Source organism: Pseudomonas sp. HP_12 (assembly GCF_055283955.1).
Genome location: NZ_JBTOQG010000004.1, coordinates 57309 through 114476, shown reverse-complemented (window position 1 = coordinate 114476; position 57168 = coordinate 57309). Strand labels below are relative to the sequence as shown.

The window sequence follows — 57168 nt, the reverse complement described above, 5'->3', positions numbered from 1 at the left end:
GCCCGCGTTGGCTGGCACGTCCGGGTGGCGCCACGCCGCAACGTGGTGACCGGTGGCCATCAGGAACGCGCCCAGTTTCATCTGCCGGGGCTCATTGTCTGTGTGGCGGGATTCAGTGCTCATTGCCGATGCCTTTCATGCAGTGTCCTTGTGACGGTTCGCCCATGTTCAGAAATCCTTGCGCACTTGCACGCCGAAGTAGCGCTCGTCGTCCCGTGGCACGGCGCGGTAGATGTAACCCGTGCCGCTGGCAAGCAGGGGGGCATAGGATCTGTCGGTGAGGTTTTTCGCCAGCACCGCGACGCGCCAGCCATTGCTGTAATCGGCCACGGCTGCGCTGGCGTTCCACAGGCCGTAGGCGCCCTGTTTGGTGTCCGGGTTCTGGCTGATGTCGTACTGCACTTCGCTCTGCCAGCTGTAATCAGTGCCCAGTTCGATGTCCAGCCCGTTGTCCAGCGGGATGGTGTAGTCGGCCCGTACGTAACTTTTCCAGTCCGGCGCGTAGGGCAGCGTCTTGCCGTTCACGTCACAGGACGCCGCCGCGCCCGCCGGGCAGCTGAACTGGTCGATGCGCGCCTGGGTGTAGGCGATGGCGCCGGAGAACTTCAGGTTGCGTGTGGCCTGCAAGGCATAATCGGCCTCGACCCCTTCGGTGCTGACGCTGCCGGCGTTGATCAGCCGGGTCACCACCTGGCCCGCGACGCTGTCGAAGAAGTTCGCCTGATAGTTGCTGTACTCGCTGTGGAACACCGCGACGTTGGTGGTCAGGCGGTGGTTCCAGGTGGTGGCCTTGATGCCCAGCTCCCAGTTGTTGGAGGTCTCGGGTTTGAGGGCGCCGGTGTCCCGGGGCTGCATGTTGAAGAACACGTTGTAGGCCGGGCCTTTGTAGCCGCGCGAGTAGGTGAGGTAAGCCATGACCGAATCGCTCAGGTCATATTGCACGCCCAGCCGCCCGGACCAGCCGTCTTCGTCCACCGAACCGGAGCTGCTGGTGCCGGGCTGAATGCCGCTGACCGTAGTGGCGGACGTCGAGACGCGGCGGTGATCGTATTCCAGGTCGTCGTGGGTCCAGCGCAGACCGGCGATGCCGCGAAACGCCGGGGTGAAATTCAGCGTGCTTTCGCCGAACACCGCATAGCTGTCACTGGTAGTGCTGTAGTCGGCGACGCCGGTGTTGGTCGCGGTGGGCGTGATCAGCGTGCGGCGATAGGTTTCGTCGTCCTTGCCGTGCATGTAATACAGGCCGCCGACGTACTCGAGGAACTGCCCTTTCGGCGAGGCCAGTCGCAGCTCCTGGGAGTACTGATTGAAATCCAGATCGCCCTTGTCTTCGGTGCCGGGGAAGGCGGCGCTGACGTTGGCCAGTCGGTCGCCATCCTGCCACTGGGTGTTGTTCCAGCCCCGCCAGGCGGTGATCGAGGTCAGCGTGTAATCGCCCAGGTTCCAGTCCAACTGGGCAGACAAGCCTTTGTTGATGTCGTCGACATGGCTGCGGTAATCGCTGATCAGATCGCGGTTGTCGTTGCTGGCGCGCACCGGGGACAGCGCGTTGGCGAAGGCCGGTGTCAGCGCCTGGCTGATGACCCCGTTGGGAGTGTCGTCATGGGACTGCATGTAGTCGCCGATGACCGTCAGCTTGACGTCTTCATTGGGAGTGAATTCCAGCTTGCCGCGCGCACCTTTGTGGTTGTAGCCGTTGACCTCCTGCCCGTTGGCCTTGTTGTGCACGTTGCCGTCGTAGGTGCCGAACAGGGTCGTGACCGAGGCCTTCAGCGTATCGGGAATCAGGCTGCCGCCAATGCCGAAACGGGTGCGGCTTTCATTGCCGCTGTAGTACGACTGATCGATGTAGCCGTGGGTCTCTGCGGTGGGCGCCTTGCTGACGATGTTCAGCACACCGGCCGAGGCGTTCTTGCCGAACAGCGTGCCTTGGGGCCCGCGCAGGACTTCGATGCGCTCCAGGTCCAGCAGGTCCAGGGTCGCCTGGCCGGGGCGCGCATAGACCACGCCGTCCACCACCGTCGCGACAGTCGGCTCGACGCCCGGGGACGTGGAAATGGTGCCGACGCCGCGCATGAACAATGAGGTGTCCTTGTTCGAGGCGCCGGTGCGGAAATTCAGCGCGGGCACTTGTTGCGCGATGCTGGCGACGCCGTTGCGGTTGTCACGCTCCAGCTGTTCGCCGTCCAGTACCGTGACGGCCACCGGGACCTGCTGCAGCGGTTCTTCCCGGCGGGTGGCGGTGACCGTGACCGCCTGGAGGGTGGCGGTTTCGGGTGCTTGCTCCGCCATTGGCGACGCGGTGGACACGTCCGCGGCGAAGGCCGGCAGCGCACACAGCGCGAATGCCGTGGCAATGGCCTGACTAAGGTGACTCGGTGAATGGAACGCCCCGGTTTGTCGCATGATCGTTGCTCGCTGATGAATGCCTGTCGGAAGGTGGCTCTGCGGCCACTGGTGTGCTGCGCGGCAGAAAGGTGGGCATTCGCTCAAGCGAGTAGCTGATACTGTCAGTTAGCGCTAACATCACCAGTATCGGTAATCTGCGGATAGACCGTCCAATACTGAAAAATCAGCCTTAAATAATCTCTGGTTATAACCAAGCCTTCGGCAGGAGCGGGCGTTTTGAGTGACACAGCAGATCCCCCACGCAAGCGGCGCGGTGCCGGGCGCGTCACTCAGGACGCGGTTGCTCGCCACGTCGGCGTGTCGACGATGACCGTGTCGCGCTACTTCAATCAGCCGGATCAGGTGTCCGACGATCATCGTCAGCGCATCGCGGCCGCCGTTGCCGAACTGGGTTACGTGCCCAATCTGGTCGCCGGAGGGCTGGCGTCGGCCAAGGGCAGGATCGTGGCGATGGTGGTGCCGAATATCTCCGGACCGATTTTTGCGGACACCATTCAGGGCTTTAGCGACACCCTGGCCCGGCACGGCTATCAGTTATTGCTGGCGTCGAGCTACTTCTCCACCGAGCAGGAAGAGCGGGCGATCCGCGCGTTTCTCGGCTGGTCACCCGCTGCGCTGGTGGTCACCAGTCACTTCCACAGTGAGGCCACGGAGAAGATGCTCGCGGCGGCGGACATTCCGCTGATCGAAACCTGGGACTACCAGCCCGACCGCGCGCCGATCCAGATCGGCTTTTCCCATCACGAGGTCGGGGTCACGGGCGCGCGTTATCTGCTTCAGCGCGGCTATCAGCGAATTGCGTTCGTGCTCAACAGTGCGGCGGGGGACTTTAGCGCGCAAGAACGCTGCGCCGGGTATGTGCAGGCGCTGGGGGAGGCCGGGGTCAGCCCGCAGATTTTCACCCCGGCGGGCGATCTCGCGCCGTTCGAAGCCGGCAAGCAGGCGCTCACCGAGCTGATGCAGCGGGCCACGCCTCCCGACGCAATCTTCTTCGCCAACGACAACCTGGCCGCCGGCGGTTTGCTCGCGGCCCAGCGTGCAGGGGTGAGTATTCCGGGTGACTGCGCGATGCTGGGTTTCGGCGATTACCCCTTCGCCGAGATGCTCATGCCCAGCCTGAGCACGATCAAGCCGCCGGCGCTTCAGATCGGTGTGCTCGCTGCCGAGCGGGTGCTGCACCGGCTGGGTGTGATTGTCACGGACGAGGTCTTTCAGCGGTTGAATCTGCTGGAGTGCCGGTTGATCGGTCGGGAAAGCACCTAGCGACGTTCTGCCAAGCCGCCATCACCAAGTGCCGCTGGCCGGTTTCGGCAGGCTCAGCGTGCCGCTGTCCTCGAAGCGCATCGTGCCGAACAGTCCGCCGGCCAGCTTGCCGTGCAGCTCGTAGGGCAGGTTGTCCAGCCGTTGCTGATCGGCAAGGCCCACCGCCTGGCGCAGGGCGGCAAAGGCTGAAACGGTGACCGGCACCGTCAACACGCCTTCGGAGAACCGCCCGATCGTGCCTTTCTGGTCACTGACGCCAGAGGCGAGCAAGCGGCCGTTGACGTCCAGGTTCAGCGCCACACCGTCGTACTGGATGTCGGTGTCGTTGGGGTTTTGCAGGCGCAGCTTCACGGCGAAGCGGATTTCCAGATCCTGGCCGGTCAGGGGATCGATGCCCACTACGTTGATGTTCAGCGGATCGCGGTTGGGAAACAGCGCGCAGGCGCTCAGTGCGAGCACCAGGGTCAGGCCGGCGAGGAGGGTGCGGATCGGGCGTAGCGGCATCGGTGACTCCCGTGGCAGGCCGTTGGGGCGCAACACGCCCCTTCAAACGTCCTGACGATTCAAGTGTGCGACCCCGCGCGCCGGTAGAGGTTCTGCGTCAGGATCCTGCAGCACCTTGAAGGTCGCGGCTTCCGGGTCGAATTCGGTGAGCTCCGGCTCCTGGTATTCCTCCGGCAGAAAGATGTTGAGGATGATCGCGCAGAACGCGCCGACGGTGATGGGCGATTCGAAAATGTTGTGCAGCGCCTTGGGCAGCTCGCGCAAGACCTCCGGCACGGCCGCGACGCCCAGGCCCATGCCCAGGGAAATCGCCACGATCAGCATATTGCGCCGATGCAGACCGGCCTCCGAGAGGATCTTGATGCCAGCCACCGCGACGGTGCCGAACATGATCAGCGTTGCGCCACCCAGCACCGGCTTCGGCATCAGTTGCAGCACGGCCCCGATGATCGGGAACAGGCCCAGCAGCACCAGAATCCCGGCGATGAAAAACGCCACGTAGCGGCTGGCCACGCCCGTCAGCTGAATCACCCCGTTGTTCTGCGCGAAGGTCACCATGGGCAGGCTGTTGAAGGTCGCGGCCAGCGCCGAATTCAGCCCGTCTGCCAGCAGCCCCGACTTGATCCGGCGGATGTACACCGGCCCGCTCACCGGCTGCTGAGAGATCATCGAGTTGGCGGTGAGGTCCCCGGCGGCTTCCAGCGGCGACACCAGAAAGATCACCGCGATCGGGATGAACGCCAGCAGATCGAAGGAAAACCCGTATTTGAAGGGCACCGGCAGGCTCATCACCGGGACATGGGGCATCTGCGCGAAATCCACCCGGCCCATGAACCAGGCGACGGCGAAGCCCAGGGTCAGGCCGATGATGATTGCGCTCAGGCGCAGTAACGGAATATTGAACCGGTTGAGCACCACGATGGTGATCAGCACCAGGCCGGCCAGGCCCATGTTCGCCGCCGAACCCAGGTCGCTGGCGCCGAAGCCGCCGGCCATGTCGGTCATGGCCACTTTCAACAGCGACAAGCCCATCAGGGTAATGATCGTGCCGGTGACCACCGGGGTGATCAGCTTGCGCAATTTGCCGATGAACTGGCTGAGGGCGACTTCGACGAACGCCGCGCAGAAGCACACGCCGAAGATCGTCGAGAGGATTTCGTCGGTGCCGCCGCCGCGACTCTTGACCAGAAACCCGGCGCTCAGGATCACGCTGAGGAAGGAAAAGCTGGTGCCCTGCAGGCACAGCAGCCCCGAGCCGATCGGGCCGAATCGTTTGGCCTGAACGAAGGTGCCCAGCCCGGACACGAACAACGCCATGCTGATCAGGTACGGCACTTCACTGTCCAGCCCGAGCACGCTGCCGACGATGAGGGTGGGAGTGATGATGCCGACGAAACTGGCGAGCACGTGCTGTAACGCCGCAAAGATCGCGGCGGTGAAATGCGGCCGGTCATGCAGGCCGTAGATGAGGTCTGTTCTGGACGAGACTGAAGCAGAAGCCGAGCGGGTCGGGGCGCTGTTGCGGGGTGCGGTCATGGTTAGCCTGCCATTTTGTTTTTATGGGTTCATGGGCTTTGCGGATGACACATCTCCGACCGGTGCGGACATCTTGTCTTGCCGGTCAGGATTGCCGACTGTACAACATGTCCACACGCATAAATACAGTTTGGTAGGATATTGTGTACAAAGTGCAAGGCGAGGCATGGCAGTCGGTCGTGGGAAAAAGGGCGCGCAGGATGCCAGAAAACATTAACGTGGTCAGCGATCAATGTCGGGTGGTTCCAGGTAATGCTCACGGCGCTGAACCATCTTTTGCCGGAAGCCTCCATACTGTTGACCGCCAGGGTCGACCGCCATCAATGGTGACCGTCATCAGCCTGTCGAGTTTGTTCCGCAGTATCTCTGGACAAGGAGGTTTTTACTGAGGCGTCACGATGATCAAGAGCACCGCACAGCAGTTTCCGTTGAGTGACTCGCAATTCGCATTGATCGCCCGGGCGCTGGCTGACAGCCGCCGCTACCGGATTCTGGTTCAGATCGGCGACAGTGAACAGGCGCTGCCCTGCGCCGAAGTGCTGAAGGTCCACCCCGTCAGCGCCGCGACCGTTTCCCACCACACCAAAGAGCTCGAGCGCGCCGGCCTCATCGCCACCCTGCGCGAAGGCAAATACGCCAGCTTCATGATCCAGCGCGAGGTACTGCATGCCTACGCTCGGCAGTTGATGCTGATCTAACACGCCCCGCGTCGTCTGCAGGACGCGGAGCGTCCGGGGCGGTGTTATCACGCGGAGCGTGGGAACAATCAACAAAAGGGCACCGTGTGCAGTCAGTGGGATTGGCCCCGACTGTAGGACCGGCTTTAGCCGGGAAGCCGTTGATCTGCTTTGCTTCGCCTTTGATCTGCTCTTGATCTTCATACACAAAAAGCTCAGTCACCGCCAATCGCGACTTTGGTGCAGGCTGAACGCAGGTCTTGCGGAGTGGGCCGAGCGGCATGGATGCCGCGAGAGCCGCCCCCCGCCATGGATGGCGGATGGCGGCGGGCCCACGGAGCGAGACCGGAGTGAAGGAACCCCGAGGAACGAGGGGCCCAACCTAGAGCAGGCACCCTTGGTTACTTGGGGGTGGTGCGACTTTCGACTTTTCCAAGTAACTCGCCGAAGGCGAAACCCGAGGCCGTTAGGCCGACGCCCTTGATCCGCTTCAGATCTTCATCAGCGCCATTGAAAACGGCCTCGTCCGTCCCTATCTCTGAGGATGTCCCGCAACCGACCCAATCCGATCGCGAGCGGCGCGCATCCGGCAGGTTTAGCGCGCCTTTCTTCCCTCCGCCTCCCCGCGAGGCGCATCCGGAGTTCCCCATGTACCCAGACGTTCAGCTCTACATCGATGGTCAATGGCGTGCCAGCTCAGACGGCCGCACCCTCGATGTCATCAACCCCGCCGATGGCGAAACCCTCGGCACCGTGGCCCACGCCGACATCGCCGATCTGGACCAGGCGCTGGCAGCGGCCGAACGCGGCTTTGAAACGTGGCGCAGCACCCCGGCCTACGACCGCTACAAAATCATGCAAAAGGCCGCCAACCTGCTGCGCGACCGCGTCGATCACATCGCCAACATCATGACCCAGGAACAGGGCAAGCCCCTGGCCGAAGCGCGCATGGAAACCCTGTCCGCCGCCGACATCATTGACTGGCTCGCCGAAGAAGGCCGCCGCGCCTACGGCCGTCTGGTGCCATCGCGCAACGTCTCGGTCGAGCAGAAAGTCATCAAGGAACCGGTCGGCCCGGTGGCGGCGTTCACGCCGTGGAACTTCCCGATCAACCAAGTGGTGCGCAAGCTGTCCTCGGCGCTGGCGGCCGGCTGCTCGATCATCGTCAAGGCCCCGGAAGAAACCCCGGCGTCGCCTGCCGAACTGGTCCGTGCGTTCGTCGATGCCGGCGTTCCGGCCGGCGTCATCGGCCTGGTATACGGCGACCCTGCGCAGATTTCCAGCTACCTGATTGCCCACCCGACCATCAAGAAAGTCACCTTCACCGGCTCGACGCCCGTCGGCAAGCAGCTGGCAGCGCTGGCGGGTCAGCACATGAAACGCGCGACCATGGAGCTCGGCGGGCACGCCCCGGCGCTGGTGTTCGATGACGCCGATATCGACCTGGCCGCGCGCACGCTGGCCGGCGCCAAGTTCCGCAACGCCGGGCAGGTCTGCGTGTCACCCACGCGGATTCTGGTCCAGCGCGGGGTGTTCGATGAATTCGTCGAGAAGTTCGTCGGCCACACCCACGAGCTGAAAGTCGGCAACGGCCTGGAGCAGGGCGTGACCATGGGCCCGGTGGCCAACGAGCGTCGCATTCCGGCTCTGAACGCGCTGATCAAGGACGCCAGCGACAAGGGCGCCAAGGTCCATGTCGGCGGCAAGGCCATCGAAGGGCGGGGCTACTTCTTCCAGCCCACCGTCCTCAGCGGCCTGACCACCGAAATGCGCATCATGAACGAAGAGCCGTTCGGCCCGGTGGCGCTGCTGGTGCCGTTCGACACGGTCGAGGATGCCGTCAAGGAATCCAACCGCGTGCCGTTCGGCCTGGCGTCGTATGCGTTTACCTCATCGATGAAAACCACCCACATCCTCAGCACCCGCATCGAAGCCGGCATGCTGTCGATCAACCACCAGGGCATCGGCCTGGTGGAAGTGCCGTTTGGCGGCATCAAGGATTCCGGCTACGGGTCCGAGGGCGGCACCGAAGCGATCGAGGCGTACCTGAACACCAAGCTGGTGACGGTGTTCAACGTTTAACCCACGCAGCCCCGTTGAAAAAAGAAACCCGCCGTTTGGTGGGTTTTTTTTTGGGGTTGTCGCGGGTGCCGCGGGTGACTGCTTTTAGTGGGACCGGCTTTAGCCGGGAAGGCGCCGGTACGAGCACCCTCATTGCTGAGTCGGGGACAGATTGATTTACGGTGAAGCGTTGTAAATCAATCAGTCCCCTTATCTATCCCTCATCTATCCGCCACATCACCCCCGCTGAACTCCCACGCACCCCGCGAACTCTGAACCCACAGATCACTTCCGATCCACGGGGACGACTCATGGCGATCAGCAGCGTGCAGGCGGTAGCGGCAGACCCCAAAGGCTCAGTGTTTGAAACGGACCTGCCGGCCCGGCTCGATCGTCTGCCCTGGGGGCGGTTTCATACGTTGCTGGTCTTTGCGCTGGGCATCACCTGGCTGCTCGACGGGCTGGAAGTGACCCTGGCGGGCTCGGTGTCCGGGGCGCTGAAAGACAGCCCGGTCCTGCACCTGACCAACGCCGATATCGGTCTGGCCGGCGGCGCCTATATCTGCGGCGCGGTGCTGGGGGCGTTGTTCTTTGGCTGGCTGACCGACCGGCTGGGCCGGCGCAAACTGTTCTTCATCACCCTCGCGCTGTACATCACTGCGACCGCCGCCACGGCGTTTTCCTTCAGCGTCTGGAGTTTCCTGCTGTTCCGGTTCCTTACCGGGATGGGGATCGGCGGCGAGTACACGGCGATCAATTCGACCATCCAGGAATTTACGCCCGCACGGTTTCGCGGCTGGGTCGACCTGACCATCAACGGCACCTTCTGGATCGGCGCGGCACTGGGCGCGGTCGGCTCCATCGTGCTCCTGGACGCCTCGTGGGTCGGCGCGGACATGGGCTGGCGCCTGTGTTTCGGCATCGGCGCGGTGCTGGGTCTGATCATTCTGCTGATGCGCCTGTGGCTGCCGGAAAGTCCGCGCTGGTTGCTGATTCACGGCCAGGGTGAAGGGGCGAGGGTGATCGTGGAAGGCATCGAAGAGCGCCTGCGCCGTCAGGGCCACGACCTCTCCGCGCCAACAGGTCCACCCTTGCGTCTGCACGCCCGGGACCACACGCCGCTGAAAGAGATTTTCCACACGCTGTTCAACACCTACCGCCGTCGCGCGCTGGTTGGCCTGACGTTGCTGACCGCCCAGGCGTTCTTCTATAACGCGATTTTCTTCACCTACGCGCTGGTGCTCACCGAGTTCTATCAAGTGCCGTCGGCCTCCATCGGCTGGTACGTGCTGCCCCTGGCGCTGGGCAACTTCTGCGGGCCCTTGCTGCTGGGCCGGCTGTTCGATGTGGTGGGGCGGCGGGTGATGATCAGTCTGACCTACGCCGTGTCCGGGGTCCTGCTGACCATTAGCGGCTATCTGTTTCAGCAGGGCGTTCTGGATGTCACGCAACAGGCCATCGCCTGGATGATCATTTTCTTCTTCGCCTCGGCAGCGGCCAGTTCGGCCTATCTGACCGTCGCCGAAACCTTCCCGCTGGAGATCCGCGCGCTGGCGATTGCGGTGTTCTATGCATTCGGCACAGCGCTGGGTGGCATCGTCGGCCCGACACTGTTCGGCCAGTTGATCGACACCCATGAGCGGGGCCCGGTGTTTTTCGGCTACCTGATCGGTGCCGCGTTGATGTTGCTGGCCGCCGTGGTGCAGGCGATCTGGGGCGTGGCGTCGGAAGGCAAATCCCTCGAAGAAGTGGCGCGGCCCTTGTCCCAGGCCCACGACTGACCCAAGCCCACGACTGAGCCCTGAGCCCTGATCACTGAACCAGGCACACCGTTGGCGATTGGTCAGTTTTGTTCAATCGCTGGCTCCTGCGCCCTTCGTACACTCACCCCACAGTCAATGAAGGGTGACACGTGCAATGAATCTGATGATTTCCATGGCGGCGTTCGCACTGGCCGCGTCCATATCGCCGGGGCCGGTGAACGTTGTGGCGCTCAGCTCGGGCGCGCAGTTCGGTCTGGTCGCGAGCCTGCGCCATGTGCTCGGCGCGACGGTAGGCTTTGTCGTGCTGCTGATGTTCACCGGCTTCGGCCTGCATGAAGTGTTGCAGCGCTACCCGATGCTGACCGAGATCATTCGCTGGGCCGGGGTGGCGTTTCTGCTCTATCTGGCGTGGAAGCTGGCCATGGACGACGGCCGCCTTAATGTTGCCAAACCGACCCGCGAGCCATCCTTTTTGCACGGCGCAGCGATGCAGTGGCTGAACCCGAAAGCCTGGCTGGCGGCGGTGGCGGGGATGGGCGCGTTTGTGGCCGATGGCGAGGCGCGACTGATCGGTCTGTTTGCGCTGATCTACTTCGTCGTGTGCTACCTGTCGGTGGCGTGCTGGGCCTACGCCGGTGCTTTTCTCGGCCCTTACTTGCGCAGCCCTCGGCGCATCCGTGTGTTCAACCGCAGCATGGCGGCGCTCCTGGCAGGCTGCGCGGTGTCGCTGTTTTACGTCTGAGCCCGTTCAGGTCCGGGCGAGCAGGCGTCTGATCACGGCTTGTACTGACCCGGCGTTGCCGCCAGATGCTTTTTGAACGCCCGCTGAAAATGCGCCTGATCGGCAAAGCCACTCTGCTGGGCGATGTCGGCGATGGGCTCGCCGCTGCGCAATTGCGCCTGGCCGTGCTGGATGCGCCGGTTGATCAGCCAGGCGTGGGGTGTCATGTGGTAATGCTGCTCGAATGCGCGAATCAGGTAGGCCTCGGAAAGATTCGCCACCGCGCACAGGTCTTCCAGCCGAATCGGTTGCAGATAATGCGCATCGATGTACCGCGCCGCGCGTTCGACCTTGGGATTGGCGGGTCTCGGCGTCAGGCCAGAACCGCCCAGACGCTGTTCGACCAGGCTGAAAAAACCGACAGCGGCCTCCTGCTTCGCCAGCGTATCCAACTGCGAATCCACCAGCCGCCGATGCAAGTCGAGCAAGCCTTTGAACAACAGCGGGTCACGACTGTGGGTGGCCGGATACCCGCGAAACACGCCCCCGTTGTTGACCCCGCAATCCCGCTGAAGCGCGCCCAGCCATTGCGCGTTCACGTACAGCATCAGGTAGGACCACGGCTCATCGTCGATGGGGTTGCAGGCGTGGACCTCGCCGGGGTTCATCACCACAACGGTGCCGGTGGCGATGGTCTGGGTGGTTTTCTCGTGCAGGTACGTGCTTTGCCCGGCGGTGATTGCGCCGATGGAAAACACGTCATGGGAATGACGGGAATAACAGACCTTGCGTCCGTCGGCGATGGAGCGCGCTTCAATGAACGGCAGCTGCGCGTCCCGCCAGAACACCGGTTGATCAAGACGTTTCACCGGGTTCTGGCAGGTCATTTCAACTCATCCCTTGTCGCGCTTGCAGCTGTGAAAGAGGTCCAGCGCCGGTTGGTATTCCGTGCTGGTAACGCCGAGCAAGCCTAGCACCGAATGAAACATGTAGTCATGGCTCAGGTCCGGCCGGTCTTGCCTGGCGGCCAGGCAGGTGCGGTCGACGCCGGCGTCTTCCAGGGTCGAGTGGCCGAACCACATCACCATCGGCACGTGGGTCTGGGCCGTCGGGGCGATGGCGTACGGCGCGGCGTGCAGGTAGATGCCGTTCTCGCCGAGGGACTCGCCGTGGTCCGAGACGTAGATCATCGACGCATCGACCTTGTCCTGATTGCGCTTGAGCAGTTCGATGGTCTGGGACAGGAAATGATCGGTGTAAAGAATAGTGTTGTCGTAGACGTTTTTCAGCTCGTCGGACGTGCAGCTGCCCAACTGATTGGTGTGGCAGACGGGCGTGAAGCGTTCGAGCGTCTTGGGGTAGCGATCGTAGTATTCCGGGCCGTGGCTGCCATCGGAATGGAGGACGATGATGGCGTTGTCCTGCAGTGAGTCGATGTAGTCCTGCAAGCCCACCAGCAGCGATTCGTCGAGGCAGTTCTTGCCATCACAGAACGGGCTCGGCTGGTTTTTCGGGATATCGCTGTGGGGCACGCGCAGGCAGGTGCCTTTGCAGTCGCTGTTGTTATCGAGCCACAGCACTTTCAGGCCGGCGCGCTGAAGCATGTCCAGCAGACCCTCGTAGGTCTTGCCCTTTTTGTCGCTGTAATCGGTGCGCGGAAACTTCGAAAACATGCACGGCACTGACACGGCGGTGGAGGTGCCGCACGAGGCCACGTGGGTGAAGTTGAGAATGTCCTGCTTCTTCAGTTCCGGGTTGGTTTCCCGCCCGTAACCGTTGAGGGAGAAGTGGTCGGCCCGTGCCGTTTCACCGACGACAAAGATCATCAGGCTCTTTTTTGGCCGCTGTTGTGCCTGGGGGCTGAGCGCCGCGTCGGCGCCGACGGTCTGGATTTTCAGCGTCTCTTTGATGGCGACGGTCTGCTTGGTCAGCTTGCCGATGGCGTAAATGTAATTGGTCGGGTTGATGAAGTGGGTGAGCTTGTCTTCATCGCGAAAGATCGGCGCATAGGTCGAGTAGAAGGGGCCGACGGCAGCGGCGATCACCAGCAAACAGCCGATGCAGACAAGCAATTTGTTGACCAGCCCGGGCAGCACGCGGCGGTAGGTCACCGGCACCCACCAGATCAGCGCGATCGGCAGCACGCCGAGCAGGCCCAGGTAGAGAAACAGCTTGCCGCTCAACAGGGCCTCGGCCTCGCCGGGATTGGTCTCCAGCACGTTCTGCATCATCGTCGTGTCGATGCTGATGCCGTAGGTGTTCATGAAATACGCGGCGCCGGCCGAGCACAGCGCGACCAGGCTCAACACCGGCTTGAGCGTCGGGCGAAACGAAAAGGGTGTGAGCAGCAGGGTGATTGCGGCCCACAGCAGGAAGGCAAATGACACATAGAACGCGATGGCCTTGACGCCCTGCAATTGCGCCAGATCAACCAGTGCGCGCCAGGTCGCCAGGTTGTAGAACACCACCAGACACAGGGAAAACAGCATCACCAGACGAGTAGACGTGACCGGTTTGACCATCGGATTCATTTCCATATAAGGGGCCGCGCAGTGCCTGGGGTGCGGGTGCAACAGGCATTTCCATCCGTGGGGCCGAGACGTCAGACTGAGTCAGTCAATGGCTGCCGGGAGGGGAGGCGGGACAGACCGCGCGGAGTTTTCCAAAACGATTGTGAAGGCTTTGTGAAATCCCCGAGGCGCTGATTTCCGGGACGTGAAAACCAGGTTTTGCAGGCCGGGATCCGAGTGGGACGGCTTGCTGTCACTGCCCGGCGATGACCCTGTCCACCGTGCCGTCCTGTTTGAGTCGGGCGAAGGCGGCGGTGATTCGTTGCACCGTCTCGTCCGGGGTGCTGGCGCTGAGGGCGACGTACAGACCTTTGGACAGTTCGTCGAGGGTGAAGACGCTTTCCAGGTCCTCGAAGGCAATGTGCAGATCGGCGCATTGTTCCCGCGCCTCGCGCTCGGGCATGGGAATCAGCTCGACCTGGCCGCTGATGAGTTTGCGCAGGTTGTCGAGGTTATTGGCCGACACCACCATCCTGCTGAACCCCTTGCCTTCCAGGTATTGCTGGCGCGAATCGTCGCGCACCACGCCGACGGTGTAATGACTGGCGTCCTGCAAGTCCTTGACCCGCACATCGCCGCGCTTGCGCAGTTTGTAGAACGACGGCATGACGTGTTCCAGCTCGCCGACCCACTTGAACAGCCCTTCGCGCGCACTGCTGCGGATCATCGGGTAGATCAGCACGTTCGCTTCCAGCCGCGCGATGTCGTAGGCCCGCGCCCAGGGGTAAAGCGCCATGTGGTAATCGGTGATGCCGGCGTTGGCGAGGGTCATCTCGACCACTTGACTGGCGACCCCGACCACCTTGTCGCCGTCGAGTGCGCTGTAGGAGGAGTCTTCGGTCACCACTTGCAACGTCGCGGCGCCAGCGTTCAGGCACACGAAAAACATCAGGCAAGTGACCAGAACGCTGCACTGACGATGAATTGTTCCCATGGCATTCCTCTCGGTTCAGATCACACAGCGGTCCCGACCCTGGCTTTTCGCCCGGTACAGCGCCCGGTCGGCACTCTGCAGCAGTTGATCGAAGTGCTCCATGTTCGCCGGGTCGAGCTCGGCCACGCCGATACTCAAGGTCACGAAAGGCGAGACCGGTGAAGCGCTGTGTACCAGTTGTTGCCGGGCCAGCAGGCCGCGCAGGCGATCGGCCGAGGCCAGTGCCTGTTGCTCATCCTGGCCGGGCAGCAGCACGGCGAACTCTTCGCCGCCGAGCCGCGCCACCAGTTCGCCGGAGCGCGAAAACAGCGCGCTCATGGCCAGCGCCACATCGCGCAGGCATTGATCGCCCCGGGCATGGCCGTAGGTGTCGTTGTAAAGCTTGAAGAAATCGATGTCGCACATCAGCACCGACAGCGGCTGGCGATGACGCAAGGCGCGGTTGAATTCCAGCTCCTTGAGCTCGTCGAAATGCCGGCGGTTGGCCAGGCCCGTGAGCGGATCGAAGCGCGTCAGGGCTTCCAGTCGCGTATTCGCGGCCTTGAGCTGTGCGGTGCGCTGCTCGACCAGTTCGGCGAGCTGGTCGCGGCTGGCGGCCAAGGCGACTTCATCGTGCGCCTGACGCTCCAGGTGGGCGGCCAGTTTGTCCTGCAGGTCATTGACGCCCGCTTCGAGCAGGTCGAGTTCGTCGCCGGCCTTGCCGCGCCGCTCCAGGGTCAGGTGCGTCTTGAGGTTGAGCGGTGTCAGGTGTTCGAGGTGGCGGGCAATGCGCCGTACGTGCAGGGTCACCGAGCGGTTGAACATGCCCATGATCAGCCCGGCGAGCGCCAGGGACTGAATGATCTGGGTGAGCATGATGACCGCGACTTCTTTCCACAGGCGTTTCCACAGCAGGCTCTCGTCGCCTTCGATGGTCAGCTCGCCGACCACCTCGCTGGCGCCGGGGTAGGGCGCAATCGTCAGCTGCCGATGCAACGCCGGGGCGCGGATCGAGCCGGTGTGGCCGGGGTGTTGGTGTTCCAGAATCTCGGGGGCGCGACCGGGCCGCAGGATCGTCAGCTGAACCCGGCCCACCGGCGCCGCCGTGGCCACGCTGTCGATCTGGGTCTGCAGCGCCTGATCATCCATCTCCCACACGGCTTTGGACAGCGTGCCCTGGAACACCTGATCGATCAGGCTCAGCTCGGCGTTCATGTTCGCCAGATTGGTGTTCCAGGCGAACCAGGTGCGCACCAGCACCGTTGCGGCGGTGAACAGCATGCAGAACGCCAGCGTCGCCAGCACCAGACGCCGTGCCAGCGAACCGGTGCGCTGTCCGGTGCGCTGCCCGTTGCGAGGGTCCGGGCGGGTGTCGCCGGGCGGGTCGGAAGGGGTGTCGAACGGCATGCTCATTGCCACTTGCGCGCGATGGCGTCGTAGGTGCCGTTGGCGCGAATGGTCTCAAGGGCTTTCTGAAACAGCTGCACCGTGGCGTCGGGCGTGCCGATGCTGAACGCCATGTTGAAGCCGCCGGCTTCTTCCAGCTCTTTTATGCGCAGGGATTGCACCAGGGTTCGGGTGGGGTCATCGCCGATCTGCCGGGCGAGGTAGTAAGCGTTGAGCTCGTCGGAAATCCACAGGTCGACGTGGCCGGTCTGCAGCTTCTGGTAATTGAATTCGTAGCGGTTGCTCGATTGCAGCTGATGGCCGATCTCGAACGCGCGCGCCATCAGGTACTGCTCGCCGACGTCTTCGTTGACCGTCGCGGTTTGCCAGTCCCGGGCATCGTCCAGGCTCAGCAGCGTGACGGGATGGCTGGCAGACGAATACAGAAACCAGCGCGACGCGGCGATGGTGCCGACCCACTTGAACAGCCGCTCGCGCTCGGCGGTGCGGGTGATGGAGTAGATCAACACATTGGGCGTGTGCAGCGCCAGATCATAAGCCCGCGCCCAGGGCATGGATTGAATGGAGGCCTGCACATTGACCTCCTTCAACACCGCCTGGACCACCTCGGTGCTCATGCCGGTGAGCACCCCGTCGCGGGTCATGTTATAGGGCGGGAGTTCTTCGGTGACCACATGGATCTCGACACGAGCCGCGTTCGAGTTAATCGATTCAGCTCCCGACGCGCCAGAGCCCACGCACAACAACAGCGCCACACAGAGTGCGCTGCTCAGTGTGTGAATGAGCGAATGGAATGTCATCGATAACTACCTCATGGGGTGCAGAAGCGACAGAATCCGGGCCGTGAACACCCCGGCACAACCGTCACCGACTGCCTTGCACACCGGGATATCGGCTGAATAATCCGTCACTTGAGACGGCATCCTGCCGGTCATCCTAACAGCTTGAATGGACGAGGCCGGGTTCCCCGACCGCCGCGGACAACCTCACACAAACTACCCGACCTCCAGACCTGGCACATCGCGCGCCAGCCACCGATCTCCACCGCCCGGACTGGCCTCTTCCCGGCTAAAGCCGGTCCCACTAAAAAGCCGTGTGCATTCAGTGGGACCGGCTTTAGCCGGGAATGGACGCGGAGCGTCCCGGGATGCATACCCACGCAGAGCGTGGGGACGATCATCCACGGCACCGCATTCCCCCGTAGGACCGGCTTCAGCCGGGAAGCCGTTTATCTGCTGTTGATCTGCTTTTGATCTGCCTTTGATCTCGCTTTTGATCTTCGTACAAAAAAAGGTCCAGACACCGCCAAACGCGACTTGGGTGCAGGCTGAACGCAGGTTTTGCGGAGTGGGCCGAGCCGCATGGATGCGGCGAGAGCGCCGTCAGGACATGGATGTCCGTTCGGCGCGGGCCCACGGAGCAAGACCGGAGTGAAGGAACCCGACGCAGGAGGGCCAAACCAGGAGCAGGCACCCTTGGTTACTTGGGGTGCTTTTCCAAGTAACTCGCCGAAGGCGAAAAAATCTGCCCCCAGGCAGATGCTTTTAAACAACTGTGGCGTTCTGCCACACCGGAGTAAACGCGGTTCCTTGACCTGGATCAAAGGTGCACGAAGGGCCTGTAGGAAAAATACCTCGCACCCCGACGAGTCCTCAACATGCCCGGTCCTTTCGACTTCCTCAAACACCCCCTGGCCAGAGACATCAGTCTGATCCTCCTGATCAAACTCGTCCTGCTCATGGGCATCCGCAGCGTCTGGTTCGACGCCCCGGTCGAAGTCAAGGACGACGGCGTGCAAGCCGGCCTGCACCTACTGAGCACCCCATCCGCACCCTCTGAGAAAAACCCAAAATGATATCGGAATCAGTCGTCGACCTCTCCCGGCTGCAGTTCGCGATGACCGCGCTGTACCACTTCCTCTTCGTCCCCCTGACCCTCGGTATGACCTTCCTGCTCGCCATCATGGAATCGGTCTACGTCATGACCGGCAAGCAAGTCTACAAAGACATGACAAAGTTCTGGGGCAAACTGTTCGGCATCAACTTCGCCCTCGGCGTCACCACCGGCCTGACCATGGAATTTCAGTTCGGCACCAACTGGGCCTACTACAGCCACTACGTCGGCGACATCTTCGGCGCGCCGCTGGCCATCGAAGGGATGATGGCGTTCTTCCTCGAATCGACCTTCATCGGCCTGTTCTTCTTCGGCTGGGACCGCCTGACCCGCGTCCAGCACCTTACCGTCACCTGGCTGGTGGCGGTCGGCTCCAACATGTCAGCGCTGTGGATCCTCATCGCCAACGGCTGGATGCAGAACCCGGTCGGCGCCGAGTTCAACTTCACCACCATGCGCATGGAACTCACCAGCTTCAGCGACCTGCTGTTCAACCCCGTCGCCCAGGTCAAGTTCGTTCACACCGTGGCGTCCGGCTACGTCACCGGCGCGATCTTCGTCCTGGCGATTTCCAGCTGGTATTTGCTCAAGGGCCGCGACATCGCTTTCGCCCGGCGTTCGTTCGCCATCGCCTCGGCATTCGGCATGGCCTCGATCCTGTCGGTGATCGTGCTGGGTGACGAATCCGGCTACGAGATCGGCGACGTGCAGAAAACCAAGCTGGCCGCCATCGAAGCCGAATGGGACACCGAACCGGCCCCGGCAGCGTTCACCTTGTTCGGCCTGCCCAATCAGGCCGAGCAGCGCACCGACTACGCGGTCAAGATTCCGTACGTGATGGGCCTGATCGCCACCCGCTCGGTGGACAAGCAGGTCACCGGCATCAAGGATCTGGTGCACGAACACGAAGGCCGCATCCGCAACGGCATGACCGCCTACGACTTGCTCGGCCAACTGCGCGGCGGCGACAAGAGCCAGCAGACCCTCGACGCCTTCAACGCCGTGAAGAAGGACCTCGGCTACGGCCTGCTGCTGAAGAAGTACACCGACAAGGTGGTCGACGCCAACGAGCAGCAGATCAAACAGGCTGCGCTGGATTCGATCCCGCAGGTGGCGTCGATCTTCTGGACCTTCCGCGTGATGGTGCTCAGCGGGATGCTCATGCTGCTGCTGTTTGCCTGCGCCTTCTGGGCCTCGGCGCGCAAGAACGAGACCCGCAAGCGCTGGCTGCTCAAGTGGGCGGTGTTCAGCCTGCCGCTGCCGTGGATTGCCACCCAGACCGGCTGGTGGGTCGCCGAGCATGGCCGTCAGCCCTGGTCCATCGGTGAAGTGCTGCCCGTGCACCTGTCAGCCTCGACCCTGTCGGCGGGGGATGTGCTCGGTTCGATTGTGGCGCTGGTCGGCTTCTACACCGTCCTGCTGATCATCGAGATGTACCTGATGATCAAGTTCGCCCGACTCGGCCCGAGCAGCCTGCACACCGGTCGCTACCACTTCGAGCAAGGCGCGCCCGGCAACGCTGCCCACGCCAAACACCCGGCCCTGGCCTGAGGAATCCCCGATGTTCGATTACGAGACACTGAAAATGATCTGGTGGGTGCTGGTCGGCGTATTGCTGATCGGCTTCGCCCTCACCGATGGCTTCGACCTGGGCGCGGCGATGCTGATGCCCTACGTCGGACGCAGCGACACCGAGCGGCGCGTGGTCATCAACACCATCGCCCCGCACTGGGACGGCAATCAGGTCTGGCTGATTACCGCCGGCGGCGCGCTGTTCGCGGCCTGGCCGCTGGTGTATGCCGCTGCGTTTTCCGGTTTGTACTGGGCGCTGCTGCTGGTGCTGTTTGCGCTGTTCGTGCGCCCGGTGGGTTTTGACTACCGCAGCAAACTGGAAAACACCCGCTGGCGGCAGAGCTGGGACTGGGGCCTGTTTGTCGGTGGCGTGGTGCCGTCGCTGGTCTTCGGCGTGGCGTTCGGCAACCTGTTGCTGGGCGTGCCGTTCCAGTTCGACGACACCCTGCGCTCCAGCTATCACGGCAACTTCTGGCAGCTGTTGAGCCCGTTCGGCCTGCTGGCTGGCGTGGTCAGCCTGAGCATGCTCGGCCTGCACGGCGGCAGCTGGCTGATGATGCGCACCGAAGGCGCCATTGCCCAACGCTCACGCCGGGCAGCGCAGTGGCTGTCGCTGCTGTTTCTGCTGTCGTTCATCGGCGCCGGCGTGTGGCTGTTGCTCGGCGGCATTCAGGGCCTGGCGATCACCTCGGCGTTCGACGCCGGGGCGGCGCTGAACCCGCTGGCGAAAACCGTGACAGCCAGCAACCACGGCTGGCTGGGGAATTATCAGCAACACCCGCTGACGGTCGTCGCACCGTTGTTGGGGATTTTCGGTGGCTTGCTGGCCTTGCTCGGCGCCAGTGCGGGGCAGGGCAGAACGGCGTTCCTCGGCAGCAGCCTGGCGATCGTCGGCGCGCTGTGTACCGCCGGTTTTGCGCTGTTCCCGTTCGTCATGCCCTCGAGCCTGGACCCAGCGTCGAGCCTGACCGTGTGGGACGCCGTTTCCAGCCACAAAACCTTGATGATCATGCTGATCGCGGCGTCGATTTTCGTGCCGTTGATCCTCTGCTACACGCTGTGGTGCTACGCCAAGATGTGGGGCAAGGTCACCACCGCGCACATCGACCACAACCCCCACGGCCTGTACTGAGCCGCGTTCTAGAGGAGAGACAATTATGTGGTATTTCGCCTGGATTCTCGGCGTGTTGCTGGCTTGCAGCTTCGGCATCATCAATGCGCTGTGGCTGGAGTCGTCCGACGCCGCGGCGCTGGAGAGCGGCCGTGACCGCTGAAGCGCTCAACGCGCCCTTCAGACACGCCATCGGCCGGGCGCTGTCCCTGCTGATGGCCGTGCCGCTGAGCCTGGTGCTGCTGATTCACCCGGCGTCGATGCTCGATGCCAACGGCCACTACTCCCACAGCCTGCTGATGCTGATCATGTGGGGCGTGGCCGGAGGGTTCGTCCACGGCGTCGGTTTTGAGCCGCGGGCAATGGCCTGGCGGGTGGCGTTTCACCCGCTGCTGGCCTGGGCGCTGATGGCCGTGGGCTATGGGATGTGGCTGACCGCGCGGCAGTGGCTTTAAGCCGTTTACGCAGTAGCAACCCTGGTCGTCTTCACGGGCGGCACGATGGACAGCGCGATCAACGCCGCAATGGCGCACAGCAGGCCGGAGATGAAAAACGCCGGCAGGTACGTGGCGAAATGCGTGCGGGTCCAGCCGGCGCCGAAGGCGGCAAAGGCGGCGCCCAGTTGATGGCCGGCGAACACCCAGCCAAACACGATATTGGCGCGTTCTGCGCCAAATCGCTGGGCAGTCAGCTTCACGGTGGGCGGCACTGTGGCGATCCAGTCCAGCCCGTACAACAGGGCAAACACCGACAGCCCGAACACGGTGAAATCCAGAAACGGCAGCAGCACCAGCGACACGCCGCGAAAGCCGTAGTACCAGAACAGCAGCCAGCGATTGTCGAAACGGTCCGACAGCCAGCCGGAACCGATGGTGCCGAAGAAGTCGAAAATCCCCATCACCGCCAGCATTCCCGCCGCCGTGGTCGCGGCCAGGCCGTAATCGCCGCACAGACTGATGAAGTGGGTCTGGATCAGGCCGTTGGTGCTGGCACCGCAGATGAAGAACGTCATGAACAGCACCCAGAACGTCCAGGTTTTCGACACGTCGCGCAGCACTCGCAGCGGGGTGATCAGCAACTGGACGAAGGTCTGGGTGCTCGCGGCTACGGGCTGGATGTCCTCATCGCCGTAGAGTGGCAGTTGCAGATCGGCAGGGCGGTTGCGCATCAACGCCAGCACCGCGACGCCGGCAATGACGATGGCCGTGCAAATGCATGCCAGCGCCGTGCGCCAGCCGAAATGCTCGGTCATGTTCGCCAGCAGCGGCATGAACACCAGTTGGCCCGTGGCAGAACTCGCCGACAGCAAGCCCATAGCCAGCCCGCGATGTTTTGAGAACCAGCGCGTCGCAACGGTGGCGCCGAGCACCATCGCCGTCAGCCCTGTGCCGAAGCCAACCACCACGCCCCATAGCAGCACCAACTGCCAGAACTGCGTCATGAACAGCGACAAGACCATGCCGCTGGCAACCAGCGTCAGCGCGGTCAGCACCACCTTGCGCACGCCGAAGTGGTTCATGAACGCGGCGGCAAATGGCCCGACCAGACCGAACAGGGCAAAGCGTATCGCCAGCGCCGAAGAAATCTCGGCGGTGTCCCACCCGAACTCCGCTTGCAGCGGCCGGATGAACACACCCGGCGCGCCTACGGCGCCGGCTATGACCAGCATGGTGAGGAAGGTGACGGCCAGGATCACCCAGCTGTAGTGAATGCGACGGCGCAACAGCGAAGCCGCCAGAACGGACGAAACCATGGAAATTCACCAGAGAGCAGAGCAGTTGAATGATGGCTGTACTCCAATATGAACGCTCAGCCATCGGGCCTCCGTCAAGGGGATATTTCTGAATGTTGCAGATAGGGGAGGCGCGAGCCGTGTGAGCGGCTCAAACAGCGGGATTCGACGCCCGGCATTTCACCCTGTGAAACAGTGGATTGCTTTTTCTGGTCATTCTCCAATCCAGCGGTCAGGCCCACTATTCATTCCACCAGCGCGGCCCACCATTGCGGCACCGCCGCCCCACGCTGAGTTGATTCACCTGCCCCAGGAGCCCACCCCATGACCGCCATCACGCTCTATCACTTCCCGCTGTCCGGCCACTCTCACCGAGCCGAGCTGATGTTGTCGCTGCTGGGCCTTGATCCGAAGATCCAGTTTGTTGATCTGGCCAAGGGCGAGCAGAAAACGCCGGAATTCCTCGCCATCAACGCCTTCGGCCAGGTGCCGGTGATTGATGACAACGGCGTGATCGTCGCCGATTCAACGGCGATCCTGGTGTACCTGGCGAAGAAGTACGACCCGTCGGGCCGCTGGTTGCCGAATGATCCCGAGGGCGCCGCGCAGGTGCAGCGCTGGTTGTCTGCTGCCTCCGGCGCGATTTATCTGGGCCCGGCGCGGGCGCGGCTGATCACGGTGTTCGGCGCGGGCTTCGATCCGAAAGACACGATCCAGCGGGCCCACGACGCGCTCCGTGTCATCGATCAGCACCTGAACGGCCGCGATTTTCTCGCCACCGATCACGCCACCATCGCCGACGTCGCCGCCTACAGCTACATCGCCCACGCGCCGGAAGGCAACGTCTCGCTCGACGAATACGTCAACGTGCAGGCATGGCTGGCGCGCATCGAGAACCTGCCGGGCTTCACGCCCATGCCGCGCACGGCGGCAGGGCTGGTCAACTAATCATCCGGGAGTCCAGGGAGTTCGCGCCATGAACGAGATTCGCACTGAAATACCATCGCCATGGCATTCCGGCGAGCGCGCGCTGCAGGCCAAAGTCGGCGTTGCAGAGCGCATGGAAGCCCTGGGCAAACGCGTCATTCGTGACTACATGCCCGATCAGCACCGTGAGTTCTACGAGCACCTGCCGTACCTGATTCTCGGCGCCGTCGACAATGAAGGCTGGCCGTGGGCGACCCTGCTGGACGCCCGGTCGGGGTTTATCCAGTCACCCGACGCCAGGCAGCTGGACATCGCCCGACGACCCGACGCCGCAGACCCGGCCGGCGCCGAGTTTGCACCGGGCGCGGCGGTGGGCATGCTCGGCATCGACCTGCACACCCGCCGTCGCAACCGCATCAATGGCCACATCAGCGATGTGTGGGAAAACGGTTTTTCCGTGAGCGTTGAGCACTCGTACGGCAATTGCCCGCAGTACATTCAGCTGCGGGCGCTGAAGCAGGTGCCGCTCAAAGCTGAGGCGGAGCGTCCCCCGGTGCAGCGATTGGCCGCGCTGGATGATGCCGCCATCGCCACCATTCGTGGCGCCGACACGTTCTTCGTCGCCAGCTATGTCGACCTTGAGGGCGCGCAGCCCCATCGTTCAGTGGACGTGTCCCACCGTGGCGGCCAGGCCGGGTTCGTGCGGGTGGAGGGCGATGTGCTGACCATCCCGGATTTCGCCGGCAACCTGTTTTTCAATACCCTGGGTAATTTTCAGCTCAATCCAAGGGCCGGTCTGCTGTTCGTTGATTTCCAGACCGGCGAGCTGTTGCAAATCGCAGGCACTGTCACGCTGATTCTTGAAGGACCTGAAATCGCCGCGTTCCAGGGCGCCGAACGTCTCTGGCAGGTGCGGGTGGAACAGGTGGTGCGTCGTCCGGCGGCGTTGCGCTCGCGCTGGGAATTCCAGGGCTGGTCGCCGAACAGCCTGATGACCGGCGACTGGCAGCAGACCGCCGCCCGCTTGCAGGCCGACGCCCTGCGCGATCAATGGCGGCCCCTGCGGGTGACGCGGATCGAGGACGAAAGCGACGGCATTCGTTCGTTCTATTTCGAGCCTGCCGACGGCGCCGGGTTGCCCGCGTTCAAGGCCGGTCAACACCTGCCGCTGCGCCTCTCCCCGGACGGTCGCACGCCGCCGCTGATTCGTACCTACAGCCTGTCCAGCGCGCCGTCCGATGGATTCTTCCGCATCAGCGTCAAGCGCGACGGCCTGGCTTCGGCGTACCTGCATGACCACGTCAGCATTGGCGATCTGCTTCAGGCGCGGTCACCCCAGGGCAGTTTTGTGGTGGATGCGCAGGAGCGCCGTCCGTTGGTGCTGCTGGGTGCGGGCATCGGCGTCACGCCCATGCTGTCGATGCTGCGAGAAGTCATCTACGAAGGCAAACGGGCGCGGGGAGGGCGGGCGACCTGGTTCATCCAGAGTGCCCGTCGTCTGGCCGACCTGGCGTTTCGCGAAGAAGTGGACACACTCATTGCAAAGGCTGGCGACCAGCTGACAGCGATCCGCGTGCTGAGCCAGCCGGAAACGTCGGCGCGGGTGGGTGAAGACTTCCACCTGACCGGCCGCATTGACCTCGATCTGCTCAAGGCGCTGCTGCCGTTCAACGATTTTGATTTCTATGTGTGTGGGCCGGCGGCATTTACCCAGGCGATCTACGACGGCCTGCGCGGCATGCACATTCGCGATGAGCGCATTCATGCCGAGACCTTCGGCCCGTCCAGCCTCAAGCACAGCGGTGATTCACAGGGGGTTGCTTTCGAGCAACCGCCCGCCGCCACCGAAGCAGTGCCGGTGGTGTTCGAACGCTCCGCCAAGGAAGCGCGCTGGCAGCCCGCGGGTGGCAGCTTGCTGGAACTGGCCGAGAGCCGCGGGCTGAGCCCGGAATTCAGCTGTCGCGGCGGATCCTGTGGCACCTGCAAGACCCGGCTCATCAGTGGCCAGGTGCATTACCCGGTCCCGCCCGCTGAAAGGCCGGCGCCGGACCACGTGCTGATCTGCTGCGCAGTCCCGGCTTCAGGGCCGTTGGTGCTCGATCTGTAACCATCCATGCGTGTGCGGGAGAGACGGCGATGAACCCATGGCCAGCGTTCGAGAAAGAGGAAACCCCGATGCCTTATCAAGCCACCGAGCAGGAGATTTCCTGGTTGTTGCCGCAGTCACTGGCGTCCCTGGCCGGCGAGCTTGCCGCGAGCCACGAGCCCGTCGACACGCCCGCAACACTGCGGCTGTTCATGTGGGTGCGGTCGATCCCGGCCTTCAAACGATCGCACTGAAGGCAACGTGGGAAGGGCGATGAGGGCGCGGGCCGATGATTGTGCGTGTGTAGCGGCTGATGGTTGAAATGTCCCGGCGTATGGCCGGATGATGTGCGCCGGTTTGCCCACCGTTCGCAGCGGCTCACCGGCGGCTCATCCCATCGGGGTGAGTGCCATGATCCGTGCGGCGCTCGTTGCCCTTCACAAGGACGTTCATCTTGATCACCCGCAGAACCCTCATCGGCGCGTCGTTGCTGGCTGTGCCCACGTTGTTGAGTCTTCCTTCATTCGCTTTCGAGCGGCGCTCGGAGCCTTCTTCCGATCGAGTCATCCAGCAGCAACTGGCCGACCTTGAACGTCGTCACGGCGGCCGGTTGGGTGTCGCCATTCTGGACACGGCGAGCCAGCGCCTGATCAGCCATCGTGGGGATGAACGCTTTGCCCTGTGCAGCACCTTCAAATGCCTGGCCGCCGCCCATGTGCTGGCGCGGGTTGATCGAAAGCAGGATGACCTGTCGCGGCGCATCGTCTATTCCGCCGAGCAACTGGTGCCGTATTCACCGACCACCGAGCTGCACGTAGGCGGGCAGGGGCTGAGCGTCGGTTCGCTGTGCGAGGCGGCGATGACGCTGAGTGATAACACTGCTGCCAATCTTATGCTCGACAGCATGGGCGGTCCCGAAGGGTTGACGGCCTGGCTGCGCTCGATCGGTGACACGCAAACGCGCCTCGACCGGCGCGAGCCCGAGTTGAATGAAAACCGGCCGGGTGACCCGCGCGACACCACCACGCCCGTTGCCATGCTGCAGACATTGAACACGCTGGTGCTGGGTGAAAAACTGACGCTGGCCTCGCGCGATCAGTTGACGGCCTGGCTGGTGAACAATCAGACCGGCGACAAAAAGCTGCGCGCCGGCGTCCCTGCCCGTTGGCGTGTGGGCGACAAGACCGGTTCAGGTGCCAACAACGCCAGCAACGACGTTGCGGTGATCTGGCCCGGCGAACGGCCGCCTGTTCTGGTGACGGCGTATTACACCGGATCGAAAGCCAGCGGTGATCAGATCAACGCACTGATGGCCGATATCGGGCGACTTGCCGCTGGGGTGTAGGGCGAGCGTCGAGGTGTATCGAGGCGAGTCGTAAAATCTCGATACACATTGCCTCGGCGAATCGGTTGCGCCGTATGGCCGGAGAACTCCGCCAACGTCTCACACAGCCCTGTGCCGCCCCCAGACGCCGCTCAATTGCCACAGATTTGATGCCTTGATGCCGATATGTGGCGCATTGATATTAAATTCCCTTCTGCTAGACAACCTCAGCCTTAGCCAGAAAAACCGGGCACTTCAGCTTTACACGCTGTAGGAAATGGCTGACAGACGACTCCGTTTTGGCGCGTGGTCTCAAGACTGTCATCAAACAGAAATGTTTCCAGTTTTAAATCTGCCTCGGGTCTTCAACTGTGACCACACACACAAAATTCTCTTGTTGAGGTATTGCCGTGATTCTGCTGACTAAAAAACGCCTGTCGCTTCTGATGGCTTCGATGTGCCTGTCGGGTATGGCACACGCCGTTGATGTGACGGGCGCTGGTTCGAGTTTCGTATTCCCGGTTATCTCCCAGTGGTCGCAGGACTACAGCAAAACTGCTGACAATCGCGTGAACTATCAGTCGATCGGTTCGGGCGGCGGTATCGCCCAGATCAAGGCTGCCACCGTAGACTTCGGCGCGTCCGACGCCCCGATGTCCGCTGAAGACCTCAAGGCCGGCGGCCTGGGTCAATTCCCAAGCGTCATCGGCGGTATCGTTCCAGTCGTCAACCTCGAAGGCGTCAAAGCCAACGACGTGAAATTGAGCGGCCAGGTTCTGGCTGACATCTTCCAGGGCAAAATCACCAAGTGGAACGACCCTGCAATCGTCAAACTGAACGATGGCGTGAAACTGCCTGATACCAACATCACTGTCGTTCACCGTTCGGACGGCTCGGGCACTTCCTTCAACTTCACCAGCTACCTGACCAAAGTCAGCGACGCATGGAAATCCGGTCCAGGCACTGGCTCCGCTGTTCAATGGCCTGTGGGCGTGGGCGGCAAGGGTAACGAAGGCGTGGCGGCTTACGTAAAACAGATCAAGGGCTCGATCGGTTACGTTGAATACTCCTACGCCACCAAGAGCGACATCGCTTTCACCCAACTGCAGAACTCTGCTGGCGAGTTCATCAAGCCTGATGCCAAAGCTTTCGCCGCAGCGGCTGACACGGCTGATTGGGCCAACGCCAAAGACTTCAACCTGATCATGACCAACGCGCCGGGCAAGACGGCATGGCCGATCACCGCGACCACCTGGATCATCATGTACAAGCAACCGAAGAACGCCGAGAAAAGCGCGGCTGCTTTCGACTTCTTCAAATGGTCCCTGGAAAAAGGCCAGAGCGCCGCTGAAAAACTGGAATACGTACCTCTGCCTGCATCGCTGGTCAGCAAGATCGAAGACTACTGGAAAACCGAGTTCACCAAGTAACTCGACGTAATCCGGCTAACCCCTGTCACCGAGCGCTCGGTGGCAGGGTTTCCTTGCGAGTGGACCTACCATGAATGAGAACACCCAATACATGTCCGCTGTGATTCCGGATGCACTATCCGAGAGCGAAAAACGCGCGGCCCGCGATCACCGACACGACGCCTGGTTTCGGCGCACGATGCTGGGAGCGGCTCTGTTGGTGCTGCTGTTGCTGGCGAGTATCGCCGGCTCGACACTCTGGGGCGGTGCCCTGGCGTTCAAGACCTTTGGCTTCGAATTTCTTACCAGTACCGAATGGGATGTGGTCAACGGCAAGTTCGGCGCGCTGGTGCCGATCTACGGCACGCTGGTCACCTCCTTTCTCGCGCTGCTGATCGCCGTTCCGGTGAGCTTCGGCATCGCGGTTTTTCTGACTGAAGTCGCACCGCCCTGGTTGCGCATGCCCATCGCTTCGGCGGTGGAACTGCTCGCGGGCATTCCTTCGATCATCTATGGCATGTGGGGCCTGTTCGTGTTCGGCCCGTTCATGGCGCAGTACATGGCCCCGTGGATCAACGACAACCTCGGCGCGTTGCCGCTGATCGGCCCGGTGTTCCAGGGCCCGCCACTGGGCATCGGTATGCTCACCGCCGGCATCGTGCTGGCGATCATGATTATCCCGTTCATCACCTCGGTCATGACCGAAGTGTTCCGCAGCGTGCCCATCGCGTTGAAAGAGTCGGCTTACGCATTGGGCGGCACGACCTGGGAAGTGGTCTGGGACATCGTCCTGCCTTACACCCGCTCTGCGGTGGTCGGCGGGGTGTTCCTGGGCCTGGGCCGTGCGCTCGGCGAAACCATGGCGGTGACCTTCGTGTTGGGCAACGCCCACCAGTTCTCCGCATCGCTGATGATGCCGAGCAGCTCGATTGCTTCGGTGATTGCCAACGAGTTCAGCGAGGCCTACACCGACCTGCACCGTTCTGCGCTGATCGCCCTGGGCTTCCTGCTGTTCGTCGTTACCTTCATCGTGCTGGCGATCGCCCGTCTGATGCTCTCTCGTCTGTCGCGCAAGGAGGGTCTATGAGTAAGGCCGATAACGAAAACCTGTACCGCGCCCGCGCGATCAAGAACAGGATCGCGATGGTCCTGAGCTGCGCCGCGACGGCCTTCGGCCTGTTGTGGCTGGTGTGGATTCTGCTGACCACGATCGTCAACGGGTTCGAAGCGCTGAACCTGCGTCTGTTCACTGAAATGACCCCGCCACCGGGCTCATCGGGCGGTCTGGCCAACGCCTTTTACGGCAGCATCCTGATGTCCGGCATCGGCCTGCTGATCGGCACGCCGATCGGTTTGATGGCCGGTATCTGGCTGGCAGAGTTTGCACGCAACACCAAGCTGGGCAATGCGGTGCGCTTTATCAACGACATTCTGCTGTCGGCGCCGTCGATCGTGCTCGGTCTGTTCGTGTACACCGCGGTGATCCTGCCCCTCAGCGCCGTGACCAACCATCAGGTCGGTTTCTCGGCCATCGCCGGCGCCCTGGCCCTGGCGCTGCTGGTGATCCCGGTGGTGGTGCGGACTACCGACGAAATGCTCCAGCTGCAACCCTCGACCATGCGCGAAGCCGCGCTGGCGCTGGGTGTGCCTCAGTGGAAGCTGACGCTGCAGATCGTCCTGCGTGCGGCCAAGGCCGGCGTCGTGACCGGCATCCTGCTGGCGCTGGCGCGCATCACCGGCGAAACCGCGCCGCTGCTGTTCACCGCCTTTGGTAACCAGTTCTGGAGCAGTGACCTGCTCAAACCGATCGCAAGCGTGCCTGTGGTGATTTTCCAGTACGCGATGAGCCCGTTCGATGACTGGCATTCCCTGGCCTGGGCCGGCGCTTTGATTATGACCATGTTTGTACTGGTACTGAGCCTCAGTTCCCGTCTTCTCCTTTTGCGCAATAGGGCGTCCTGATGAACAACCTTTCCCTCGCCGACGAAAAAACCAAAATCCAGGTACGCGGTCTCGATTTCTACTACGGCGCTCAGCGTTCGCTGAAGTCGGTCGACATGATCATCCCCGAGAAGCGCATCACCGCGATCATCGGCCCGTCTGGCTGCGGCAAGTCCACGCTGCTGCGCGTGTTCAACCGCATTTACTCGATGTACCCGAAACAGGAAGCCAAAGGCGAAGTGATGCTCAACGGGGAGAATATACTCGCCCCGGGTTACTCGATGAACCGCCTGCGCAGCAACGTCGGCATGGTGTTCCAGAAGCCGGTGCCGTTCCCGATGTCGATCTACGACAACATCGCCTACGCGGTGCGTCACCACGAAAAACTCTCCCGTCGCGAGATGGAAGAACGCGTCGAGCAGGCCCTGCGCGGCGCGGCGCTGTGGGACGAAGTGAAAGACAAGCTCAAGCAGAGCGCCCAGAGCCTGTCCGGTGGTCAGCAACAGCGTCTGTGCATCGCCCGCACCATCGCGCTGCGTCCGCAAGTGCTGCTGCTGGATGAGCCGACTTCAGCCCTCGACCCGATCTCCACCGGTCGCATCGAGCAACTGATCACAGAGCTCAAAGAGCAGTTCACCGTCATCATCGTCACCCACAACATGCAACAGGCCGCGCGCTGCTCGGACTACACCGCGTTCATGTTCATGGGCGAACTGATCGAACACGGCGACACTGACACCATCTTCACCAAGCCGTCCAAGACCCAGACCGAGGATTACATCACCGGTCGTTTTGGCTGACCGGGAATATCGCTGGCGCTGCAGGAGGTCTTAGTGGGACTGGCTTTAGCCGGGAAGAGGCCGGTATAGACGCCACAATCTTGTGCTGCCACCGCCGACGCTTTCCCGGCTGAAGCCGGTCCCACATTTGATCGCGGATTATCTGTAGGACTGGCTTTAGCCGGGAACGCATCAGGGGCTACACCGCAAATTTGATGGCGTCCAAACCGGCCTCTTCCCGGCTGAAGCCGGTCCTACTATGGGAAAGCGTCGAGCATTACGGCGCGGCGCTCGAAGCGCCGGCATCCCCCATGAACGCCTCCAGCCGCTTGCGCAGCCAGCGTTCGGCGGGGTCGGTGTCCATGACGCTGAGCCAGACCATCGACAGCTCCAGATTCGGCGTCACGAACGGCAGTGGCTCGCCGCGCAGACCGGTTCGGGCCATGGCCCGGGTCAGGTGATCCGGCAAATTGCACAGCAGATCCGTCCCCTCCATCAACGCCGGCAACGTGCTGTATTGCGGCACCGACAGCACGGCGGTGCGCTTGCGGCCGATCGCGGCGAGCCACTCATCCGCAAAGCTCGAAATGTTCGCCACGTGGGACACCACGACGTGGGGCCGGGTGCAGTATTCATCCAGGGTAATCGGCTCAGGCGACGAATCGGCCCGCACCACCATCGGCTGCACGCTGCGCAGCAGTTTCCGCTTGGCGTTGGCCGGCAGCTCACGGGTCAGACAGACGCCAACGGTGATGTCGCCGGACATGAGCAGCTCCGAGACGTTCCAGAAATTGACCTGCTTGATCACCAGCACGATGCCCGGCGCTTCCTCGCGAATCGCGCGCAGCATCGGCGGCAGCAGGCTGTATTCGACGTCGTCGGAGAGGCCGATGCGGAAGGTCATGTCACTGCTGGCCGGGTCGAATTCCCGCGTGAGGCTCAGGGCGACGGACATCGCGTCCAGCGCCGGCGACAGGTGACTGATGATCTCGTTGGCCCGCGCGGTGGGTTCCATGCGGTGACCGACGCGAATGAACAGCGGATCGTTGAACAGCGCACGCAGGCGGTTGAGGGCGGCACTGATGGTGGGTTGGCCGAGGAACAGCTTCTCGGCGGCGCGGGTCACGTTACGCTCTTGCATCAAGGTCTCGAACACCACCATCAGGTTGATGTCGGCCTTGCGCAGCTCATTGCGATTCATACATCGTCCCCGTTACCCGACATTCGTCACCCTTCTGTAGAGGTCTGCGACAGATGGACGCAGTGTATGGAGCACGGTCGTTCGCCGTCCAGCCTTCTTGGCTGAAGCCAGTCACGCCAACTGAGTGCGCCGCCTTTTCAACCATCCCCGGCCGCGTCGGCGTTGCGCTGGTTTTGCTTTTTACGGTCGGCATCGGGCGGGCGTACCATCTGCACGGTGATGCTTTGATCCTCGCCCGCGTACATGACCGCGCTGATGCCGCCGCTCTCATAACTGGCGACGGTGGCGACATTCAGCAGCAGCAACGTGCTGCCGACGCCGGTATCGCCGATCTGCAGCCCAAGGTCATACAGGTCGGCGGAATGCCGAGCATCAAGGCCCTGACCCGTGCGGCTCAACTCGGCCAGCACTTGCATGAGCATCATTTTTAATCCGGGATGCTGGCGGCTGTCGTAGAATATCCTCACCGGGCGCTCGTCCACGGGCAACGAATTCAGCGCATGAATCCAGCCGTCCTCCAACATCCGGAGGTTTTGCGCCGTGGCCGCAGCGCCCGCGGCTGCGCGCGTCGCCACCTTGATCGGCCGATGCAGATAACCCAGCACCGGAGCGGCCTTGTACGCCTCCAGCTGGAACCGTCCCCAGCGCACCGGCAGCCACAGACTGGATTCAAAATAACGGCCGTCGTCTTCATAGGTTTTCAAGAAATCGCGCAGGTGCGCGTGCCAATAGTCGGTCGGCATCGTCCTCGGGATGATCGCGGCCGGCTCGCCCGCAGCCGTTCGACGCTGCTGATACTCCGCCGCATAGGCCTTGTCGGTCTGCCAGAAAAACGTCCACAGCCTGCCCGGCGCGGTACGCATGAATGCCTCGCCGGTGGGTGTAGCCACGGTGCTCCGCTCCAATCCTGACACGCGGTTGCTCAGCAACAGCGCGGCGGTGTTGGCGGTGGGGGAATTGTCGGTTTCGGCCGAGCCGCCTTCCTCGTCGCTGACCAGCAGGGCCTGCGGCAGCCTGCGATGCTCCTCCATAATCGCAAAAAGCTTCTCGATCATGGCCTGGGTTTTGTCACCCCGCTCGGCGAACTGCGCCACGAACTGGCTCTGCCCGAGAACGGCGGCGTTGCGGCCTTCGTTGATCATCCATGCAGCGCTGACCTGTTCGTCGGCCGGGCGCAGTGAGCCGACCACAAAGGTCGGGATCGGCCAGAACGTTACCGCATGGGCGGCGGACCCACGGAATGCAGCGCGACGAAGCGGGAAGAGCCAGTCCCGGGTGGTGTAGTCATGGGGCGATGCCGTGGGCGCGAAGGGGACTGTCTGCTCGCCATTGCTCAGCGAGGCCCAGATCTGCTTCAGCGTAATGCCATGCATGCCCAAGCCGGTGCCCTGAATTTCAAGGGCCCAGGTCAGTCGCGCTTCCTCGTAAAGCCATCGGCGCTGGGCGTCGAATTCTGCTTCGCTGCGATGCTCGCACAGCATGAACTTGATCAAGCTATGGGCCAAGAAGAGGAAGGCAAGCGCAAAGGCGATCCCGATACAGCCGTTCCAGACTAAATGCTGCATGTCCGCTACGGGCAATCCGTTGGCAGCCACGCTGCGTGCCACTGCAAAGAGAAAAGCGAGCCACAGGCCGATCAGCAACGCCAGCACACGAAGATAGCCTCGAGGCCATAGGAACTCAGGCTGGTTGATCACGCGCCGGGTCTTGACCACCGGGCGTCCATCTGGAGTGTCTTGAGCATCCATCACCACATGTCCTTGTCTGGCTGGCGGAACAGCAGCACGGCGGTGACGCTGCCATCGGTCATCAGCTCCAGACGGGCGTCGTCACTGGCCAGTCGATAGGTGGTCACGCCGCGCAACGCCTGGGCAAAGCGGTCACCGACGTGATCGAAGCGCGGGTTGTGACAGCGTGAGCCGGTGAGGGTGATGTCCTCCACAAACAGCCGCTCGCCCTCGACACGGTAGCGGCCGTCGACTTGCTGGCAGCCGGCGAAACCGATCAGCGTCTGGTCCTCGGCCTTGAAGATCACGAACCCCACATGGCTCTCCTGTGGGATATCGGTGAGTGCATACGGCGTTCCGCCCAGGTCCAGTTGGGTGAGTTTCCAGACCGTGGTTTGCAAGGGTCTGGATTTATCCGGCGCCGGTTGCGGCTGCCTTTCGCAGCCCGCCAAGCCGCCCATCAATGCTGCAAGCACGAAGGGCAGGCCGTAGAACAGTCCTTTAGGGTTCATGCGCTTCTCCTGAGGTCAACGATGGATCGCCTTGGCTTTGGAGCCGGTAGGGCGTAAGGCGCGTAGTGCACCCGTGCGCCGGCGAACACCTGTCGCAGGCGCAGGTAGCTCCAGTCTTCGCGGCGGCCGGAGTAGCGGTTGAGCAGGTCGCGGCTGTCGTTCGCGCCGTCCACGCTCGTGCCGGGGTTGGCATCGCTGAAGATGGCCGGGTGGCCGGCGCGGTGCAGGCGCAACATCTCGCGGCCCGGTCCACTCAAGGGGTCGCGTGGGGGCACGGTCGGGACCACGGATTCGCCCTTCAGTACGGCGCGCTCATCGGCTTTTTGCTGGGCGCGCCACGCCGTCAGCGCCTGCTGGTACTCGTGGTCCTGACGTTCCAGAGACTCATGCAACACCCGGCGTTCATCGTCGGTTTGGGGATCGGTGAGCACGAAATGCGCGCGGGAGTCATGCACGTACTGCTCAAGAAACAGGCCGACCTCAGGGTGCAGGGCAGGGGCATGACGCCATTCCAGGTGAAAGCCTTTTTCCAGGGGCGACGCCAGGCTGTACTGCAGCTTTTCGAGATATTTTTGCCGCTGGGTGTCGTCGCTGAACGCCTGGATACGCTGATGCAACTGCCGATTGGCCTCGATCATGTCTACCCGCTCCTGATCGCCACTGGCGCCCACGAACGAGAGCTGACTGAAATGCTCGTCGGCGAGGACCTGCTTGCGCCAGCCCAGGTAGAGCTTGCGGTGGGCCAGAAAATGGGTGGTCACGGGCGCACCGGCTTGCAGGGCGGTGAGTTGCGACATGTAGGTGTCGAAGCTGTCCTGGAGTTCGGGGCTGATGGCGAGGTCGTTGACCAACTCCTCACGCGTAATCTCCTCCAGTCTCAGCATCGGCACGCCGGCTTTACGGGCTCGGCGGTACATGTCGTTGAGCGGAATTTGCGACAGCTTGTCAGCGGTAGTGTGGCGCATACTGCCGTCGGCGTTTTGAGTGCCTTTGCCCTGATCTCTGAGACCGTAGCCTCCGCCGACATCGGCATGCATGCCGGGATAAACGATCTCCAGGCAATTGGGCGTGTAGGTATCACCGGCGCGAATCAGGTCCACCGGGAAGGAGGCCCGGTTTTCATGGGCGGCCACGATGTGCACGCATTGCTCGACACAAGGCGGGATGGTCAGCAGCGACTGATCGCCCCAATACTGATGGCCGTCAACTGGCAGCGGGTAGGCGTCGGCAAGACCCACCGAGGCCACGGTGTCGAACAGCCCCATGAAACGCACGCGCAGCGGGATGCCGCAAAAGGTGCTGTCGTTGTTGCCGAAGTGCATCAGCAGTTGATTAAGGAACGAGCGTGCGGCTGTCGCGCCCCGTGAAAAGCCGAATAGGTCGAGGGTGATCTCGTCTATTTTCGGGCCACCGATGCGGGGGATCAGCATCGTGGTGATCTGGTCGCGCCATCGGGGGATCAGGTTGTCGTTTTTGACGGCGTGGGTGATGGACTGGGGATTTTCGTCGACTAAAAAGCGTCCGTATGCGGTATCGGCAACACGGTTGGCTATAAACAGCATCGCATAGCGAATACGGTGGTCGCCCATTGCTCCTTCTCTAGCGCCATCCGGATGCGGCTCGGATTCACCTATCTCAGAAAAGCGTGTTCCAACGCCCTGAATATAAAGTCGATATACGCACTCCAGTTCATTGTTCACAGCTAGATCGTGCAGCCTTGCTATGTTGCTATGAGAATTATGTGGTTTGTCCTCGTCTTTACTGTTGCGTGTCCCATCGAAATAAACCGAAAAACTCATTTTTAAACGACAGGGAAATTGCTCTGTAGGAGCAAAGAGTTTCGGCAAGATGAAATGTGAGTTCGGCGCATCGGAGGGCCGCCAGCTAAGGTTGCTCATTTTGTGATTCCTTTCGTTTGTGAAAATTCTTTTTTGGATAACTCGGGCCGGGGTAATCAGGATGTCGAGGCGTTAACATACTGGGGATAATCAATACATCATCGTTCTCCATAATATGCAGGTGACTGCCACCAGCGTGATCGTATGGATGAACTAAAACGTCTCTTTCTTTCCACTGACAGTTTTTCCCGTAGGGTTGGCAGCGCCTCCACTTCACTTGCACACTCAGTCCCGGGTGCCACGGAGCTGGTAGACTAAGAGCGCCTGCTACCGTGCTCCCACCGGTTCCAGCCGCACCGACACCACGACCGTTCAGAAATACTGGCCGTACAAACGTATCGCTCATGTCGTGGTCCATGGGGATTACACTGCTCCCGAAATATAGCTTCTTAACAACAGGCTCAGGTTGCGGGTACTTTGTATAGTTAACAACTGCAATCAATGTCGCAGTTGCTCCCCAAAATATGCCGAGATTGAGTTGTTTCATGGCTAATATCTATTACTCCAGATACAACACTTCCTCGTACTCAGCGTTGAGATAGCTGAGGTAAGCCTTCCTAAATTATTCATTCGGGGATTCCTTTCTCTTGCGGAAGTTTTTCTTGGGATAGTTAGGGCCAGGATAGTTCTGATGCCTAGGGCCTAGCATCGTCGGAATTATAAGAACTTCATCGTTTTCTAATATGTGCAACCAAGCACCTGCTGTTGAGGAATAGGGATGAACTAGCACATCCTTCTCGGTCCAACGACATGCCTCCGAATCGGGCACCGGGTTATTTCGATCAAATCGATCACACCGCCTCCACTTAACCCGAACCGTCAAACCCGGATGCCATGGCGCCGGCAGACTAAGCGCCCCTAAAGAAGTGCCGCCGCCTCTTCCTGCCGCACCAACTCCCGACCCATTAACAAATACCGGACGCACAAACGTATCGCTCATGTCGTGATCCATCGGCGTCACGCTGCTGCCGAAATACCGCGTCGTCGACACAGGCTCCGAAGGCGGCATCAACCCCCACCGAGCCACCCCGATCAGCACCACCGTCACCCCCCCAAACACCCCCAACGGCACGCGCTTCACAGCGTCACCTTCTCTGGCCCCATGTCCTCCCCAAGCGCCTCGGCCAGTGAACTGCCGGTCAATCGCAACTCCACCGCCGCCAATCCCGCACATCGCTGCGCCGCTGTAGCGCCGGTGCGCAACGCCCACACCACAAACTGGCCAAGGTCGTTTTCAACCGCATACCCCGCAGCGGCCGCTTGGGACAGCACAGCCTGCACCGTGGCATGGCGGGTTTCGCGACAGCCCTTGATCGAGGTGTGCAGAGCAACCGTGGTCTTGAGCTCATGGATCAGCCGGTCCGCCGCTGTCGCCAGGCGCAGGCGTTGCTGCTGCGCGGCATCCAGCGCCGTCGACACTGGCGTCAACATTTCCATCTTGTCCGGCAGGGCGAGCAGCCGACCCATGCCGTTGCGGTCGCCATAGCACCAGGCCTGCCACGGCTGACAAAACGCGGTGCGCTGGCTGTGGCCCCACACGCTCATCAATGCGGTCAGCGCTCGACCATCCGCCAGCCGTTGCCAGGTTCTGGCGGTCGGGTCCGGGCCGCGCATCCAGTGCAGCAAATGCTCGCGCACCGCGTCCATCGGCAGGGCGCTCGCCAGCCAGTTGACCCCGCGCGCGCAGCCGTCGATGCCCAGCGTTGCGGTACGCTGCGGGGTCATCAACCAGGACCCGAGGGCTTGGGCCGCCCTGGAATAGTCGGCGAACAGCGACACCGCGCCGTCAGGGTCCCGCGCCAGTCGTTCGCCGAGCCGTTGCTGCATGGCCCCGTCGAGCAAGATCACGCTGCTCAGCGCTTTGGCCTCGACCAGAGCGGTATAGGATTTCGGCAGCGCGTTCACAGGGTCACCTCGGCGGCGCCGTTCAGCGCGGCCTTGTGCAGGCACTTCAGGCAAATTGGGTCGCCGGGCGGCGGCATCGTCACCGAGACCCGATCGGTTTTGGGGCCCGTCCAGTGATAGGCGCTGGCATGGGTTAACACCTTGGCCTGTGTGCCCATCTCGATGCCGCCGCCGATCTTGATGTAGCTGCCGTCGTCGGCGACAAACCGCAGACTGGGCGCGCTGATCACCACTTCGCCCTGCTGCGCGCAGATCTGCAGGTTTTGCTGCGCGGTCAGTGCGATGTCGGCGTTTTGCGCCTGAACCCGCACCGCGCCGCGATTGGCGATGGCGCTGATGCCCTGATCCTCGGCAAACAGCGCGATGCCTTGCCCGGCATTGAGGCGCGTCGCCTGGCCACTGGTGACCTGCACATGGCGGCGGGCGAGGGTGTCGTGGTTTTCCCCGGCGATCTGCAGGTGGGAGGCGGGGGTTGCGCTGACCGTCCCGGCGACAGCGGCAATCGCCAATACAGGATCGCCGGACAGGGCGCTGCCCGGTTCCGGCCACTGTCGCAGCGATTGTTGCAGGCCTTCAAAGCCTTGTTCGTCCATGGCCTGGCTGCCCTGAGCGCCTGCCGTTTGCCCGAGCGCCTTGAACAGTTCCCCGCATTCCGTCAGCAAGTCGAGCAACTCGCGCCGATCCAGTTGCGCGCCGTTGGCTTGGGTGCGCGCGTAGGTCGTCAGCAACATGCCTTGGGCGGCGCGCAGCGCGATGGCGGCGTCGGTGCGCAATTCCGCGCCGTCGCCACGGGGGCTGGCGCTGCCCCGCACACGCGGAGTGGTCAGTTTGCCCAGGTTCAGTGCAGTGGCCTGATGAGTGCTGGCCAGCCGCGTGCGCAGTTCGCCGCAGGTGTCGTCGAACAGCAGTTCGTTGTAGCCCCGGCCGCTGTGCTCACGACTCTTGATGCCCGACAGCGCCTTGTTCCCGGGCAGGCCGGCTTCGCCGCTGAAATAGGGTTGGGCGTGGGTGCCGTTGTACATCACGCCGGTCACCACTGGCCGGTCTACGTCACCGGCAACGTGTTGCACCAGCACTTCCTGACCGATGCGCGGCACGAACTGATGGCCGAAACCCGTGCCGGCGCTGGGCATCGCGACGCGCAGCCAGGCCGTGTCTTCGGCATCCTCGCGCGGGGCCTTGTCCCGGGTTTCGGCATGCCGCTGCCAATGGAAGCGCACGCGAACCCGCCCCAGTTCGTCGGTGAACACTTCATCGCTCTTTGGCCCGACCACCACGGCGGTCAAAGGCCCGGAAATCACCGGTCGCGGCACCGTCAGCATCGGGCGAAAGGGGATCGTGCGGCGAATGCAGCTGAAGGTGTTGCTGTACTCGGCGGGTCGGGTTGACAGGTAATTGTTGCGGCCCTGGTGTTCGACGCTGAGCAACAGGAAGCAGCGGTCCTCCCGAGCGCCCAGGTCATGATCGAAATGCTGAGTGAGCTCGAAGGTGAAGCCCGCGCGCAAACTGCGGCAATTGCTGGCGCCGGTGAAGCCTTTACCCTTGCCCTCATGGGCTTCGATGCGCCGGCGCAGCAGCGTTTCGCCCGCCACGTAATCACGATGGGAATAGGGTTGCGTGCGGCCGTAGATCTCCAGGGGCGGGACATCACCCTGCCGATTGAGGCTGACCATGCTCACCGGCATTGCATTGGCGGGCTGTTTGTAATCGTTGGTCTGCAGGCTGATACGGGTGGATTGCAGCTGCCGATGGACGCTCCACTGGGTGATGGCGTCTTCGGGTTCGGTGACGGACGCGCGGTGGTAGCGGATGCGCGGCTGCTCCGGCAATTCGGCCAGTTCCCGTGAGCGGTCGGTGACTACCAGCCTGTGGCCATCGGCGTCGTGCTCGAAGTGGAACAGCAGCCCTTCGTGCTCAAGCAAGCGCAGGACGAAATCGAGATCGCTTTCGAAATACTGGGTGATATAGCTGTGCGGCTTCAGCTCATCGAACAAGCGAAGTTCGAAGCGTGCCACCGAGCCGTAAGCGGCGAACACAGCGCGGAGAATGTCCTCGACGGTCTTCTCCTGAAAGATCCGCGAGTCCTGACGCTGACTCAGCAGCCATAGCCACGGGCTCAACGTCGCCGAGTAGCGGCACAGCCCGCCGTCACTGCTGATCATGCTGAAGCGGCTGATACAGCCGTCGATGAAGCGCACACCGCCGTCCGCGAGCTCGATCTGCACCTGCGCGGGCGTGCCGATCAGCGACTTCAGCTCAATGTGGGCATCCTGGGCGAGCAGTTCCAGCTCGTAGGTAAACAGCTCCGACAGCGCTTCTCGGCCCGTGAACGAATCGAGGAGCAATTCCTGCGCGCCGTGAAGCACGGTTTTGAAGGTGATCAGGCGGCGGTTCTGCGGTGAAAAGATATCGGGCAGTTCGTTGAGCATGCGGTCTCCTGCGCCCGGGCATCCGATCGATGGGTCGGTGGCCGGGCGATATCGGGTTCATTGCGTCCATTCAGGGCGTTGCGGGGTGAAAGGTGTCGGGCGGCAGTCAAGCATCCCGATCGGTGCGGGGATGTAGGCCGATTCTGGGCGTGGCGTAGGGGGGATCGGGTTTGTTACGGGGACATGCCTTACAAACCGCTCTTTATTAAAGGCGCTGAAGAGCGTGTTACTTCCCCCGCTGCCAGCGCATTCAAATGAGCACAGGCAATGCGCTTTTCCCGATGAACTTCAGCAGAACCCCATGAGTCAGCATTAAAACGCTCACCATGAGGCTCTACATTCCATGCAGATTTCCTTGAAAGGCCAGGTCGCCCTCGTCACCGGCGCCAGTTCCGGACTGGGTGCCGGCGCGGCGAAAGGGCTGGCAGCGTCCGGCGCGGCAGTGGTCGTCAACTACCATTCGCAGCCCGAACCCGCGCAGAAGCTCGCGCAAGAAATCATCGACGCCGGCGGCCAGGCCATCGCCATTGGCGCCGACGTGTCCAACGAGCAGGACGTGGAAAGGCTGTTCGCCGAGACCCTGAAGGCGTTCGGCCGTCTGGACATCCTCGTCGCCAATTCCGGTCTGCAGAAGGATGCCGCCTTCGCCGACATCACCCTCGAGGACTGGAACACCGTCATCAACGTTAACCTCACCGGCCAGTTCCTCTGCGCGCGCGCTGCAGTGCGGCAGTTCGCCAAACAGGACATCCGCCCCGAGGTGTCTCGCGCCCTGGGCAAGATCATCCACATGAGCTCGGTGCATCAGGTCATACCCTGGGCCGGCCACGTCAACTACGCCGCGTCGAAAGGCGGCGTCGATCTGTTGATGCGCAGCATTGCCCAAGAGGTCGGCGAGCAGCGCATCCGCGTCAACAGCATCGCGCCGGGGGCGATTCGCACCGCCATCAACACCAAGGCCACCAGCGGCGACGCCGAGAAGAAACTCCTGGAGCTGATCCCCTACGGTCGGGTGGGCGAGGCGGATGATGTGGCCAACGCCATTGTCTGGCTGGCCTCGGATGCGTCCGACTATGTGCATGGCACGACGCTGTTCATCGACGGCGGCATGAGCCTCTACCCGGAGTTCCGCAACAATGGCTGAACACACCCCGAACCCCGATGAGCAGACCGAGCAAGAACCGCAGAACGCTATCGAAAACCACGGGATCATTGGCGACATGCGCAGTGCGGCGCTGGTCGCCGACACCGGCAGCATCGACTTCTGCTGCTGGCCCGACTTCGACAGCCCGAGCATCTTCACCGCGCTGCTGGACACCCCCGACGCGGGCATTTTCCAGTTGGCGCCGATCCTGCCGGATGCCCGTCGCCAGCAGCTGTATCTGCCGCAAACCAACGTGCTGATGACGCGCTGGATCGCCAAGGACGCCGTCGTCGAAGTCACTGACCTGATGCCCATTGCTTCTGAAGTCGACAACCTGCCGCGCCTTATCCGCCGTATTCATGTGCGTCACGGCCAAACGGCGGTGCGCATGCTCTGCCGGGTGCGCCACGATTACAGCCGCGCTGACACCACCGCGCAGATGGACGGCGACGACATCCGTTTCGAGGCTGAGGGTCAGCCGGCCATGCGTTTGGCGGCGACCACCGCATTGACCCTCGAAGGTCACGCCGCAGTGGCCGAGTTCGAGATGAAGCAGGGTGATGTGGTCGAGTTCATGCTCGGCGGCGCCGATGATCCGCTGGTCAAAGCCACCAACTGCGACTGCGATTTGAAAAACACCGTCAATTACTGGCAGCACTGGAGCCGGCATTCCAATTACCGCGGCCGCTGGCGTGAAGTGGTCAATCGCTCGGCCCTGGCGCTCAAGCTGCTCACCTCGCGCAAGCACGGCGGCATTGTCGCTGCGGCGACCTTCGGCCTGCCGGAAGAAGAGGGCGGCGAGCGCAATTGGGACTACCGCTACACGTGGATCCGCGATGCCTCCTTCACCGTCTACGCCTTCATGCGCCTGGGTTACACCGAAGAAGCCAATGCCTTCATGCATTGGGTCCGTGAGCGCATGGGCGACTGCTGCGAAGACGCCAACAAGCTCGGCATTCTCTACGCGCTGGACGGCCGCGAAGAATTGCCCGAAGAAGAACTGGATCACCTCAGCGGCTACGGCGGCGCGTCGCCGGTGCGCATCGGCAACGAGGCCTACAAGCAGACGCAGCTGGACATCTACGGCGAGCTGCTCGACGCGGTGTACCTGGCCAACAAATACGGCGAGGCCATTTCCCACGAGGGCTGGAAGCACGTCACGCGGCTGGTCAATGAGCTGTGCGAAACGTGGAACAGCAAGGACGTCGGGATCTGGGAAATGCGCGGCGACGATCAGCATTTCCTGCATTCGCGGCTGATGTGCTGGGTCGCGCTGGACCGGGCGCTGCGGCTGTCGCTGAAACGTTCGCTGCCGGCGCCGTTCGAGCGCTGGGACCGGGAGCGTCAGGCCATTCATGACGACATCTGGGAAAATTTCTGGGACGCCGATCTGGGTCATTTCGTCCAGCACAAGGGCAGCAAGAACCTCGATGCGTCGATGTTGCTGATGCCACTGGTGCGTTTCGTCGGCGCCAGTGATCCGAAGTGGCTAAAGACCCTGGACGCCATCGAACGCACCCTGGTGCGCGACGGCATGGTCTTCCGCTATCGCAACGACGATGACCATCAGGACGGCCTTGAAGGTGAGGAAGGCGCGTTCGTGGCCTGTTCGTTCTGGTACGTCGAGTGCCTGGCCCGCGCCGGGCGTGTGGAGCAGGCGCATCTGGAGTTCGAGCAATTGCTGCGCTATGCCAACCCGCTGGGTCTGTACGCCGAGGAGTTCGACGCCCACGGCCACCACCTGGGCAACACGCCGCAAGCCCTCAGCCATCTGGCGCTGATCAGTGCGGCGAGTTTTCTGGATCGCAAACTCGAAGGCAGCCAGACCCTCTGGCAGCCCTGACTTCCGGGATCAAAGGAGAAAATCGATGGCTCATGCATTCAAGGTCGGTGATCACGTGCGCTGGAATTCCGAAGCCGGGCACATCGTCGGCAAAGTGACGAAGGTGCACACCAAGGAGGTCGAGTTCATGGGCCGCCATCGCCATGCCTCGCCCGACGCGCCGCAGTACGAGGTCAAGAGCGACAAGACCGGGCACCTGGCGATGCACAAAGAGGACGCGCTGGAAAAGGCTTGAGTCATGCGTTTTTGATAACAGATGGCCCGGATACAACAACGCAGCGATGACCGAAATCATCGCTGCGTTTTTTGTGGCGGGTTCAGCCGCTTAAGGAATCAGTCGCTGTGCCCGCAGCGTGTCGAACACGTCAAAGAACGCCTGGTCGCTGGCCTGGAACTCCTTGAAGCCCAGGGCACGGCTTTTCGACATGTCGGTCACCACTTCGATGGGGCGACCGAGGTCAGCATCGGTGTGCCACGGCGAGATCAGGCGACTGATGTCGGCTTCTTTCAAACCGTGGGCGCGCACGAGCTCGTCCCATGCCCCTTGATCGTTGGCCATCTGCTCTTCCAGCGGGGACACCTTCTCCGGGAATGCAGCAGGGTGCACACCGAAGTACTCGGCGATCTGGCCCCACATCCACTTCCAGCGGAACACGTCGCCGTTGGTGATGTTGAACGCCTGATCCGCCGCCGCAGGGGTCGTCGCTGCCCACAGCTGCTGTTTGGCCAGTTGCCGCGCGTCGGTCATGTCGGTGAGGCTGTCCCACTGCATGCGGGAGCCGGGGAACACGAACGGGCGGCCGGTGGCTTTGCAGATCGACGCGTACACCGCGAGGGTAGTCGCCATGTTCATCGCGTTGCCCACTGCGACGCCGGTAACGGTGTGCGGACGGTGCACGCTCCAGGTGAAGCCGTCGCGTTCGGCGGCGGCAAACACTTCATCTTCCTGGGCGTAATAGAAATTCTCGATGTCCAGCCGCCCTTGGGACTCACGGAACGGCGTCTGCGGCAGGGTGCCTTTGCCGTAGGCTTCGAACGGGCCGAGGTAATGCTTCAGGCCGGTGACCAGCGCGACGTGCTTGACGCTCTTCGCCGGGCTCAACGCGTCCAGCACGTTACGCACCATGGCGGCGTTGACGCGGATGTTTTCAGCTTCCGTGGCTTGACGCGACCAAGTCGTGAGGAAAACGTGGGTCGGCTTGAGGTCCGCGAGGGCCTGCTGTACCGATGCGGGGTCTTGCAGGTCTGCCGCGACGGGGATCACGCCAGGCGTCTGGGAGGGACGGCGGGAGAGGGCGGCCACCTGCCAACCGTTATCGAGCAACAGTTGAGTGGTTGCGCTGCCGACGATGCCGCTGGCGCCGACGACCAAGGCCGTTTGGGTCATGGGGATCTCCTGTTTGATCGGGTTGAACGAGCTTCATAACGATGTAGCTCTCAGGTTTCAGAACGGCATCGCTGCCCATAGGTTCAGCTGAATTGGTCGGGTGCGACCACACACCGCGCCGGGGCCCTCCGTTAACTCATCCGACCAGCAGCGCCGCGCCGTACATGCCGATGGCGAAGACCACATGGCCGACCACATTCTGCAACCGCGCCACGTTCGGCTTCGGCGCCTTGTTGCACGCCACGCCGACACCCATGCCGGGCTGCAGGATGAACCAGCCGGCGCCGACGGTGACCAGCCCGACGATCAACGCTGGCAGAAAGGTCGGCGCGTGCGCCCACTGCACGCCCCAGATAAACAGCAGCGCCGCGGCGAACAACACGCCGACGGTGTAATGCATGAACCAGCCAATTGCCAGCTCGTTGGGAACGGGAGGAGAATTGCCGATGCCATTGCGGTGCACGAACTGCCCCTTGGGCATCCCGGCGAACCAGCGACCGACGAGGTGCCAGGGCGGGGCCGGCAAACCCAGCAGCGCCTTGAGCAGCAGAGCCCAGAGATCCAGCAGCGGGGTGCCGCCGATGCCGATGAGAATTGCCAGGTAGATGAATTCGAACATGTCCGTCCCTGCGTGCTGTCAGTGATCGATGGGCGAGTGATGGCCGGACACGTTAGCAGTTTTGTCAGGGAAAGCGCGTGGGTTGAATGCATGCGTTGCATGAGTGGGACCGGCTTCAGCCGGGAAGAGGCCTGCATGAACACCGCGAGATTTGCGGTGTGACATCCGAAGCCTTCCCAACTAAAGCCGGTCCTGCATTAACGGTCGCTCAAGCACTTACCAGCGGTCATTGCCACGACCGTGGTCAAACCCCCGGCGGTAGCCACCGTCGTAGTAGCCGTGGGGCGGTGGTGGCGCGAAACGGCGATATTCGACCCGCTCACGCACCGGCACATAGACAACCTGCTGGTACTGCGGCTGATAAAGCGGCGCGTAGCGCGGTTGCGGACGGTAATCCTGATAGCGATCATGACGGTTGTTGTTCGACTGACTGATCACCGCGGCCAGTACGGCACCGACGGCGGCTCCGGCGATGACAGGCACAATCACGTTGCGTTCGCTGGCGGACGCCGTGCCGGCGCCAACGAGCAGACCGGACAGGATCAGGGCTTGGGTCATCTTGGAAATCATGGTGTCTCCTTTGGCGAAAGAGTGGGTTCGCCATGGACGTATGAAACACCGGATCCGTGTAAACCCACGTCTAGGATCGGTAAAGGTTGGGTAAACCCGGATGTGCTCAATCGGCGCAGCAGTGCACGACCGGCGATCGGTTAACCGCCTGCGACGATGTGATGTTCGGCCATCCGAGAGGTCACTTGTGCAGTCCAATGGATTGCGACGGCCTTGTCCTCCTCGTGTCACGCTTTCCCCTGCCACCTCAGGCACCTCTTTTTGACATCGTTGCCACTGGAAAACAGCCCATGCGCCTGGCCGACTTCATCCTGCAGAACATCGAACCCATCCTGCAAAAGTGGGAAGCCTTCGCCAGGACCATGACGCCCGCCGCCAATGGCATGGACTCCGCCGAACTTCGCGACCACGCCGAACAGATGCTCCGCACGATCGCCGCTGACCTCCAGACCTCACAGACCGATGAGGCGCGGGTATCCAAGTCGAAAGGCGAAGCGCCCGATTCCGATAACGTCACGTCGGCCGAGACCCATGCTGAAGTCCGTCATTCGTCCGGCTTCACCATCGGTCAGATGATCGCCGAGTACCGGGCCTTGCGCACCAGTGTGCTGATGCTGTGGATGCCGCCCAAGGAAGTGAACCGGGCAGACGAGATTGCCGACATTCTGCGCTTCAACGAAGCCATCGATCAGGCCTTGGCCGAGTCCGTCGTGACCTACACCGATAATGTCGATGCTGCGCGCAACGTCTTCCTCGGCATCCTCGGTCACGATTTGCGCAGCCCGCTGGGGGCGATTTCCCTCAGCGCCGAAGTGCTGCTGCGTGCAGGCGACCTGCCACCCAAGGCAACCAAAAACGTGTCGCGCATCTACACCAGCGTCAAGCGTTCGACCAAGATCGTCGGTGACCTGCTGGACTTTACCCGGACGCAACTGGGCTCGGGAATTCCGGTGCGAGTGGCGCGGGATGATTTTTTCCAGGCCTGCGAAGCCATGGTGGAAGAGACCAGGGCCTACCATCCGGATCGTGAGATCGACATGCGCGGCGACACCCGAGTCGTCGCGCAATTTGATCGGTCACGGATGGAACAGGTCATGTCCAACCTGATAGGCAACGCGATCAAGCATGGCAACCCCCTGACTCCGGTCACCGTCACGCTGATGGCGGGTGCCAAAACGGTGTCCCTCTCGGTGCACAACGAGGGCCCGCCCATTGAGGACAGCGTGAAAGCAACACTCTTCAACCCGATGGTGCGCAACTTTCAGGACGGAAAAGTGGAATACGGCGCGGCCGCAGGTCTTGGCCTGGGGTTGTATATCGCAGCGGCGATCGTCGACGCCCATAACGGCAGCATCAAGGTCGACTCCGCAGCCGACCGCGGCACCACCTTCACCGTGTCCTTGCCGTTGATCGGTGACGCAGGCGACTGAAACGCGCAGATCCCGGGGCACAAACGCTGCAATCGATACAAAGGGCAACGACCGCCGATCAGCCGGCTGTCAGGCTCGGGAAACCTCGAGCAACAAGTTGAATCAACTGGTTACGTAGGTGAGGTTAGGGGAAGTATATGGTGACCGACGATCTAGTCCGGTGGAACAGCCACTGGCGGTTAACCGACCACACAGTGTTGTGCAGGACCTGCAAAGCCAGGCAAAGCGAAGCCGAGCGAGAAGCGACCTTCGTGCATCTGCCGACCTGCGGCTATGCCCGAGAGGCCGCCCACCCCTGGGATGAGCTCGACGCGAGCTGCGGAATGCTGCAGACCTCCCATTGAATCGGACCCTGTTGCCGATCGCTTACTGCGATGGCTCGGCCACGGCGCTGTACATCAGGCTCGGGGCCTGACCGGCTACGTCATCGAGCTCGCCGCAACGGTGCATGCCGATTTTCTCCAGCACCCGAATCGACGCCGCGTGGGTCGGCCGAACGTAGCCGTAGACCTCTTCCAGCTTCAAGCTTGAAAACCCGAAGTCCAGCGCCGCTCTGCCCATCTCCGTGGCAAACCCCTGTCCCCACGACTCAACGGCGAACCGATAGCCCAGATTGACCCTTTGCACGCCCAAAAAATCATGAAACCCGATGCCGCCGAAGCCGATGATGTGTTCGGGGGCCTCCTTGTGCGCAATCGCCCACCAGCCAAAACCGTGGGTCTGCCAGTGCTCGATCCAGCCCTGAAGCATGGCTGCTGCCTGGGCCTCGTCGGTCATCGGCCCGGAAGGGTTGAACAGCTGGGTCTGCGGGTCGCTGTAGATGGCGAACAGGCGGGCGAGATCATCAGGTTCCGGGGCGCGGTAGATCAGATGAGCGCTGCTCATGGCCATGGCAAGTGATCCTTAGGTTAGCCTTCAGAGTATTTGCAGCGGATCGCTGCTGCTGACGTCCTGATCTACCAGTTGAATGCGGTTGCGTCCACCGCGTTTGGATTCATACAAGGCGGCGTCGCTGCGTTCGATCAATTCTGCCAGGCTGGATGGCGGTTGGCTGAACAGGCTGGCACCGATGCTCAACGTAACGGGCTGGGGGGTGGAAAAAGTTGCCGAGGCGGTCGCGTGAAAGGCCTCGCGCAGCGTGCTCCCCACGGCCAGCAAATGCTCGCTGGAGGTGTCACTGAGCAACACCACGAATTCATCACCGCCCAGGCGCGCGGCGAGCGAACCGGTGGGCAAGGCCCCGCGGATAATTTCACTGAGCGCGACCAGCAGTCGGTCGCCGGCGCTGTGGCCATAAAGGTCGTTGACCAGCTTGAAATTGTCGATGTCCATCAGCAGCAGCGCCCCCGGCCGCGCCTGCGAAACGTTTTCCAGCAGACGCTGCCCGCGCACTTCCAGCGCGCGGCGATTGTACAGGGCCGTCAGCGGATCCCGCGCCGCCAGCCGGGCGATGCGTTTTTCCCGGCGATGACGCTCCGAGCCGGTCATCGACAGGGCGATCAGCATCACCGCCATCGTTCCTTCGACCAGCGAAATCTGGATGATCTCGCCACGAAAGGCTGCCAGATCGATCAGCGTGCCAGGCACCACCGCCGTGACCGCCTTGGAAAAATAGAACACGCCGTGGGCCAGCAGCACATAGCGCAATTGCACCGCGCCGACGCTCAGGGACTTGCCGTGAGGGCGCAGCAACCCGCTGGCCTTGACCATCAGCAGAGAGATCAACAGCGAGTCGGCTGCCAGCATCACTTTCGACCACCACGGCTGGTCCGGCAGCAGCAACAACCCGATCCACAGGACGAAGATCAGGTACCAGGCCCGCGACACCCGGGTCTCGGTAAACCGCGCAACGCCCAGCAGGAACAGCCAGTGGGCGGTGACCAGCAAGCCGTTGGCGAACCAGATGCCAATCACCAGAATGCCGCTGCTGCGCAGCAATGCCAGGGTCGAGCCCACTGAAATAACGGCAAACCCCGCGCTCCAGAACAGCAGCGACGGCTCCCGCACCGTCCGCCACTCCACGGCCAGGTACAGCGCGGCGGCCGCAGCGAGGGCGATGGTCATCGTCAGCAGGGTGATCGGGTCGAGCGCCATAAGCAGCCTGATGGGTAAGGGTTGCGGTGTCGTCGCGAGTCGAAGCGCCGAGGGGCTTTCTTTCGCTGGCTGATGTGTATCGGCCACCCCGACAAAACTTTAACGCCGGCGCCGTTCCGCTAGAATGGCGCGGACCCGGTCCTGCCGCCGTTATTCCAGGTCTTTTTTGGCTACGAACGGCTGCAACCATCGGTACCCCCAGACAGGACGTACAAGCGAGGCGGCAGTGATCGAGCGGCGAGAATTCAGCGGAGGCATGAAGGGCAAGAACCTTCGCTACGTGGATGAAAACAGGCGACGCCCCTCGGCCCAGACCCGAACCGGCTTCCTGCTGCTCGAACACTTTTCGTTGCCGGCTTTCACCCAGGCCCTGGACACGTTCGTCACCGCCAACCTGCTGCGCCCCGATCTGTTCACGTCGAGGACATTTGGCTTGCACGAGGGCGAAGTGGTCAGTGATCTGGGGCTGGTGATCCGGCCCGACACGCGGCTCGACGCGACGGCGCTGAAGGACCTGGACCTGCTGGTCATCTGCGGCGGTTATCGCACCGAGCTCAAGGCCGATGAGCCGCTGGTGCACCTGCTGACCACCGCCGCCGAACAGGGCATCACCCTCGCGGGGCTGTGGAATGGCGCCTGGTTCCTCGGCGCAGCGGGTTTGCTCGACGGCTACCGGTGCGCCATTCACCCCGAGCACCGCGCCGCCCTGGCGGAGATCTGCAAAGTCAGCGAAGTCACCAGCGAAGCTTTTGTCATCGACCGCGATCGTCTCACTGCCGCAAGTCCCGCCGGGGCCTTCCACATGGCGCTGGAATGGATTAAGACGCTGCACGACAAGGCGCTGATCGAAGGCATCGAGGACATTCTGTCTTTCGAGGAGTCGCGCTATCGGCGGATCAAGCCGAGCCGGCACATGACGGTCAGCGCGCCGCTCAAGGAAGTAGTCAAGCTGATGGACGCCAACCTTGAGGAACCCCTGGAACTGGAGCAACTGGCGGTGTACGCCGGACGTTCGCGGCGACAGATCGAGCGGCTGTTCCAGGAACAACTGGGCACCACCCCGCAGCGCTACTACCTGGAACTGCGCATCACCGAGGCCCGCCGCCTGCTGCAGCACACTGAGCTGACCCAGGTGGAAGTGCTGGTGGCCTGCGGGTTCGTCTCGCCGAGCCATTTCAGCAAATGCTACAGCGCGTACTTCGGCTATCGGCCTTCCAAAGAAAGGCGTCTGGTCAAATGAGCGCTGCCTTGATTTGCCCCTTGGCCAGCCCAACCCTGTAGGCTTCGTCCTCAACAGAACAAACGTACCCAGCCCGGGGCAGAGACAGCGTGAATGAGTGAGATCAGCACCAAAATAATCACCGTCGAGGGCCATGCCGCCCTGAAGAAGGAGCTCGATTACCTCTGGCGCGAGCACCGGCCTGATATCACGCAGAAAGTGGCGTGGGCCGCTTCCCTGGGGGATCGCAGCGAGAACGCCGACTATCAATACAACAAAAAGCTGCTGCGCGAGATCGACCGGCGAGTGCGCTACCTGCGCAAGCGTCTGGAAGACATGCGCGTGGTCGCCTATTCGCCGGAGCAGGAAGGCCGGGTGTTCTTCGGCGCGTGGGTCGAAGTCGAGGACGAGGAGGGTGAGAGCAAGCGTTTCCGCGTCGTCGGTTATGACGAGATCTACGGACGTATGGACTACATCTCCATCGATTCGCCCATGGCCCGGGCGCTGCTGAAGAAAGAAGTCGGTGACGAAGTCTCAGTGCCGGTTCCGTCCGGCAGCAAGCAATGGTGGATCACCAAGATCGAATACCTGAAATAGCAGGGGCTTTGCGCGGGTTGACGGTGGGCGGCGCAGTGCCGCCAACCGTCATGCCCCACCCTTAGCCCTCGCGCAGCACTTGCAGGGGACTGGCGTTCAGCGCCCGCCGTGTGCCGACCACGCCCGCGCCGCCCACCAGCAATGCGCCGATCAGCGGCAGCACCAGCAGCCAGATGTGGGGGTGCCACTGCAGGTTGAAGGCGTAGCGGTACAGCGCAAAGCTCACCAGCTCGCACCCAATTGCCGCCAGCACACCACTGACCGCCCCAAGCAGGCCGAACTCGATGCGCCGGGCCTTGGTCAGCAACGCGCGGTTGGCGCCCAGCGCCCGCAGCAACGCACCCTGTCGGATCCGCTCATCCAGGGTCGCCTGCAAGCCGGAGAACAACACCGCCATCCCCGCCGCGAGCACGAACAGCAGCACGTACTGCACCGCCATCGTCACCTGATCGAGGATGCTGCGCAGCTGCTCCAGCAACGCCTCTACCTGCAGGATCGTCACCGCCGGGAAGGCCCGGGACAGCTCGACGATCTGCTGATCATTGCCGGGCGCCAGATAGAAACTGGTCAGGTACGTGGCCGGCACGTCCTTGAGGGTGCCGGGCTGGAAGATCATGAAGAAGTTGGGCTGAAAGGTGTCCCAGTTGATGTCGCGCAGGCTGGTGACTTTGACCTCGCGGGTCAGCCCGCCGATCACGAAACCGAGGGTGTCGCCCAGCTTCATGTTCAGGCTGCTGGCCAGCTTGGTTTCCACCGACACGCCCGGAACTTCGCCATCCGCAGGTGGCTGATCGCTGGTCCACCACTGGCCGGCGGTGATGCTGTTGCCTTCCGGCAGCGTCGCCGCCCACGTCAGGTTGAGGTCGCGCTGGGTGGCGTTTTCGCCACGGGAGTCCTTGGTGACAAACTTGCTCACCGGCTCGCCATTGATGGTCATCAAGCGCCCCGGAATCATCGGGTACAGCGGCGCGCTGTGGGTCGACAGGCGGCCGATGCGTTCCGCGAAGTTGTCTTTGTCGTTGGGCAGGATGTTCAGCGCGAAGTAGTTCGGCGCATCCTTGGGCAGCTGGTTCTGCCAAGTGTCGAGCAGCTCGCCGCGCAGCAGCGCAATCAGCCCCATGGACAGCAGAATCAGACCGAACGCCAGGGACTGGCCGGCTGCGGCCATGGGGTGGCGCAACAGCTGACCCAGGCCCAGACGCCACGGCAGCGAGGCCCCGGCGAGCAAACGGCGCAGGCTTTTCAGGGCCAGCAGCAACACGCCGCCGAGTATCAGCGCCGCGATCAGACCGCCGCCGAGCAGGGCGAAGGTCAGCACCAGGTCCAGACTCAGGCGCCACATGATCAGGCCCAGTGCGAACAATGCCGCGCCGTAGACCAGCCAGGTGCTGGCCGGGATGGGCAGCATGTCCCGACGCAATACCCGCAGCGGTGGCACGCGACCCAAAGCAGCCAGGGGCGGCAGTGCGAAGCCGGCGAGGGCGACCAGTCCGGTGCCGATTCCGGCAACTGCGGGCAGCCAGCCTCCGGGCGGGACGGCAGCAGGCAGCAGGTTTTCCAGCAAATGAAACAGCCCGAGTTGGGCGAACCAGCCGAGCAAAGCGCCCGCCGCGCTGGCCACGACGCCGAGCATGGCCAGCTGCAAACCAAACAGCACCAGCGCTTCATTGCGCGACAGACCCAGGCAACGCAGCAACGCACTGGCGTCGAAGCGGCGCACCGCGAAACGCGCCGCCGACAAGGCCACGGCCACGCCGGCCAGCAGCACGGCGACCAGACTGGCCATGTTCAGGTAACGCTCGGCTTTGCCCAGCGCGCCGCCAATCTGCTGGTTGCCATCGCGGGCGTCGTCGATCTTCTGATTCGGCGCCAGCCCGGGTTCGATCGCTTTGCGATACGCGGCGAGGTCCTGGGGCGTGCCGCGCCACAATTCCCGGTAACTGACGCGGCTGCCGGGCTGCACGACCTTGGTGGCTTCAAGGTCGGCCATGTTGATCATCACCCGAGGCGTCAGGCTGTAGAAGTTGCCGGCGCGGTCGGGTTCGTAGGTCAGCACCCGGGTCAGCTTCAAGGTCTTGGAGCCGACGTCGATGCTGTCGCCGACTTTCAGGTTCAGCGCCACCAGAATCCGCGCTTCCGCCCAGGCTTCGCCGGCTTGGGGCTCACCGCCAACGGTTTCGGCTTCATAGGGGGCAGGGGCGCTTTTCAGCTCGCCGCGCAACGGGTACGCCGCGTCCACGGCCTTGACACTGGCCAACTGAATGCCGTTATCGGTGGCGACCACGCTGGAGAAGATGACGATCTGCGAGTGATCCAGCTTCAGCGCTTTGCCGGCGTCGACCTGTGCGGGCGTCGCCGGTGCGGAGCCGCCGAGAATGAGGTCAGCACCGAGAAACTCCGTCGCTCGCAGCAGCATGGCGCTGTTGAGGCGTGCGCCGAAATAACCGATGGCCGTACTGGCGGCAACCGCCACCACCAAGGCGAAGAACAGCACGCGCAGCTCGCCGGCGCGGGCATCGCGCATGAGCTGGCGCGCCGCGAGGCTGAGCAGACGGGAAAAAGGCAGGCGTGCCATCAAGGCTCCATGGGGGCGACCAGTCGGCCACCCTCGAGACGGATCAGGCGCCGGCAACGATGGGCCAGACGCTCATCGTGGGTGACCAGCACCAGGGTGGTGTTGCGTTCCTGGTTCAGCTCGAACAGCAGATCGCTGATGCGCTCGCCGGTGTGGCTGTCCAGGTTGCCGGTGGGCTCATCGGCGAACAGCACGTCCGGGTCGGCGGCAAACGCACGGGCGATGGCGACACGTTGCTGCTCGCCGCCCGACAGTTGCCGCGGCGTGTGGGTCAAACGCTGACCCAGGCCGACGCGTTCCAGCAGATGCCGGGCCTGGTCACGGGCGTCTTTGCGGCCTTCCAGCTCCATCGGCAGCATGACGTTTTCCAGCGCGTTCAGGCTGTCGAGCAACTGGAAGGACTGGAACACGAAGCCCACGTGTTCGGCGCGAACCCGGGCGCGCTGGTCTTCGTCCAGCTCGCTGAGATTGCGCCCCGACAGGACGACGGAACCGGCGCTGGGCAGGTCGAGGCCGGCCAGCAGACCGAGGAGGGTGGATTTGCCCGAGCCAGACGCGCCGACGATGGCCAGCGTGTCGCCCTTGTTTAGTTCCAGGGAGAGTTCGTGCAGGATGGTCAAGTCACCTTCGGTGCTTGGGACCACTTTGCTGAGGTTCCGAGCACTGAGAATACTTTCGCTCATGGAGAATCCGATGCGTGCGTGGTTTTTAAGTGCTGGCCTGGGTTTGCTGCTGATATCACAAGGCGCGATGGCAGGCACGGTGCTGATCGTTGGGGATAGTATCAGCGCGGCTTTCGGCCTGGATACCCGGTTGGGTTGGGTCAGTCTGCTGGAACAGCGTCTGGCAAAGGAAGGCTTCAAGGAAAAAGTGGTCAATGCATCGGTCAGCGGCGACACCAGTGCAGGAGGCCAGGCGCGGCTGCCGTCGCTGCTTGCCGAGCACAAGCCGGATCTGGTGATCCTCGAACTGGGCGGTAATGACGGCCTGCGCGGGCAGCCGCCGGCGCAATTGCAACAAAACCTTACCGTCATGGTTGAGCAGTCCAAAGCGGCGGGGGCCAAGGTGCTCTTGTTGGGCATGAAAATCCCGCCCAACTACGGTGAGCGCTATACCACGGCCTTCGCGGCGGTGTACCCGAAAGTCGCCGAAGCCACCGATGCCGCGCTGGTGCCGTTCATGCTGGAGGGTGTGGGCGGCAGGCCTGACATGACCCAGCAAGACGGCATTCACCCCAACGTCCAGGCTCAGCCTTACCTGCTGGATAACGTCTGGCCGGTGCTTAAGCCACTTCTTTAAATGCAATCTCTGAGGCTTCAGGATGGAGTTCCCTTCTGGTGCCTCAGTCGGCTCGTAATGCGGTTTATTACAGCTTTGTCCCACCGTTGTGACAATCAATGCTCTCATCAGCGACGGTGACGCCCAATGTGATGAGCAGTCATGATCACGCTGGGAACCGGGGGACCGCTTTAGACCACCTATATGCTTCCAGGCACCAGGAGGCCCACATGAATCCCATTCGCCCCTATCAAGGTCAGCAACCTGCTTTCCACATTCCTGAAAGCGCGCAGCCGCATGGTTCCAATGCCCCAACCTCAACGCGTTCGTCGAACCAAACTTATCCAGCCGACTTGGCGCCTTCCAGAAACCGTTCCGTAGCGATGCCTTCAAAAGTGAAAGTAGGCGGAGATTCCTTTTTGATAGGAACGCTCAGAAGCCGGCTTGATGCTCAGTCAAGAGCCTATTTGCGTACGGCGCTGAATCCAGACGAAAACACGCCTACCACGCAACGTCAGGACGGAATCGTTTCCTATTTGGTGCAGCACGAGACCGAAGAAAACCAGACGCCCGGGCCAGATGTTTTAGCCGTGTCCGTTGACGTGGATCAAAATAAGTACCTTAAATCACTCGTGGCAGCCCGAGTCTCCGATAGAGAAACGGTTCTGGATCTCCGGTTTGACAGCAAGCTCGGCCACTTTGCAGAAAAACTAATCTCAGGATTGAGGTCGAAAACCGCGGATAACGTCCAGGCATCGATGCTGAAAAACGGTCCGAAATGGTATTGGGAACTGGAATCCGGGGAAGACCTGACGCTGAAGAAGCTTTCAGCTGAAAACATCGACGCCCTGAGAAGCGAGGTCAACGCTGCAAGCCTTAAAGATTATGAAAAGGCCTTCATTAAAAGCCTGATTGATGAGCCGCTTTACATCACCCACGCAGCGCCATCTGATGCCGACATAAAACGTCCGGACGGTACGGTTTCGTTATTTTCCAGAAGAAAGCTGGAGGAAAGACAAATAGAATTCAACACTGAAAACACGACGGACCACGATATCGCCATGCTTGCCAACGATGATCACGTGTTTTTTTCACTTGAGGCGGGTGATCAACCTCAGAAAGACAGCAGCCGGTTTGGCGACAAATTGATGAGATTCAAGTTTGATCAGCCCAAGATCCTCAGCCATGCGACTCTGCATCTTGTCGACCCATTGACCGCCGTACCGCCCTCTGTGGGCTCACGCTTTGACGCCATTGAAGACCATATGGACGAAGAAGAGGCAGCGGACGCTATCGATAAACTTGAATCGCGCGCGTTCACCCCTGGCGAAGCGACATTTCATGGCCGGCATATGAAAATAGGGCTCGCCTTGTCCATTATTCAAACCTGTAGAAACAGCATGCCAGACGACATGAGTCGCGAGCTGCTAGAAGGCGAATCTGTTAATCGCGTAATGAATGGATTGTTCCGGCCTACCGTGATGGTCCCACGGCACTTCTTCGACAAACCGGTCGATGAGTCGGACATTTTAATAAATTAAACGGGACTGTCTGGGGACAGACTATGGACCATAGGCGTCTTTCTCGGCCTGGCGTGAGAACTCCAATGGTCTTGTGGCGTGGCCCGTGTTCAGGGTGACGTCTCGTCCATTGTCAGCGGCCCCGTTTGAGCCTATGGTGGCGAAAACCTGTACAGGACCCCAAAGATGTACAAGAAAGAGCAGTGGCCACTCACGCTGTACTTCGACGGTGACTGCCCGCTTTGCGCGCGGGAGATCAAGCTCCTGCGTTCCCACGCATCGGCGCACGTGTCGGCAGACGCAGACGCAACCGTAGCGCGATTGATGTTCGTCGACATCAGCGAAGAGGGGTTTGACGCCAGGGCGTTCGGATTTACCCGTGAGCAGATGGAGTCGGTATTGCACGCCCGATTCGACGATGGCACCTGGGTCACGGGCCTGGACGCAACCCTCTGGAGCTGGCGCGCAGCCGGTCTTGGCATCTGGGCTGCGCCGCTGTCGTGGCGGCCACTGAGGCCCTTGCTGAACGTCGGTTATCGCTTGTTCTGCCGCTGGCGTCCCCACTTGGCGTGGCTGCCTCATCCCGACGGGAGTCGTCGATGCCGCGACGACCGTTGCGCGG

Annotated in this window: 52 protein-coding genes (2 of these 52 running past the window's edge); 27 read left to right on the top strand and 25 right to left on the bottom strand. The window is 62.3% G+C overall.

Features of this window, described 5'->3' with window-relative positions:
* Together ACYASU_RS05050 and ACYASU_RS05045 are read right to left on the bottom strand one after the other, a co-directional pair.
* A protein-coding gene (locus tag ACYASU_RS05050; protein ID WP_463582137.1) for an LLM class flavin-dependent oxidoreductase crosses the window boundary here: on the bottom strand, window positions 1-123 show its beginning. 1278 nt of this gene lie to the left of the window's left edge; the window shows 123 of its 1401 coding nt (coding positions 1-123); it begins with the start codon at window positions 121-123; its stop codon lies beyond the left edge, outside the window.
* A 45-nt stretch (window positions 124-168) separates the two neighbouring features.
* Window positions 169-2292 carry a TonB-dependent receptor gene (locus tag ACYASU_RS05045; RefSeq protein WP_463582175.1) on the bottom strand — a complete coding sequence of 708 codons (2124 nt, stop codon included), beginning with the start codon at window positions 2290-2292 and terminating at the stop codon, window positions 169-171.
* Window positions 2293-2625: 333 nt separating this feature from the next.
* Here ACYASU_RS05045 and ACYASU_RS05040 point away from each other — a divergent pair, with 333 nt between their 5' ends.
* Complete coding sequence (locus ACYASU_RS05040; RefSeq protein ID WP_463582136.1) at window positions 2626-3672, top strand: LacI family DNA-binding transcriptional regulator; 1047 nt, start codon at window positions 2626-2628, stop codon at window positions 3670-3672.
* A 21-nt stretch (window positions 3673-3693) separates the two neighbouring features.
* Here the strand turns inward: ACYASU_RS05040 and ACYASU_RS05035 are convergent, their stop codons facing one another.
* Together ACYASU_RS05035 and ACYASU_RS05030 are read right to left on the bottom strand one after the other, a co-directional pair.
* Window positions 3694-4176 carry an LEA/WHy family protein gene (locus ACYASU_RS05035; RefSeq protein ID WP_463582135.1) on the bottom strand — a complete coding sequence of 161 codons (483 nt, stop codon included), beginning with the start codon at window positions 4174-4176 and terminating at the stop codon, window positions 3694-3696.
* A gap of 42 nt (window positions 4177-4218) precedes the next feature.
* Window positions 4219-5712 (bottom strand): nucleobase:cation symporter-2 family protein, encoded by a 1494-nt coding sequence (locus tag ACYASU_RS05030; protein WP_463582134.1) that lies wholly within the window; start codon window positions 5710-5712, stop codon window positions 4219-4221.
* A 398-nt stretch (window positions 5713-6110) separates the two neighbouring features.
* On the opposite strand from ACYASU_RS05030, the gene ACYASU_RS05025 reads away from it, so the two are divergent.
* The 4 genes from ACYASU_RS05025 to ACYASU_RS05010 all read left to right on the top strand — a co-directional run bounded on the left by ACYASU_RS05025 (window position 6111) and on the right by ACYASU_RS05010 (window position 10955).
* Window positions 6111-6410 carry an ArsR/SmtB family transcription factor gene (locus ACYASU_RS05025; protein ID WP_463582133.1) on the top strand — a complete coding sequence of 100 codons (300 nt, stop codon included), beginning with the start codon at window positions 6111-6113 and terminating at the stop codon, window positions 6408-6410.
* Between the two features lie 627 nt (window positions 6411-7037).
* Window positions 7038-8471: an NAD-dependent succinate-semialdehyde dehydrogenase gene (locus ACYASU_RS05020; protein WP_463582132.1), complete on the top strand. Its 1434-nt coding sequence runs from the start codon at window positions 7038-7040 to the stop codon at window positions 8469-8471.
* Between the two features lie 290 nt (window positions 8472-8761).
* Window positions 8762-10231, top strand: coding sequence for an MFS transporter (locus tag ACYASU_RS05015; RefSeq protein WP_463582131.1), 1470 nt, complete (start codon window positions 8762-8764; stop codon window positions 10229-10231).
* Between the two features lie 136 nt (window positions 10232-10367).
* Window positions 10368-10955 carry a LysE family translocator gene (locus tag ACYASU_RS05010; RefSeq protein WP_282373347.1) on the top strand — a complete coding sequence of 196 codons (588 nt, stop codon included), beginning with the start codon at window positions 10368-10370 and terminating at the stop codon, window positions 10953-10955.
* 32 nt (window positions 10956-10987) lie between these two features.
* Here the strand turns inward: ACYASU_RS05010 and ACYASU_RS05005 are convergent, their stop codons facing one another.
* The 5 genes from ACYASU_RS05005 to ACYASU_RS04985 form a co-directional block, all read right to left on the bottom strand.
* Window positions 10988-11821, bottom strand: coding sequence for an AraC family transcriptional regulator (locus ACYASU_RS05005; protein WP_463582130.1), 834 nt, complete (start codon window positions 11819-11821; stop codon window positions 10988-10990).
* Window positions 11822-11827: 6 nt separating this feature from the next.
* Window positions 11828-13471, bottom strand: coding sequence for a phosphoethanolamine transferase (locus ACYASU_RS05000; RefSeq protein ID WP_463582129.1), 1644 nt, complete (start codon window positions 13469-13471; stop codon window positions 11828-11830).
* A gap of 226 nt (window positions 13472-13697) precedes the next feature.
* Window positions 13698-14438, bottom strand: a complete 741-nt coding sequence (locus ACYASU_RS04995; RefSeq protein ID WP_463582128.1) for a substrate-binding periplasmic protein — start codon at window positions 14436-14438, stop codon at window positions 13698-13700.
* A 15-nt stretch (window positions 14439-14453) separates the two neighbouring features.
* Window positions 14454-15824 carry a diguanylate cyclase domain-containing protein gene (locus ACYASU_RS04990; RefSeq protein WP_463582127.1) on the bottom strand — a complete coding sequence of 457 codons (1371 nt, stop codon included), beginning with the start codon at window positions 15822-15824 and terminating at the stop codon, window positions 14454-14456.
* A gap of 2 nt (window positions 15825-15826) precedes the next feature.
* The gene (locus tag ACYASU_RS04985; RefSeq protein WP_463582126.1) at window positions 15827-16624 is read right to left on the bottom strand and encodes a substrate-binding periplasmic protein; all 798 of its coding nucleotides are present in this window, start codon (window positions 16622-16624) and stop codon (window positions 15827-15829) included.
* Window positions 16625-17481: 857 nt separating this feature from the next.
* Here ACYASU_RS04985 and cydP point away from each other — a divergent pair.
* From cydP to ACYASU_RS04960, 5 genes are read left to right on the top strand one after another with little or no spacing between them, the layout of a single operon-like run.
* Window positions 17482-17679 carry a cytochrome oxidase putative small subunit CydP gene (gene cydP, locus ACYASU_RS04980; RefSeq protein ID WP_346628899.1) on the top strand — a complete coding sequence of 66 codons (198 nt, stop codon included), beginning with the start codon at window positions 17482-17484 and terminating at the stop codon, window positions 17677-17679.
* Window positions 17676-19268: a cytochrome ubiquinol oxidase subunit I gene (locus tag ACYASU_RS04975; RefSeq protein ID WP_463582125.1), complete on the top strand. Its 1593-nt coding sequence runs from the start codon at window positions 17676-17678 to the stop codon at window positions 19266-19268. Before cydP ends, ACYASU_RS04975 begins: the two co-directional genes overlap by 4 nt.
* Window positions 19269-19278: 10 nt before the next feature.
* A complete protein-coding gene (gene cydB, locus ACYASU_RS04970; RefSeq protein ID WP_463582124.1) occupies window positions 19279-20421 on the top strand; it encodes a cytochrome d ubiquinol oxidase subunit II in 1143 nt (380 codons plus the stop codon).
* Between the two features lie 25 nt (window positions 20422-20446).
* Window positions 20447-20563 carry a cytochrome bd-I oxidase subunit CydX gene (cydX, locus tag ACYASU_RS04965; protein WP_065988546.1) on the top strand — a complete coding sequence of 39 codons (117 nt, stop codon included), beginning with the start codon at window positions 20447-20449 and terminating at the stop codon, window positions 20561-20563.
* Window positions 20553-20855, top strand: coding sequence for a cyd operon YbgE family protein (locus tag ACYASU_RS04960; RefSeq protein ID WP_463582123.1), 303 nt, complete (start codon window positions 20553-20555; stop codon window positions 20853-20855). Before cydX ends, ACYASU_RS04960 begins: the two co-directional genes overlap by 11 nt.
* Window positions 20856-20860: 5 nt before the next feature.
* On the opposite strand, the gene ACYASU_RS04955 is transcribed toward ACYASU_RS04960, so the two are convergent.
* The gene (locus ACYASU_RS04955) at window positions 20861-22153 is read right to left on the bottom strand and encodes an MFS transporter (protein ID WP_463582122.1); all 1293 of its coding nucleotides are present in this window, start codon (window positions 22151-22153) and stop codon (window positions 20861-20863) included.
* Between the two features lie 303 nt (window positions 22154-22456).
* On the opposite strand from ACYASU_RS04955, the gene ACYASU_RS04950 reads away from it, so the two are divergent.
* The 8 genes from ACYASU_RS04950 to pstB all read left to right on the top strand — a co-directional run bounded on the left by ACYASU_RS04950 (window position 22457) and on the right by pstB (window position 30619).
* A complete protein-coding gene (locus ACYASU_RS04950; RefSeq protein WP_463582121.1) occupies window positions 22457-23080 on the top strand; it encodes a glutathione S-transferase family protein in 624 nt (207 codons plus the stop codon).
* Between the two features lie 28 nt (window positions 23081-23108).
* Entirely contained in the window at window positions 23109-25166 is a 2058-nt protein-coding gene (locus ACYASU_RS04945; protein ID WP_463582120.1) for a 2Fe-2S iron-sulfur cluster-binding protein, read from the top strand.
* Between the two features lie 29 nt (window positions 25167-25195).
* On the top strand, window positions 25196-25399 hold the full coding sequence (locus ACYASU_RS04940; protein WP_192172403.1) for a hypothetical protein: 204 nt from the start codon (window positions 25196-25198) through the stop codon (window positions 25397-25399).
* Between the two features lie 200 nt (window positions 25400-25599).
* Window positions 25600-26490 carry a class A beta-lactamase gene (gene bla / locus ACYASU_RS04935; protein WP_463582119.1) on the top strand — a complete coding sequence of 297 codons (891 nt, stop codon included), beginning with the start codon at window positions 25600-25602 and terminating at the stop codon, window positions 26488-26490.
* A gap of 389 nt (window positions 26491-26879) precedes the next feature.
* Window positions 26880-27899, top strand: a complete 1020-nt coding sequence (pstS, locus tag ACYASU_RS04930) for a phosphate ABC transporter substrate-binding protein PstS (protein WP_346628907.1) — start codon at window positions 26880-26882, stop codon at window positions 27897-27899.
* 70 nt (window positions 27900-27969) lie between these two features.
* Window positions 27970-28965 (top strand): phosphate ABC transporter permease subunit PstC, encoded by a 996-nt coding sequence (gene pstC / locus ACYASU_RS04925; RefSeq protein ID WP_192172406.1) that lies wholly within the window; start codon window positions 27970-27972, stop codon window positions 28963-28965.
* Window positions 28962-29840, top strand: a complete 879-nt coding sequence (gene pstA / locus ACYASU_RS04920) for a phosphate ABC transporter permease PstA (RefSeq protein ID WP_192172407.1) — start codon at window positions 28962-28964, stop codon at window positions 29838-29840. The genes pstC and pstA overlap by 4 nt, the downstream gene beginning before the upstream one ends.
* Entirely contained in the window at window positions 29840-30619 is a 780-nt protein-coding gene (gene pstB / locus ACYASU_RS04915; protein WP_122623165.1) for a phosphate ABC transporter ATP-binding protein PstB, read from the top strand. Before pstA ends, pstB begins: the two co-directional genes overlap by 1 nt.
* A gap of 256 nt (window positions 30620-30875) precedes the next feature.
* On the opposite strand, the gene ACYASU_RS04910 is transcribed toward pstB, so the two are convergent.
* From ACYASU_RS04910 to ACYASU_RS04875, 8 genes are all read right to left on the bottom strand, one after another.
* Entirely contained in the window at window positions 30876-31799 is a 924-nt protein-coding gene (locus tag ACYASU_RS04910) for a LysR family transcriptional regulator (protein WP_192172408.1), read from the bottom strand.
* A gap of 137 nt (window positions 31800-31936) precedes the next feature.
* Entirely contained in the window at window positions 31937-33547 is a 1611-nt protein-coding gene (locus ACYASU_RS04905; RefSeq protein ID WP_463582118.1) for a type VI lipase adapter Tla3 domain-containing protein, read from the bottom strand.
* The gene (locus tag ACYASU_RS04900) at window positions 33547-34038 is read right to left on the bottom strand and encodes an META domain-containing protein (RefSeq protein ID WP_463582117.1); all 492 of its coding nucleotides are present in this window, start codon (window positions 34036-34038) and stop codon (window positions 33547-33549) included. The genes ACYASU_RS04905 and ACYASU_RS04900 overlap by 1 nt, the downstream gene beginning before the upstream one ends.
* Window positions 34035-35936 (bottom strand): T6SS phospholipase effector Tle1-like catalytic domain-containing protein, encoded by a 1902-nt coding sequence (locus ACYASU_RS04895; RefSeq protein ID WP_463582116.1) that lies wholly within the window; start codon window positions 35934-35936, stop codon window positions 34035-34037. The genes ACYASU_RS04900 and ACYASU_RS04895 overlap by 4 nt, the downstream gene beginning before the upstream one ends.
* The gene (locus ACYASU_RS04890; protein WP_463582115.1) at window positions 35923-36423 is read right to left on the bottom strand and encodes a DUF3304 domain-containing protein; all 501 of its coding nucleotides are present in this window, start codon (window positions 36421-36423) and stop codon (window positions 35923-35925) included. Before ACYASU_RS04890 ends, ACYASU_RS04895 begins: the two co-directional genes overlap by 14 nt.
* Window positions 36424-36498: 75 nt before the next feature.
* Window positions 36499-36876 (bottom strand): DUF3304 domain-containing protein, encoded by a 378-nt coding sequence (locus ACYASU_RS04885; RefSeq protein ID WP_463582114.1) that lies wholly within the window; start codon window positions 36874-36876, stop codon window positions 36499-36501.
* A gap of 137 nt (window positions 36877-37013) precedes the next feature.
* Window positions 37014-37841: a DUF4123 domain-containing protein gene (locus ACYASU_RS04880; RefSeq protein ID WP_463582113.1), complete on the bottom strand. Its 828-nt coding sequence runs from the start codon at window positions 37839-37841 to the stop codon at window positions 37014-37016.
* Window positions 37838-40270, bottom strand: coding sequence for a type VI secretion system Vgr family protein (locus tag ACYASU_RS04875; protein WP_463582112.1), 2433 nt, complete (start codon window positions 40268-40270; stop codon window positions 37838-37840). The genes ACYASU_RS04880 and ACYASU_RS04875 overlap by 4 nt, the downstream gene beginning before the upstream one ends.
* A 343-nt stretch (window positions 40271-40613) precedes the next feature.
* On the opposite strand from ACYASU_RS04875, the gene ACYASU_RS04870 reads away from it, so the two are divergent.
* From ACYASU_RS04870 to ACYASU_RS04860, 3 genes are read left to right on the top strand one after another with little or no spacing between them, the layout of a single operon-like run.
* Window positions 40614-41414, top strand: a complete 801-nt coding sequence (locus ACYASU_RS04870) for a glucose 1-dehydrogenase (RefSeq protein ID WP_192172409.1) — start codon at window positions 40614-40616, stop codon at window positions 41412-41414.
* Entirely contained in the window at window positions 41407-43257 is a 1851-nt protein-coding gene (locus tag ACYASU_RS04865) for a glycoside hydrolase family 15 protein (protein ID WP_463582111.1), read from the top strand. The genes ACYASU_RS04870 and ACYASU_RS04865 overlap by 8 nt, the downstream gene beginning before the upstream one ends.
* A gap of 25 nt (window positions 43258-43282) precedes the next feature.
* Window positions 43283-43492 (top strand): hypervirulence associated TUDOR domain-containing protein, encoded by a 210-nt coding sequence (locus tag ACYASU_RS04860; RefSeq protein WP_172612667.1) that lies wholly within the window; start codon window positions 43283-43285, stop codon window positions 43490-43492.
* A 90-nt stretch (window positions 43493-43582) separates the two neighbouring features.
* Here ACYASU_RS04860 and ACYASU_RS04855 read toward each other — a convergent pair whose 3' ends face one another.
* The 3 genes from ACYASU_RS04855 to ACYASU_RS04845 form a co-directional block, all read right to left on the bottom strand.
* The gene (locus ACYASU_RS04855) at window positions 43583-44644 is read right to left on the bottom strand and encodes an SDR family oxidoreductase (protein ID WP_463582110.1); all 1062 of its coding nucleotides are present in this window, start codon (window positions 44642-44644) and stop codon (window positions 43583-43585) included.
* Window positions 44645-44780: 136 nt separating this feature from the next.
* A complete protein-coding gene (locus ACYASU_RS04850) occupies window positions 44781-45263 on the bottom strand; it encodes a DUF2938 family protein (RefSeq protein WP_463582109.1) in 483 nt (160 codons plus the stop codon).
* Window positions 45264-45479: 216 nt separating this feature from the next.
* Window positions 45480-45833: a hypothetical protein gene (locus tag ACYASU_RS04845; protein ID WP_463582108.1), complete on the bottom strand. Its 354-nt coding sequence runs from the start codon at window positions 45831-45833 to the stop codon at window positions 45480-45482.
* A gap of 290 nt (window positions 45834-46123) precedes the next feature.
* On the opposite strand from ACYASU_RS04845, the gene ACYASU_RS04840 reads away from it, so the two are divergent.
* Window positions 46124-47263, top strand: a complete 1140-nt coding sequence (locus ACYASU_RS04840; RefSeq protein WP_463582107.1) for an ATP-binding protein — start codon at window positions 46124-46126, stop codon at window positions 47261-47263.
* A 366-nt stretch (window positions 47264-47629) separates the two neighbouring features.
* On the opposite strand, the gene ACYASU_RS04835 is transcribed toward ACYASU_RS04840, so the two are convergent.
* Together ACYASU_RS04835 and ACYASU_RS04830 are read right to left on the bottom strand one after the other, a co-directional pair.
* Window positions 47630-48154, bottom strand: coding sequence for a GNAT family N-acetyltransferase (locus tag ACYASU_RS04835; RefSeq protein ID WP_463582106.1), 525 nt, complete (start codon window positions 48152-48154; stop codon window positions 47630-47632).
* A 24-nt stretch (window positions 48155-48178) separates the two neighbouring features.
* Window positions 48179-49357, bottom strand: a complete 1179-nt coding sequence (locus ACYASU_RS04830; RefSeq protein WP_463582105.1) for a GGDEF domain-containing protein — start codon at window positions 49355-49357, stop codon at window positions 48179-48181.
* 256 nt (window positions 49358-49613) lie between these two features.
* Between ACYASU_RS04830 and ACYASU_RS04825 the strand changes: the two genes are divergently transcribed.
* Entirely contained in the window at window positions 49614-50597 is a 984-nt protein-coding gene (locus ACYASU_RS04825) for a GlxA family transcriptional regulator (RefSeq protein WP_463582174.1), read from the top strand.
* 102 nt (window positions 50598-50699) lie between these two features.
* Window positions 50700-51173, top strand: coding sequence for a transcription elongation factor GreB (gene greB, locus ACYASU_RS04820; RefSeq protein WP_172613149.1), 474 nt, complete (start codon window positions 50700-50702; stop codon window positions 51171-51173).
* 61 nt (window positions 51174-51234) lie between these two features.
* Here the strand turns inward: greB and ACYASU_RS04815 are convergent, their stop codons facing one another.
* Window positions 51235-53748, bottom strand: a complete 2514-nt coding sequence (locus tag ACYASU_RS04815) for an ABC transporter permease (RefSeq protein WP_463582104.1) — start codon at window positions 53746-53748, stop codon at window positions 51235-51237.
* Complete coding sequence (locus ACYASU_RS04810) at window positions 53748-54431, bottom strand: ABC transporter ATP-binding protein (protein WP_065988527.1); 684 nt, start codon at window positions 54429-54431, stop codon at window positions 53748-53750. Before ACYASU_RS04810 ends, ACYASU_RS04815 begins: the two co-directional genes overlap by 1 nt.
* Before the next feature lie 10 nt (window positions 54432-54441).
* Here ACYASU_RS04810 and ACYASU_RS04805 point away from each other — a divergent pair, with 10 nt between their 5' ends.
* From ACYASU_RS04805 to ACYASU_RS04795, 3 genes are all read left to right on the top strand, one after another.
* Window positions 54442-55047: an arylesterase gene (locus tag ACYASU_RS04805; RefSeq protein ID WP_463582103.1), complete on the top strand. Its 606-nt coding sequence runs from the start codon at window positions 54442-54444 to the stop codon at window positions 55045-55047.
* Between the two features lie 209 nt (window positions 55048-55256).
* Complete coding sequence (locus ACYASU_RS04800) at window positions 55257-56567, top strand: hypothetical protein (protein ID WP_192172420.1); 1311 nt, start codon at window positions 55257-55259, stop codon at window positions 56565-56567.
* Window positions 56568-56732: 165 nt separating this feature from the next.
* A protein-coding gene (locus tag ACYASU_RS04795) for a thiol-disulfide oxidoreductase DCC family protein (protein WP_463582102.1) crosses the window boundary here: on the top strand, window positions 56733-57168 show its 5' portion. Its footprint extends 29 nt past the window's final position; only the first 436 of its 465 coding nucleotides appear in the window; it begins with the start codon at window positions 56733-56735; the stop codon falls past the right edge of the window.

Coding starts and splice junctions, on each gene's coding strand:
- ACYASU_RS05000 (WP_463582129.1), bottom strand. CDS start 13,471: ATGGAAATGAATCCGATGGTCAAACCGGTCACGTCTACTCGTCTGGTG.
- pstA (WP_192172407.1), top strand. CDS start 28,962: ATGAGTAAGGCCGATAACGAAAACCTGTACCGCGCCCGCGCGATCAAG.
- cydB (WP_463582124.1), top strand. CDS start 19,279: ATGTTCGATTACGAGACACTGAAAATGATCTGGTGGGTGCTGGTCGGC.
- ACYASU_RS04825 (WP_463582174.1), top strand. CDS start 49,614: ATGAAGGGCAAGAACCTTCGCTACGTGGATGAAAACAGGCGACGCCCC.
- ACYASU_RS04990 (WP_463582127.1), bottom strand. CDS start 15,824: ATGCCGTTCGACACCCCTTCCGACCCGCCCGGCGACACCCGCCCGGAC.
- ACYASU_RS04855 (WP_463582110.1), bottom strand. CDS start 44,644: ATGACCCAAACGGCCTTGGTCGTCGGCGCCAGCGGCATCGTCGGCAGC.
- cydX (WP_065988546.1), top strand. CDS start 20,447: ATGTGGTATTTCGCCTGGATTCTCGGCGTGTTGCTGGCTTGCAGCTTC.
- cydP (WP_346628899.1), top strand. CDS start 17,482: ATGCCCGGTCCTTTCGACTTCCTCAAACACCCCCTGGCCAGAGACATC.
- ACYASU_RS04985 (WP_463582126.1), bottom strand. CDS start 16,624: ATGACATTCCATTCGCTCATTCACACACTGAGCAGCGCACTCTGTGTG.
- ACYASU_RS04890 (WP_463582115.1), bottom strand. CDS start 36,423: ATGAAACAACTCAATCTCGGCATATTTTGGGGAGCAACTGCGACATTG.
- ACYASU_RS04910 (WP_192172408.1), bottom strand. CDS start 31,799: ATGAATCGCAATGAGCTGCGCAAGGCCGACATCAACCTGATGGTGGTG.
- pstB (WP_122623165.1), top strand. CDS start 29,840: ATGAACAACCTTTCCCTCGCCGACGAAAAAACCAAAATCCAGGTACGC.
- ACYASU_RS04810 (WP_065988527.1), bottom strand. CDS start 54,431: ATGAGCGAAAGTATTCTCAGTGCTCGGAACCTCAGCAAAGTGGTCCCA.
- ACYASU_RS04800 (WP_192172420.1), top strand. CDS start 55,257: ATGAATCCCATTCGCCCCTATCAAGGTCAGCAACCTGCTTTCCACATT.
- ACYASU_RS05025 (WP_463582133.1), top strand. CDS start 6,111: ATGATCAAGAGCACCGCACAGCAGTTTCCGTTGAGTGACTCGCAATTC.
- ACYASU_RS04865 (WP_463582111.1), top strand. CDS start 41,407: ATGGCTGAACACACCCCGAACCCCGATGAGCAGACCGAGCAAGAACCG.
- ACYASU_RS04805 (WP_463582103.1), top strand. CDS start 54,442: ATGCGTGCGTGGTTTTTAAGTGCTGGCCTGGGTTTGCTGCTGATATCA.
- ACYASU_RS05005 (WP_463582130.1), bottom strand. CDS start 11,821: ATGACCTGCCAGAACCCGGTGAAACGTCTTGATCAACCGGTGTTCTGG.
- ACYASU_RS04940 (WP_192172403.1), top strand. CDS start 25,196: ATGAACCCATGGCCAGCGTTCGAGAAAGAGGAAACCCCGATGCCTTAT.
- ACYASU_RS04870 (WP_192172409.1), top strand. CDS start 40,614: ATGCAGATTTCCTTGAAAGGCCAGGTCGCCCTCGTCACCGGCGCCAGT.
- ACYASU_RS04975 (WP_463582125.1), top strand. CDS start 17,676: ATGATATCGGAATCAGTCGTCGACCTCTCCCGGCTGCAGTTCGCGATG.
- ACYASU_RS04995 (WP_463582128.1), bottom strand. CDS start 14,438: ATGGGAACAATTCATCGTCAGTGCAGCGTTCTGGTCACTTGCCTGATG.
- ACYASU_RS04875 (WP_463582112.1), bottom strand. CDS start 40,270: ATGCTCAACGAACTGCCCGATATCTTTTCACCGCAGAACCGCCGCCTG.
- ACYASU_RS04860 (WP_172612667.1), top strand. CDS start 43,283: ATGGCTCATGCATTCAAGGTCGGTGATCACGTGCGCTGGAATTCCGAA.
- ACYASU_RS04955 (WP_463582122.1), bottom strand. CDS start 22,153: ATGGTTTCGTCCGTTCTGGCGGCTTCGCTGTTGCGCCGTCGCATTCAC.
- ACYASU_RS04885 (WP_463582114.1), bottom strand. CDS start 36,876: ATGAGCGATACGTTTGTGCGTCCGGTATTTGTTAATGGGTCGGGAGTT.
- ACYASU_RS04895 (WP_463582116.1), bottom strand. CDS start 35,936: ATGAGCAACCTTAGCTGGCGGCCCTCCGATGCGCCGAACTCACATTTC.
- ACYASU_RS05035 (WP_463582135.1), bottom strand. CDS start 4,176: ATGCCGCTACGCCCGATCCGCACCCTCCTCGCCGGCCTGACCCTGGTG.
- ACYASU_RS04905 (WP_463582118.1), bottom strand. CDS start 33,547: ATGGATGCTCAAGACACTCCAGATGGACGCCCGGTGGTCAAGACCCGG.
- ACYASU_RS05045 (WP_463582175.1), bottom strand. CDS start 2,292: ATGGCGGAGCAAGCACCCGAAACCGCCACCCTCCAGGCGGTCACGGTC.
- ACYASU_RS04850 (WP_463582109.1), bottom strand. CDS start 45,263: ATGTTCGAATTCATCTACCTGGCAATTCTCATCGGCATCGGCGGCACC.
- ACYASU_RS05030 (WP_463582134.1), bottom strand. CDS start 5,712: ATGACCGCACCCCGCAACAGCGCCCCGACCCGCTCGGCTTCTGCTTCA.
- ACYASU_RS04840 (WP_463582107.1), top strand. CDS start 46,124: ATGCGCCTGGCCGACTTCATCCTGCAGAACATCGAACCCATCCTGCAA.
- ACYASU_RS04950 (WP_463582121.1), top strand. CDS start 22,457: ATGACCGCCATCACGCTCTATCACTTCCCGCTGTCCGGCCACTCTCAC.
- ACYASU_RS04900 (WP_463582117.1), bottom strand. CDS start 34,038: ATGAACCCTAAAGGACTGTTCTACGGCCTGCCCTTCGTGCTTGCAGCA.
- ACYASU_RS04845 (WP_463582108.1), bottom strand. CDS start 45,833: ATGATTTCCAAGATGACCCAAGCCCTGATCCTGTCCGGTCTGCTCGTT.
- ACYASU_RS04815 (WP_463582104.1), bottom strand. CDS start 53,748: ATGGCACGCCTGCCTTTTTCCCGTCTGCTCAGCCTCGCGGCGCGCCAG.
- ACYASU_RS04830 (WP_463582105.1), bottom strand. CDS start 49,357: ATGGCGCTCGACCCGATCACCCTGCTGACGATGACCATCGCCCTCGCT.
- ACYASU_RS04835 (WP_463582106.1), bottom strand. CDS start 48,154: ATGGCCATGAGCAGCGCTCATCTGATCTACCGCGCCCCGGAACCTGAT.
- ACYASU_RS05010 (WP_282373347.1), top strand. CDS start 10,368: ATGAATCTGATGATTTCCATGGCGGCGTTCGCACTGGCCGCGTCCATA.
- ACYASU_RS05015 (WP_463582131.1), top strand. CDS start 8,762: ATGGCGATCAGCAGCGTGCAGGCGGTAGCGGCAGACCCCAAAGGCTCA.
- ACYASU_RS04945 (WP_463582120.1), top strand. CDS start 23,109: ATGAACGAGATTCGCACTGAAATACCATCGCCATGGCATTCCGGCGAG.
- ACYASU_RS05020 (WP_463582132.1), top strand. CDS start 7,038: ATGTACCCAGACGTTCAGCTCTACATCGATGGTCAATGGCGTGCCAGC.
- pstC (WP_192172406.1), top strand. CDS start 27,970: ATGAATGAGAACACCCAATACATGTCCGCTGTGATTCCGGATGCACTA.